At 33.9% G+C, this 57,671-nt stretch carries 54 protein-coding genes (1 of these 54 cut by a window edge); 33 read left to right on the top strand and 21 right to left on the bottom strand.

Annotation, left to right across the window (positions count from 1 at the left end; all coding sequences use genetic code 11):
• Positions 1-24: 24 nt before the first annotated feature.
• The 4 genes from AAGV28_RS04000 (at position 25) to AAGV28_RS03985 (ending at position 4,351) form a co-directional block, all read left to right on the top strand.
• Positions 25-1,221 carry a DUF4861 family protein gene (locus tag AAGV28_RS04000; RefSeq protein WP_373405529.1) on the top strand — a complete coding sequence of 399 codons (1,197 nt, stop codon included), beginning with the start codon at positions 25-27 and terminating at the stop codon, positions 1,219-1,221.
• Between the two features lie 47 nt (positions 1,222-1,268).
• Positions 1,269-2,108 (top strand): SDR family oxidoreductase, encoded by an 840-nt coding sequence (locus AAGV28_RS03995; RefSeq protein ID WP_373405528.1) that lies wholly within the window; start codon positions 1,269-1,271, stop codon positions 2,106-2,108.
• Positions 2,109-2,149: 41 nt separating this feature from the next.
• The gene (gene uxuA / locus AAGV28_RS03990; RefSeq protein WP_373405612.1) at positions 2,150-3,325 is read left to right on the top strand and encodes a mannonate dehydratase; all 1,176 of its coding nucleotides are present in this window, start codon (positions 2,150-2,152) and stop codon (positions 3,323-3,325) included.
• Positions 3,326-3,622: 297 nt separating this feature from the next.
• On the top strand, positions 3,623-4,351 hold the full coding sequence (locus AAGV28_RS03985; RefSeq protein ID WP_373405527.1) for a porin family protein: 729 nt from the start codon (positions 3,623-3,625) through the stop codon (positions 4,349-4,351).
• On the opposite strand, the gene AAGV28_RS03980 is transcribed toward AAGV28_RS03985, so the two are convergent.
• Positions 4,346-4,954 carry a hypothetical protein gene (locus AAGV28_RS03980; protein WP_373405526.1) on the bottom strand — a complete coding sequence of 203 codons (609 nt, stop codon included), beginning with the start codon at positions 4,952-4,954 and terminating at the stop codon, positions 4,346-4,348. The two genes, AAGV28_RS03985 and AAGV28_RS03980, sit on opposite strands and share 6 nt — an antisense overlap.
• A gap of 165 nt (positions 4,955-5,119) precedes the next feature.
• Here AAGV28_RS03980 and AAGV28_RS03975 point away from each other — a divergent pair, with 165 nt between their 5' ends.
• The 3 genes from AAGV28_RS03975 (at position 5,120) to AAGV28_RS03965 (ending at position 9,243) form a co-directional block, all read left to right on the top strand.
• Positions 5,120-7,564, top strand: a complete 2,445-nt coding sequence (locus tag AAGV28_RS03975) for a bifunctional UDP-N-acetylmuramoyl-tripeptide:D-alanyl-D-alanine ligase/alanine racemase (protein ID WP_373405525.1) — start codon at positions 5,120-5,122, stop codon at positions 7,562-7,564.
• A gap of 75 nt (positions 7,565-7,639) precedes the next feature.
• Complete coding sequence (gene mscL / locus AAGV28_RS03970) at positions 7,640-8,062, top strand: large conductance mechanosensitive channel protein MscL (RefSeq protein WP_373405524.1); 423 nt, start codon at positions 7,640-7,642, stop codon at positions 8,060-8,062.
• 185 nt (positions 8,063-8,247) lie between these two features.
• Positions 8,248-9,243 carry an aspartate-semialdehyde dehydrogenase gene (locus AAGV28_RS03965; RefSeq protein ID WP_373405523.1) on the top strand — a complete coding sequence of 332 codons (996 nt, stop codon included), beginning with the start codon at positions 8,248-8,250 and terminating at the stop codon, positions 9,241-9,243.
• A 306-nt stretch (positions 9,244-9,549) separates the two neighbouring features.
• Here the strand turns inward: AAGV28_RS03965 and AAGV28_RS03960 are convergent, their stop codons facing one another.
• Positions 9,550-9,885, bottom strand: coding sequence for a hypothetical protein (locus AAGV28_RS03960; protein WP_373405522.1), 336 nt, complete (start codon positions 9,883-9,885; stop codon positions 9,550-9,552).
• A 169-nt stretch (positions 9,886-10,054) separates the two neighbouring features.
• Here AAGV28_RS03960 and AAGV28_RS03955 point away from each other — a divergent pair, with 169 nt between their 5' ends.
• From AAGV28_RS03955 to AAGV28_RS03945, 3 genes are all read left to right on the top strand, one after another.
• Entirely contained in the window at positions 10,055-10,402 is a 348-nt protein-coding gene (locus AAGV28_RS03955; RefSeq protein WP_373405521.1) for a hypothetical protein, read from the top strand.
• 209 nt (positions 10,403-10,611) lie between these two features.
• A complete protein-coding gene (locus AAGV28_RS03950; protein WP_373405520.1) occupies positions 10,612-12,867 on the top strand; it encodes a TonB-dependent receptor in 2,256 nt (751 codons plus the stop codon).
• Positions 12,868-13,089: 222 nt separating this feature from the next.
• The gene (locus AAGV28_RS03945; RefSeq protein ID WP_373405519.1) at positions 13,090-15,204 is read left to right on the top strand and encodes a prolyl oligopeptidase family serine peptidase; all 2,115 of its coding nucleotides are present in this window, start codon (positions 13,090-13,092) and stop codon (positions 15,202-15,204) included.
• Positions 15,205-17,193: 1,989 nt separating this feature from the next.
• On the opposite strand, the gene AAGV28_RS03940 is transcribed toward AAGV28_RS03945, so the two are convergent.
• The gene (locus AAGV28_RS03940; RefSeq protein WP_373405518.1) at positions 17,194-17,508 is read right to left on the bottom strand and encodes a GIY-YIG nuclease family protein; all 315 of its coding nucleotides are present in this window, start codon (positions 17,506-17,508) and stop codon (positions 17,194-17,196) included.
• 157 nt (positions 17,509-17,665) lie between these two features.
• Between AAGV28_RS03940 and AAGV28_RS03935 the strand changes: the two genes are divergently transcribed.
• Complete coding sequence (locus tag AAGV28_RS03935; protein WP_373405517.1) at positions 17,666-17,980, top strand: HPF/RaiA family ribosome-associated protein; 315 nt, start codon at positions 17,666-17,668, stop codon at positions 17,978-17,980.
• Positions 17,981-18,060: 80 nt separating this feature from the next.
• On the opposite strand, the gene AAGV28_RS03930 is transcribed toward AAGV28_RS03935, so the two are convergent.
• The gene (locus tag AAGV28_RS03930) at positions 18,061-19,632 is read right to left on the bottom strand and encodes a L,D-transpeptidase family protein (protein ID WP_373405516.1); all 1,572 of its coding nucleotides are present in this window, start codon (positions 19,630-19,632) and stop codon (positions 18,061-18,063) included.
• A gap of 318 nt (positions 19,633-19,950) precedes the next feature.
• On the opposite strand from AAGV28_RS03930, the gene AAGV28_RS03925 reads away from it, so the two are divergent.
• From AAGV28_RS03925 to AAGV28_RS03895, 7 genes are all read left to right on the top strand, one after another.
• Entirely contained in the window at positions 19,951-21,315 is a 1,365-nt protein-coding gene (locus AAGV28_RS03925; protein ID WP_373405515.1) for an ammonium transporter, read from the top strand.
• Between the two features lie 108 nt (positions 21,316-21,423).
• Positions 21,424-22,101 (top strand): tRNA (guanosine(46)-N7)-methyltransferase TrmB, encoded by a 678-nt coding sequence (trmB, locus tag AAGV28_RS03920; RefSeq protein ID WP_373405514.1) that lies wholly within the window; start codon positions 21,424-21,426, stop codon positions 22,099-22,101.
• A gap of 49 nt (positions 22,102-22,150) precedes the next feature.
• Positions 22,151-22,786, top strand: a complete 636-nt coding sequence (locus tag AAGV28_RS03915; RefSeq protein WP_373405513.1) for a LysE family transporter — start codon at positions 22,151-22,153, stop codon at positions 22,784-22,786.
• A gap of 195 nt (positions 22,787-22,981) precedes the next feature.
• A complete protein-coding gene (locus tag AAGV28_RS03910) occupies positions 22,982-23,329 on the top strand; it encodes an MGMT family protein (RefSeq protein WP_373405512.1) in 348 nt (115 codons plus the stop codon).
• A 187-nt stretch (positions 23,330-23,516) separates the two neighbouring features.
• A complete protein-coding gene (locus AAGV28_RS03905; protein WP_373405511.1) occupies positions 23,517-24,644 on the top strand; it encodes an Mrp/NBP35 family ATP-binding protein in 1,128 nt (375 codons plus the stop codon).
• 14 nt (positions 24,645-24,658) lie between these two features.
• Complete coding sequence (locus AAGV28_RS03900) at positions 24,659-24,898, top strand: NifU family protein (protein ID WP_373405510.1); 240 nt, start codon at positions 24,659-24,661, stop codon at positions 24,896-24,898.
• A gap of 76 nt (positions 24,899-24,974) precedes the next feature.
• A complete protein-coding gene (locus AAGV28_RS03895) occupies positions 24,975-25,292 on the top strand; it encodes a 2Fe-2S iron-sulfur cluster-binding family protein (RefSeq protein ID WP_373405509.1) in 318 nt (105 codons plus the stop codon).
• 78 nt (positions 25,293-25,370) lie between these two features.
• Here AAGV28_RS03895 and AAGV28_RS03890 read toward each other — a convergent pair whose 3' ends face one another.
• From AAGV28_RS03890 to ruvC, 8 genes are all read right to left on the bottom strand, one after another.
• Entirely contained in the window at positions 25,371-26,123 is a 753-nt protein-coding gene (locus AAGV28_RS03890; RefSeq protein ID WP_373405508.1) for an SGNH/GDSL hydrolase family protein, read from the bottom strand.
• Positions 26,124-26,181: 58 nt separating this feature from the next.
• On the bottom strand, positions 26,182-26,964 hold the full coding sequence (locus tag AAGV28_RS03885; RefSeq protein ID WP_373405507.1) for a DUF3050 domain-containing protein: 783 nt from the start codon (positions 26,962-26,964) through the stop codon (positions 26,182-26,184).
• 165 nt (positions 26,965-27,129) lie between these two features.
• Positions 27,130-27,531, bottom strand: a complete 402-nt coding sequence (locus tag AAGV28_RS03880; RefSeq protein WP_373405506.1) for a GNAT family N-acetyltransferase — start codon at positions 27,529-27,531, stop codon at positions 27,130-27,132.
• A 41-nt stretch (positions 27,532-27,572) separates the two neighbouring features.
• Entirely contained in the window at positions 27,573-28,346 is a 774-nt protein-coding gene (locus AAGV28_RS03875; protein WP_373405505.1) for a cyclase family protein, read from the bottom strand.
• Between the two features lie 53 nt (positions 28,347-28,399).
• Positions 28,400-28,777, bottom strand: coding sequence for a GxxExxY protein (locus tag AAGV28_RS03870; protein WP_373405504.1), 378 nt, complete (start codon positions 28,775-28,777; stop codon positions 28,400-28,402).
• Between the two features lie 57 nt (positions 28,778-28,834).
• A complete protein-coding gene (gene hemW, locus AAGV28_RS03865; RefSeq protein WP_373405503.1) occupies positions 28,835-30,043 on the bottom strand; it encodes a radical SAM family heme chaperone HemW in 1,209 nt (402 codons plus the stop codon).
• A 53-nt stretch (positions 30,044-30,096) separates the two neighbouring features.
• Entirely contained in the window at positions 30,097-31,131 is a 1,035-nt protein-coding gene (locus tag AAGV28_RS03860; protein ID WP_373405502.1) for a PDDEXK nuclease domain-containing protein, read from the bottom strand.
• A gap of 6 nt (positions 31,132-31,137) precedes the next feature.
• On the bottom strand, positions 31,138-31,692 hold the full coding sequence (gene ruvC, locus AAGV28_RS03855; protein ID WP_373390194.1) for a crossover junction endodeoxyribonuclease RuvC: 555 nt from the start codon (positions 31,690-31,692) through the stop codon (positions 31,138-31,140).
• A gap of 129 nt (positions 31,693-31,821) precedes the next feature.
• Between ruvC and AAGV28_RS03850 the strand changes: the two genes are divergently transcribed.
• Both AAGV28_RS03850 and AAGV28_RS03845 read left to right on the top strand, forming a co-directional pair.
• A complete protein-coding gene (locus AAGV28_RS03850) occupies positions 31,822-32,766 on the top strand; it encodes a hypothetical protein (protein ID WP_373405501.1) in 945 nt (314 codons plus the stop codon).
• Positions 32,766-33,869 carry a glycosyltransferase family 2 protein gene (locus AAGV28_RS03845; RefSeq protein ID WP_373405500.1) on the top strand — a complete coding sequence of 368 codons (1,104 nt, stop codon included), beginning with the start codon at positions 32,766-32,768 and terminating at the stop codon, positions 33,867-33,869. The genes AAGV28_RS03850 and AAGV28_RS03845 overlap by 1 nt, the downstream gene beginning before the upstream one ends.
• 271 nt (positions 33,870-34,140) lie before the next feature.
• Here the strand turns inward: AAGV28_RS03845 and AAGV28_RS03840 are convergent, their stop codons facing one another.
• Both AAGV28_RS03840 and AAGV28_RS03835 read right to left on the bottom strand, forming a co-directional pair.
• Positions 34,141-35,685 (bottom strand): Rne/Rng family ribonuclease, encoded by a 1,545-nt coding sequence (locus AAGV28_RS03840; protein WP_373405499.1) that lies wholly within the window; start codon positions 35,683-35,685, stop codon positions 34,141-34,143.
• 376 nt (positions 35,686-36,061) lie between these two features.
• Positions 36,062-36,352: an HU family DNA-binding protein gene (locus AAGV28_RS03835; protein ID WP_007805026.1), complete on the bottom strand. Its 291-nt coding sequence runs from the start codon at positions 36,350-36,352 to the stop codon at positions 36,062-36,064.
• A gap of 134 nt (positions 36,353-36,486) precedes the next feature.
• On the opposite strand from AAGV28_RS03835, the gene mutY reads away from it, so the two are divergent.
• The 5 genes from mutY (at position 36,487) to AAGV28_RS03810 (ending at position 40,860) form a co-directional block, all read left to right on the top strand.
• A complete protein-coding gene (mutY, locus tag AAGV28_RS03830) occupies positions 36,487-37,521 on the top strand; it encodes an A/G-specific adenine glycosylase (protein ID WP_373405498.1) in 1,035 nt (344 codons plus the stop codon).
• A 55-nt stretch (positions 37,522-37,576) separates the two neighbouring features.
• Positions 37,577-38,017 (top strand): single-stranded DNA-binding protein, encoded by a 441-nt coding sequence (locus AAGV28_RS03825; protein WP_373405497.1) that lies wholly within the window; start codon positions 37,577-37,579, stop codon positions 38,015-38,017.
• A 23-nt stretch (positions 38,018-38,040) separates the two neighbouring features.
• Positions 38,041-39,339 carry a gliding motility-associated protein GldE gene (locus AAGV28_RS03820; protein ID WP_373405496.1) on the top strand — a complete coding sequence of 433 codons (1,299 nt, stop codon included), beginning with the start codon at positions 38,041-38,043 and terminating at the stop codon, positions 39,337-39,339.
• Between the two features lie 70 nt (positions 39,340-39,409).
• Positions 39,410-39,925: a gliding motility lipoprotein GldD gene (gldD, locus tag AAGV28_RS03815; RefSeq protein WP_461782280.1), complete on the top strand. Its 516-nt coding sequence runs from the start codon at positions 39,410-39,412 to the stop codon at positions 39,923-39,925.
• A 68-nt stretch (positions 39,926-39,993) separates the two neighbouring features.
• On the top strand, positions 39,994-40,860 hold the full coding sequence (locus tag AAGV28_RS03810; protein WP_373405494.1) for a DMT family transporter: 867 nt from the start codon (positions 39,994-39,996) through the stop codon (positions 40,858-40,860).
• Between the two features lie 74 nt (positions 40,861-40,934).
• Here the strand turns inward: AAGV28_RS03810 and AAGV28_RS03805 are convergent, their stop codons facing one another.
• Positions 40,935-42,347 (bottom strand): M16 family metallopeptidase, encoded by a 1,413-nt coding sequence (locus AAGV28_RS03805; protein WP_373405493.1) that lies wholly within the window; start codon positions 42,345-42,347, stop codon positions 40,935-40,937.
• Positions 42,348-42,360: 13 nt separating this feature from the next.
• Entirely contained in the window at positions 42,361-43,686 is a 1,326-nt protein-coding gene (locus AAGV28_RS03800) for a M16 family metallopeptidase (protein ID WP_373405492.1), read from the bottom strand.
• Positions 43,687-43,929: 243 nt separating this feature from the next.
• Between AAGV28_RS03800 and rplU the strand changes: the two genes are divergently transcribed.
• Positions 43,930-44,352, top strand: a complete 423-nt coding sequence (gene rplU, locus AAGV28_RS03795) for a 50S ribosomal protein L21 (RefSeq protein ID WP_373405491.1) — start codon at positions 43,930-43,932, stop codon at positions 44,350-44,352.
• Between the two features lie 24 nt (positions 44,353-44,376).
• Positions 44,377-44,643, top strand: a complete 267-nt coding sequence (gene rpmA / locus AAGV28_RS03790) for a 50S ribosomal protein L27 (protein WP_026709571.1) — start codon at positions 44,377-44,379, stop codon at positions 44,641-44,643.
• Between the two features lie 462 nt (positions 44,644-45,105).
• Here the strand turns inward: rpmA and AAGV28_RS03785 are convergent, their stop codons facing one another.
• From AAGV28_RS03785 to ahcY, 5 genes are all read right to left on the bottom strand, one after another.
• The gene (locus tag AAGV28_RS03785; RefSeq protein WP_373405490.1) at positions 45,106-47,901 is read right to left on the bottom strand and encodes an outer membrane beta-barrel protein; all 2,796 of its coding nucleotides are present in this window, start codon (positions 47,899-47,901) and stop codon (positions 45,106-45,108) included.
• 156 nt (positions 47,902-48,057) lie between these two features.
• The gene (locus tag AAGV28_RS03780) at positions 48,058-48,339 is read right to left on the bottom strand and encodes a Txe/YoeB family addiction module toxin (RefSeq protein ID WP_373405489.1); all 282 of its coding nucleotides are present in this window, start codon (positions 48,337-48,339) and stop codon (positions 48,058-48,060) included.
• Positions 48,321-48,545, bottom strand: coding sequence for a hypothetical protein (locus AAGV28_RS03775; protein ID WP_373405488.1), 225 nt, complete (start codon positions 48,543-48,545; stop codon positions 48,321-48,323). Before AAGV28_RS03775 ends, AAGV28_RS03780 begins: the two co-directional genes overlap by 19 nt.
• 158 nt (positions 48,546-48,703) lie before the next feature.
• The gene (locus tag AAGV28_RS03770; protein ID WP_373405487.1) at positions 48,704-50,158 is read right to left on the bottom strand and encodes a hypothetical protein; all 1,455 of its coding nucleotides are present in this window, start codon (positions 50,156-50,158) and stop codon (positions 48,704-48,706) included.
• Positions 50,159-50,343: 185 nt separating this feature from the next.
• Complete coding sequence (gene ahcY / locus AAGV28_RS03765; RefSeq protein WP_373405486.1) at positions 50,344-51,660, bottom strand: adenosylhomocysteinase; 1,317 nt, start codon at positions 51,658-51,660, stop codon at positions 50,344-50,346.
• Positions 51,661-51,923: 263 nt separating this feature from the next.
• Here ahcY and AAGV28_RS03760 point away from each other — a divergent pair, with 263 nt between their 5' ends.
• The 6 genes from AAGV28_RS03760 to AAGV28_RS03735 all read left to right on the top strand — a co-directional run.
• Positions 51,924-52,556, top strand: coding sequence for a 4'-phosphopantetheinyl transferase family protein (locus AAGV28_RS03760; RefSeq protein ID WP_373405485.1), 633 nt, complete (start codon positions 51,924-51,926; stop codon positions 52,554-52,556).
• 355 nt (positions 52,557-52,911) lie between these two features.
• Positions 52,912-53,643 carry a phosphoglycerol geranylgeranyltransferase gene (locus AAGV28_RS03755; RefSeq protein WP_373405484.1) on the top strand — a complete coding sequence of 244 codons (732 nt, stop codon included), beginning with the start codon at positions 52,912-52,914 and terminating at the stop codon, positions 53,641-53,643.
• A gap of 3 nt (positions 53,644-53,646) precedes the next feature.
• A complete protein-coding gene (gene pnuC, locus AAGV28_RS03750; RefSeq protein ID WP_373405483.1) occupies positions 53,647-54,264 on the top strand; it encodes a nicotinamide riboside transporter PnuC in 618 nt (205 codons plus the stop codon).
• A 42-nt stretch (positions 54,265-54,306) separates the two neighbouring features.
• Positions 54,307-55,926, top strand: coding sequence for a DUF4301 family protein (locus AAGV28_RS03745; protein ID WP_373405482.1), 1,620 nt, complete (start codon positions 54,307-54,309; stop codon positions 55,924-55,926).
• A 3-nt stretch (positions 55,927-55,929) separates the two neighbouring features.
• Complete coding sequence (arfB, locus tag AAGV28_RS03740) at positions 55,930-56,334, top strand: alternative ribosome rescue aminoacyl-tRNA hydrolase ArfB (protein WP_373405481.1); 405 nt, start codon at positions 55,930-55,932, stop codon at positions 56,332-56,334.
• A 321-nt stretch (positions 56,335-56,655) separates the two neighbouring features.
• Positions 56,656-57,671 carry the start of a TonB-dependent receptor gene (locus AAGV28_RS03735; protein ID WP_373405480.1) on the top strand. It continues 1,168 nt past the right edge of the window, so only the first 1,016 of its 2,184 coding nucleotides appear in the window; the start codon lies at positions 56,656-56,658; its stop codon lies off the right edge, out of view.

Below are 57,671 nucleotides of genomic sequence, written 5' to 3'. Positions count from 1 at the left end.
GGTTGCAAATTAATTTTACAAACTATGAAGAACTATGTTAATTTGATGTTTAAGTGTTTGTTGGTATTTTTTTCTTTTTCAATAGTGGCGAATGCTCAAAAAACTGCCGAAATTTCAATAAAAAACAATTTGAATTTTGATCGTAACGAGGTAGTTTCTATTTCAGGAAAGCAACTTTCGAATTTGCTAAAAGGAAAAAAAGAAAAGGAACTCCGAATCAAAAATGGAGGAACATCTGAATATGTTGTTTTGCAATGGATTGATTACAATCAGGACGGAATTCAGGATGAATTGTTGTTTCAGGCTGAGGTTTCTGCTAATGCAAAAGTAAATTATCAGGTGGTATTTGATGGCACCATTCCGTTGACCGAAAGTACAATTACAACCTATTCTCGTTTTGTTCCTGAGCGAACGGATGATTATGCCTGGGAAAACGATAAAGTAGCTTTTAGAACTTATGGGCCAGATGCTCAAAAAAGAGTAGAACAAAAACGTCCCGATGGAACACTGAGTAGCGGAATCGATCTTTGGTTTAAAAGAACTGATAAATCCATTATTAATAAATGGTATGCTGAGAATGTGAAAAAACCTGGTTATTACCATATCGATCACGGTGAGGGTTATGATCCCTATCATGTGGGTGCGAGTCGTGGAACTGGAGGAACGGGAATTTGGGAAGATAATAAATTGGTAGTTTCTAAAAACTTTGTGAGTTATAAAACCATTGCCGTTGGACCTTTGCGTACAGTTTTCGAATTGACTTATGCGCCTTGGAGTTCGTATCAGGTGAAGGAAACCAAAAGAATTTCGTTGGATTTAGGTTCGAATTTTTCTAAGTTCGAAATTTCGATTGATGCTAATAAATCGCTTCTAAATTTCGCCATAGGAATTTCTTTGCATGACAACAAAGGCGAAGTGAAAATCAATAAAAAAGAAGGTTGGTTTCGTCATGCTGAAACAATTGATGGCGTTTTCTTAGGCGAAGGAATTGTAATCAATTCAAAGTTGGTTAGAGATGCTTTTGCTAATGTTTCTAAAGAAAAAGACCAAAGCAATTTGCTTGTCATTGGGAAATCAAAAAATAATAAATTAACCTATTATGCTGGTTTTGCCTGGCAAAAAAGCGGACAAGTTATTCACGAAGCCGATTGGGATACTTTATTACAAAAACAAGCTAAATTGTTAGCTAAGCCGCTTAGAATAACTATTAAAAGGAATTAAATAAATCTTTTTTTGTAGTTTCGCTACAAACATACAACAACACTAGAATGGATATAATTACAGGACTTAAAGACAAAGTAGTAGTAATCACTGGAGGTGCAGGAGTGCTAGGTGCCGGATTTACCCGAGCATTAGCAAATCAAGGGGCTAAAGTGGCTATATTAGGAAGAGACTTAGTAAAAGCACAAAAATTAGCAGAAGAAATTAACACTGCTGGCGGAAAAGCCTTAGGGATTTCTGCCGACGTTTGTGATGAAGCGAGCTTAAGAAAAGCACATCAGGAAATTAATGAGCAATTAGGATTAGTTGATATTCTGATTAATGGAGCGGGAGGAAATCACCCAAAAGGAACCAGTGCTGATGTTTCTTTCGATAGAGAAAATAAAACGGAAGGATTGCAAACTTTCTTTGGTTTAGATACTGAAGGTTTACGTTTTGTATTCGATTTGAATTTTATTGGTACTTTATTGCCAACTCAGGTTTTTGCTACTGATATGATAGGAAGAGAAGGCTGTAGTATTTTGAACATTTCTTCAGTAAGTGCTTTTCATCCTTTGACAAAAGTGGTGGCTTACAGCGCGGCTAAAGCGGCTATCAGTAATTTAACAGAATGGTTGTCGGTTTATTTTGCTAAAGAAGGAATTCGAGTAAATGCACTTTCGCCAGGTTTCTTTTTGACAGAACAAAATAGAACTTTATTGACTAATGAAGACGGAAGTTTGACTGAAAGAGGAAATAAAATTCTTTCGCAAACGCCAATGGGACGATTTGGTCAACCAAATGATTTAGATAGTACGCTACTTTGGCTTTGTAATCCAGATTCTCGTTTTGTAACAGGAATTGTTGTTGCTGTAGATGGAGGATTTTTAGCGTATTCAGGAGTTTAACACACACACACACACACACATATAATCAAAATACAATGGGAATAGAGCAAACTTGGAGATGGTACGGACCAAAAGATACTGTGCCGCTTTCTCATATTAAAATGGCAGGAGCTACAGGAATTGTAACGGCTTTGCACCATATTCCAAATGGAACAGTTTGGACAGTAGAAGAAATTCAAAAAAGAAAAGACGAAATCGAAGCGGCTGGATTAACATGGTCAGTTGTCGAAAGTATTCCGGTTCATGAGAATATTAAAACCAGAAAAGGCGATTATAAAAAATACATTGAAAATTACTGTCAAAGTATTCTCAATCTAGGCGAATGCGGAATTGATACAGTTTGTTATAATTTCATGCCGGTTTTAGACTGGACAAGAACAGATTTGGCTTTCGAAGTAGAAGATGGTTCTAAAGCCTTGCGTTTTGACCGAATGGAATTTGCTGCTTTCGAGTTGTTTTTGCTAAAAAGAAAAGGAGCTGAAAATGATTATACGGCTGAAGAAATAGCTAAAGCAACTCGCGTTTTTGAAGCGATGACAGAAGATCAAAAAAAGCTATTAGTTAAAAATATTATTGCAGGATTACCAGGTGCCGAAGAAGGATATACTGTGGAACAATTGCAGGTAGCCTTAGATGATTATGCTGAAATTGGCGATGCCGAATTGAGAAATAATTTATACGAATTTTTGAAAGAAATTATTCCAGCGGCTGAAAAAGCAGGAATTGTAATGGCCATTCATCCTGATGATCCGCCTTATGCTATTTTAGGTTTACCAAGAGTAGTAAGTACAGAGGCTGATGCAAAACAACTGATTGAAGTGGTTGATAGCAAAAGCAATGGCTTGTGTTTTTGTACCGGTTCTTATGGCGTAAGAGAAGACAATGACTTGGTAGGAATGGTAGAAAGATTGGGTCACCGTATTAACTTTATCCACCTAAGAGCAACGAAGCGTGATGCCGAAGGGAATTTCTACGAAGCCGACCATTTGGATGGCGATGTAGATATGTACGGTGTGATGAAAGCCATTGTGGAAGAACAAGACAAGAGAATCGCAAACGGTCGCCCGGATTATAGATTACCAATGCGTCCGGATCACGGTCACCAAATGCTGGACGATTTAGATAAGAAAATGAATCCGGGTTATTCTGCTATTGGTCGATTAAGAGGTCTTGCCGAGCTAAGAGGTTTGGAAAGAGGCATTAGAGGAAATAAATAATATAAAGAGGAGCAATTTTTTTGCTCCTTTTTTGTTAATAATTGTGTTATATAGTGTGTTTTCAATAGCGTCTGGCTTTAGCCAGATGAATAAAATGTGTAGATAATAAGGCTTTAGCCAAAATTTAATATTTGGCTAAAGCCAATTTGGAATCTTGATTATTGAAAGGGCTAAAGCCCATCCCTATTGATGTTCTACATAAAGTAAATAATCAAATTCGGCTTTTAAAAATTATTACAACAACGAATTATTTACCTTTGTACGTATTTCGTTTCTATTTAAAAAAACAACAAACAAATGAATCTACTTCAAAACCAGTTTAGAGAAAAAATATTTTTTAGTGTTTTGTTACTGTTGTCTTTTTTTGGTGTTTTTGCACAAGAAGAAATAGAAACCAAACCAGAACTACAAGAAATAAAAGTGGATTCTTTGTATCGTGAAGATCAGTTTTATTTAGGGTTTACCTACAATACTTTGCAGCAAAAACCAGTGGGTTTATCACAACAAAAAATTTCAATAGGAACTTCAGTAGGTTTTATGAGAGACATGCCTATTAATAAAAATAGAACCAAAGCTTTTGCTACTGGTTTGGGTGTGAGTTACAATAATTACAATGAAAATCTTGGAATTAGCGGAACAGCTCAAGATGCTGTCTATACTATTTTAGATACGCAAACTTTTGATAAAAACAAATTCACTCAATTGTTAATTGATGTGCCTCTTGAATTTAGATGGAGAACTTCAACCTTTGAAAGTTATAAATTTTGGAGAATTTACGGCGGAATGAAGTTTAGTTATTTGGCTTATAGCAAATCAGTTCTTGAGGATAACCAAGGAAGAACAGTGATAACTAACAATAAAGATTTCAATAAATTCCTATACGGATTGTATTTGTCGGCGGGTTACAATACCTTAAATGTGTATGCGTATTATGGTTTGAATCCTATTTTTAAATCGGCTCAAATTGATGGTGAGAAAATCAAAATGAATTCCTTAAATGTGGGTGTAATTTTCTATATTTTATAACCATAAATACAGAAAAAGAATCTGCGGAAGACTACCTAAAAATACGCCAATAATCAACTCTTTAGGTGTGTGTGCTTTCATAACTAATCGAGAAGAAGCTACAAAACCATTCATCAGAACCAAGAAAACAATCCATAGCGTATTTTGGGTATGATTATGCAAACTCAACCCAAAAACAAATAGGGTTAAAGCACTGATGCCTATCATGTGTAAACTTGCTTTTTTGCGCACAAACAAAAGGATTAACGCAATCAGTGTACTAAACAAAGCGCCCAATAGAAAAAAATGAAGTTCAGGATAACGTTCAATCGTAATGCTCTTTCGAACTAACAGAATAAGTAAAAAACATTGAATAACTAAGGGTATTTTTCGTTCGGATAATTCGTGTGCCATTACCGAACTAATTTTTCCAGTTAGTCTAAGCAGAAAAAAGAATAGTACCGGAATAAGAAATGTAATGATGCTAACCTGCAATAAAACCAAGTATTTCTCTTTGTTTAAAGTATAAGATTGGTTTAAAAAAAGATAGAAAAGCGTGGCGTATATCGGGATGAATACCGGATGAAAAACATAAGAGAAAAGGGAAAATATTCTTTTTGGCATTGTAAAATAGCTTAGTCTCACAAATATAATGATTCTTGTAAAAAGACATAGTTTATTGTAGTTAGATTTTTTCTGAGTCCTTTTTTTAACGCAAACTGTATGGTTTCAATTTCAAAAAGAAGTCTTACTTTTGATGGTGTATAGTTTTAAGTCTATTTCAAATCCATGAGTATAACAATTAAAAATAGTAATTCAATCCTAGATGCAAAATGGTTTGGAAACCAGCCCGAAGCTACAATAGAGACTGTTTCCATCGATAGCAGATCGTTACAAAATAGTGAGCAAACGCTGTTTTTTGCTCTGGTTGGACCCAATAATGATGCGCATCATTACATCAAAGATTTGATTGCAACTGGAGTGCAGAATTTTGTAGTGACACGTATTCCGGAGGATTGCGAGAATCAGGCTAATTTTTTAGTTGTTGAAAATACCTTGGTCGCATTGCAACAATTTGCAGCCTATTACCGCAGTCTTTTTCATTTTCCTATTATCGGTTTAACCGGAAGCAACGGGAAAACCATCGTCAAAGAATGGCTTAATTTCCTTTTAAGTCCCGATTATAATGTGATTCGAAGTCCTAAAAGTTACAATTCGCAAGTGGGTGTGCCGTTGTCAGTAATTGCCATTAATGAAAAACACAATTTGGGCATTTTTGAAGCGGGAATTTCTACCGTTGCTGAGATGGATAAATTGGAAAAAATCATAAAACCGACTCTTGGTGTTTTGACCAATATTGGTTCTTCTCATGACGAAGGCTTTGCTGATTTAGAACAAAAAATTCAACAAAAAATGCTGTTGTTTCAGGATGCTGAAGTGTTGATTTATCAAAAAAGCAGTCAGGTTGAAAATTATATTTCAGCTAAAACAAAAGCTTTTTCGTGGAGTTTTAAAGACGAAAATGCCGATGTTTTTGTTTCGAAAAAAGAAATTACAAATCAGGAAACGACTTTGTTTTACCAATACAAAGGAAATTCGTATCAGCTAAAAATTCCATTTATAGACAAGGCTTCTGTCGAAAATGCCATCAGTTCTTTAATGGTACTATTGCATTTAGACTATGAAACCAGCGTAATTCAATCCCGAATGGAAATGCTTTTTCCTGTCGAAATGCGTTTAGAAGTAAAAAACGGAATCAACAATTGCAGTATAATTGATGACAGTTACAGTTCGGATTTTCAGTCTTTGAAGATTGCTTTGGATGTTTTGGAAAGTCAGAATCAATTTGAAAAGAAAACTGTAATTCTTTCGGATATTTTTCAAAGTGGTTTTCCTAACGAACAATTGTATGCTAAAGTGGCGCAGTTGATTGTTTCTAACAAAATCAATCGGGTTATCGGAATTGGAGAAACCATTTCGGAGTTTAAAGATCAGTTTTCGAATTGTATTACCTTTAAAACGACAGCCGATTTTATTTCGAATTTTGAAAAGTTGGATTTCTCCAATGAAAGTATTCTGATCAAAGGAGCGCGTTCATTTCAGTTTGAGGAAATCGTTGCTTTACTCGAAGAGAAAACACACGAAACGGTTCTGGAAATTAATCTGAATGCGATAAGTTACAATCTGAATTTCTTTAAATCGAAGTTGAAACCCAAGGTAAAAATCATGGTGATGGTGAAGGCTTTTGGTTATGGAAATGGCGGACTCGAAATAGCCAAATTACTAGAACATCACAAAGTTGATTATTTAGGTGTGGCTTTCGCCGATGAGGGAATTTCGTTAAAAAATGGCGGAATCAAATTGCCTATTATGGTTTTGAATCCAGAAAACACTAGTTTTTCGGCGATTATTCAATATGGTTTAGAGCCAGAGATTTACAGTATAAAAGGATTGCATGCTTTCCTTAAAATTGCAAAACAAAAAAATCTAAGTCATTTTCCTATTCATATTAAACTCGATACGGGAATGCACCGTTTGGGTTTTGAAGAAAATACAGTGGACGAATTAATTGCAACTTTAAAAGGAAATTCGACCGTAAAAATTCAGAGTATTTTATCACACATGGCTACTAGCGATGATCCAAAACATTATGATTTTGCACTTTCTCAAATTCAGTTGTTCGACAGATTATCTTCTAAAATCATAAACGAATTAGAAATCAATCCGATTCGTCATATTTTAAATACTTCGGGAATTAGTAATTTTCCAGACACACAATTTGATATGGTTCGATTAGGAATTGGACTTTACGGTGTTTCTAATGATGAAAACGAGCAAAAATATTTGGAAAATGTAGGCACATTAAAATCCATTATTTCACAAATCAGAACTATTCCAGCTGGAGACAGCGTGGGTTATGGTCGAAGATTTATGGCTGAAAAATCCACAAAAGTAGCTACAATTCCTATTGGTTATGCCGACGGAATTGCGAGAGCCTGGGGAAATGGAGTTGGTTTTGTATTGATTAATGAGCAAAAAGCAAGTATTTTAGGAAGCGTTTGCATGGATATGTTGATGGTTGATGTAAGTGAAATTGATTGTTTGGAAGGTGATGATGTGATTGTATTTGGCGAAAGCCCAACCGTATCTTATATGGCAAAAAAATTAAATACAATTCCGTATGAGGTGCTAACAAGTATTTCTCAGCGGGTAAAACGTGTCTTTTATCGATAATTTTCTAATTTTAGAAGAAGTATTATATTTTTATTTATTTTTAATGCTATAATTAACCAAATAAAATAAATAAGTATGGGATTTTTTAGCGATTTCAAAGCCTCTCTAATGAAAGGAGACGTGTTAAGTTTAGCAACTGCCGTTGTTATAGGTGGCGCTTTTGGTAAAATTGTTGGTTCTGCTGTTGATGATGTTATTATGCCAATTGTTGGGCTATTAACTGGCGGAATTGATTTTACACAAAAATTTATTACACTGGATGGTAATAGTTATCCAGATTTGACTGCAGCAAAAGCTGCTGGGGCTGCGGTGATTACTTATGGTAATTTAGTACAAGCCATCATTAATTTCGTAATTATTTCGTTTTTCATCTTTGTGGTTTTACGAGCTGCTGAGAAAGCTAGAAAAAAAGAAGAGGTTGTTGCTGCTCCTGCTGCTCCAGCTGGACCTACTCAGGAAGAATTGCTTACCCAAATTAGAGACTTGTTAAAAAAGTAATACCGCTCACTATATGTTCAATTTATCCTGAATTTATTTCAGGACTAAACCATGCGTCTCGGCGCATGGTTTTTCTTTTTGTTATATTTATAACTTTTTGTTACTTTTTGTGAACGTGCTTGTTTACGTTTGATTATTAATTACTTTTGCAGTTCAAAATTTGAATTTAATAAAAAATATATACTATGAAAATAGCAGTTGTAGGTGCAACCGGAATGGTAGGAGAAGTAATGTTACAGGTATTGGCAGAAAGAAACTTTGTTACTGCTAATGACGAATTAATTCTTGTAGCATCTGAAAGATCAGTAGGAAAAGAAATGGAATTTCAAGGTAAAACGTACAAAGTGGTAGGATTAGCTACAGCCGTAGATATGAAACCAGAAATTGCGTTGTTTTCAGCAGGTGGAGATACTTCATTAGAATGGGCACCAAAATTTGCTGCAGCTGGAACCACTGTAATTGATAACTCTTCGGCTTGGAGAATGGATCCTACTAAAAAATTAGTAGTTCCTGAAATCAATGCTAGCGAATTGACAAAAGAAGACAAAATTATTGCTAATCCTAACTGTTCTACTATCCAAATGGTTTTGGCTTTAGCGCCTTTGCACAAAAAATACAATGTAAAAAGAGTTATCGTTTCTACTTACCAATCGATCACTGGAACTGGTGTAAAAGCGGTAAAACAATTAGAAAACGAATATACAGGAATTGATGGTGAGATGGCTTACAAATACCAAATTCACCGCAACGCCATTCCTCAATGTGATGTTTTTGAAGATAACGGATACACTAAAGAAGAAATGAAATTAGTTCGCGAAACTAAAAAAATCTTAAGTGATAATACTATTGCTGTTACAGCAACTGCTGTTCGTGTGCCTATCGTAGGTGGACACTCTGAGGCAATCAATGTAGAATTCTCAAATGATTTTGATATCAATGAAGTAAGAAGCATCCTTGAAAGCACTGACGGAGTAATTGTTCAGGATAACTTGAAAGAGTTTGAATATCCAATGCCTCTTTTTGCTCAAGGTAAAAATGAAGTATTTGTTGGTCGTTTAAGAAGAGACGAATCTCAACCAAATACTTTAAACATGTGGGTTGTTGCGGATAACTTAAGAAAAGGAGCTGCTACAAACACTATTCAAATTGCTGAATATTTGGTGGCTAATCAATTGGTTTAATTCCAATAAATTTGTAAAAAGGAAGCTTCTCGATTTTTTCGAGAAGCTTTTTTTATTTCTAGAATTTGGCAGCGGTGACAATTACCCCGAATTCGGGGCAATTGAGTTTTAAGGCCACGCGAAAGGATTCGTGAGGCAGTGGAAGTTAGATTTCCACAGTTTTGTCATTCCGACGAAGGAAGGAATCTCATCCAGTAGCTCAGCTAAATATTGAGTTTTTTTACTCTCTGTTGTGGGCACAGAATACAATTCTGCGCTAACGTTTGTATAAATCATAGTAATCAGGAAAGCTTCTCAATTGAGGAGTTATTGTTCGGGATAATTAATAAATGATTCTACTTGAGCATGTAAATCATATATATCTTTAATAAATTTTGAAGCTGTTGAGTTTCGTTTACCATATAAAGATTTAGCCAATGAAGCCATATTTTTTTCAGTAGAACTTCTAAATCCCGAATAAAATAAATTCTTTTCAATTCTTTTTTTCAATGGTAAAAGATTTTCAGGAACTGGAGCTAACAACATGCTTACAATTTCAAGCTCACATTCTCTTAACCTTTCTTTAGCTGTACCTTTCCCGATACACAGTTTGTAGATAACAGTTGAGCTTTTACTAATAAAATAAATATATCTTGAAGTCATTGTTTTAACACTTGTTACTAACTTGTATATAAGTCATATAAAATCAGACTTTAATTTATTTCAAATATATTAAAATATTCCTACAAATTATTTGAATAAAATTAAAGTATTTTTTAAGTCAATCTGCCTTATTAGGATTTCTTAATTCCACCGCTTAACTTTGCAACCAATGAAAAGAAAACAGCTCCTTTTTAGTTTTACTTTGGCAGCGGCGGTATTGTTCTCGATACTGTTCCAGTCTTTTCATGGTTATGAGCATTTAGAAAAACAGCTTTCGCATAAATTCTGTGTTCACGACCATAAGCAGAATAAAGTAGAGATTAACCATGAGCACAAAATTGTTGAACATTGTGTGATTTGCCAATTTGAATTTGGTAGCAGTCTTTATCCAAAATTTATAACTTACCATTTCTTTTCTGATTTTAGGGTAATTCCTTTTTTTAATAAAGATCAAAAAGAGATTGTTTCTTTCTCGGGGAGTTTGTATACGCACCGAGGTCCTCCTTCTTTTGTGTAAAACACAATTTTAATTAAACAGGCTTCGACTAAATAAAAGTATAGCCCACGATTGTACTGATGCAACGGATAAATACAGATTTTTATCTGTGTAAAATCTTTTTTGGATATCAGTGCTAATCTGTTAAATCCGTTTTAACTGCCTGTTGGCTAATAACCTGCGGGAATTTATCTTTTGTCTTTATTTATAAAATACAACAATCCTCTTCAATGAAAAAATATATAATTGCCCTATTCTTGGGGTTTTCGGCTATGCTACAGGCTCAAAATGCAGTTTCAGGAACAGTAACTGATGTTTCCAATCAACCTATAATTGGTGCTTCGGTTTATATTCCCGAATTGCATAAAGGAACAACTACCGATGCTGATGGGAAATTTGCTTTTAAAAATTTACCCAACGGAAGTTTTAGAATTGCTTTTTCGTATGTGGGTTATAAGACCATAAATCAATGGATAGAAAAACTGATTAAAAACACCGTTGTAAATATCAGTATGGAAACAGCTGTCCTTGAGATAGACGAGGTGATTGTTTCTACTCCTTTTAACAAAATGCAATCACAAAACGTGATGAAAGTGGAACATGAAAGCATTGAAAGTTTACAACAAAAAGGGACTTCGACTTTAATAGAAGGACTGGCAACTATTCCCGGAGTTTCTCAGATTTCTACAGGAACTTCAATAGGTAAACCTGTGATTCGTGGTTTGAGTGGAAACCGAGTTTTAGTATATTCACAGGGTGTTCGTATCGAAAACCAGCAGTTTGGAGCAGAACATGGTTTGGGATTAAATGATGCAGGAGTTGAAAGTGTTGAGGTTATCAAAGGACCCGCTTCCTTATTGTATGGCTCGGATGCAATGGGAGGAGTTTTGTATTTTAATCCTGAAAAATTTGCCGACGCTCATACTTTTAAGGCTAATTTTAATCAAAAATATTTCAGTAATACGCTGGGAAGTAATGCTTCTATGGGAGTGAAAACATCAACGGATAATTGGAAGTTTTTAGCCAGAGGAACTTACAATACGCATTCGGATTATAAAATTGGACAAGGAGATCGAGTAACCAATAGCCGTTACAATGAAACCGATTTTAAAACCGGAATTGGATATAACAATAGTAAATTTTCTTCGGTTGTTCGATATAATTTTAATAAACTGGATTTAGGTATTCCCGAAGAAGGTATTGCTGAGCAAACTTACAGTAAAGATCCGGAATCTCCTCGTCAGGAAGTTGATAATCATTTGTTGAGTTTGAATAGTGTGATTTATTTTGGTCATTCAAAATTAGATGTTGATTTAGGATATATTTCTAATAATCGCATGGAATTTGAAGATGGCAATGAGGCTTCTTTGGATATTCTATTGAATACATACAATTATAATACTAAATACCATTTGCCTAAAATGGGGCAGTTTGAGGCAGTTTTAGGAGTTCAGGGAATGCACCAAACCAATAAAAATTGGGGTGAAGAATTTTTGATTCCGGATGCTACTACAAATGATTTTGGTGTTTTTGGAACGGCTAATTACGAATGGGGAACAAGTGTTTTGCAAGCAGGATTGCGTTTTGATAATCGTAATCTGAATTCTTTGGCACGTGAAGCCGAAGAGGAGGAACACCATGACGAAACTGAGGAAGAGCATGATGAACACGAACATCATGGAGCCGATATTGATGCGTTGAGCCGATCTTTCAATAGCATTAATGCCTCATTAGGATACAAAACAAATCTTTCAGAAACCTTGGTGCTACGCATGAATGTAGCTTCGGGTTTTAGAGCACCTAATTTGGCTGAGTTGACTTCTAATGGAGTGCACCATGGAACCAACCGTTACGAGATAGGAAATGCTAATTTGAAAATGGAACAAAATGTGCAAACTGATATTAATTTAGAATACGGAAATACGCATTTTGAGTTTTTCGTAAACGGATTTTACAATCACATCAACAATTATATTTATACTTCACCAACAGGAGAACAGCTAGATGATAATGATGTTTTCGAATACATTCAGAACAATGCCAAATTGTATGGAGGCGAAGTAGGATTGCATTTTCACCCGCATCCGTTGGATTGGTTGCATTACGAAACCAGTTTTGAAACCGTTACAGGGAAAAAGCAAAACGGTGATTATTTGCCATTAATTCCGGCCAATAATTGGAACAATACCATTAGAACCGAATTCAAAATTAAAAACTGGTTCGAAGAAGGATTTGCCAGTTTGAATGTTAATACTACTTTCAATCAGAATAATGTGAGTGGTTTTGAAACCAGTTCAAATGGTTATACTTTGGTGAATTTAGGTTTTGGAGGAAAAGTAAAATGGGGTAAAACCACATTTAATGTCAATTTGAATGGCAATAATGTATTCGATAAAAAATACATTGCCCACCTTTCCAGATTAAAAACCGATGGAATTCCTAATATTGGACGAAATATTGTTCTTGGATTGAATTTTAATTTATAAAACTACTTTTTAACCACAAAGAGCACAAAGCTTTGTGTACTTCGCGCTTCCATTGTGAGCTTTGTGGTTAAAAATAAGTCAGCTTAAACCATTATGATGTTAAGAATCATTAAGTGTAGCGCTTAATTCCCTTAACTTTCTTAATGGTCTTTTATTTTTAATTTACTTGTATCAGCGGTAATTTTTATCCTTATTTTTGTAAAAATCAATAGTTAAAATACTATGCGAAAAATAATTATTACAACTACAATTATCAGTTCCATAATGACATCATTTGCTCAAAATTCAAAACCCATTCAATATCCAGAAACCAGAAAAGATGCCACGGTGGATGAGTATTTTGGAACCAAAGTAAATGATCCGTACCGTTGGTTGGAAGACGATCGTTCGGCTGAAACAGCTGCTTGGGTAACGGCTCAAAATAAAGTAACCAATGCCTATCTGGATCAGATTCCTTTTCGAAATCAACTCAAAGAAAGACTGGAGAAATTGTGGAATTACGAGAAAATAGGAGCGCCATTCATCGAAGGGAATTTTACCTATTATTTCAAAAACAATGGACTCCAAAATCAATCGGTTTTGTATCGAAAAGATGCCGCAGGCAAAGAAACTGTTTTTCTGGACCCGAATACTTTTTCTAAGGACGGAACCACTTCTTTGGGCGAATTGGCTTTTTCTAAATCGGGTTCGAAATTAGCTTATTCTATTTCCGAAGGCGGTAGCGATTGGCGAAAAGTCATCATTATGGATGCTTTGACGATGCAAGTACTCGAAGATACTTTGGTTGATGTAAAATTCAGCGGATTGTCCTGGAAAGGCAATGAAGGCTTTTATTATTCGAGTTACGAAAAACCAAAAGGCAGCGAATTATCGGCTAAAACCGACCAGCATAAATTGTATTTTCATAAACTTGGAACAAAGCAAAAAGAAGATAAAATCATCTTTGGCGAAGACCAAAAACGTCGCTATGTTGGCGGAAGTGTGACCGAGGATGATCGCTATTTGGTGATTACTGCGGCAACTTCTACCTATGGAAATGAGTTGTATATTCAGGATTTGTCAACGCCCGAAAATCCTATTGTGACTATTGTTTCCGATTTTAATAGCGACAATACCGTCATTGATAATGAAGGAACGAAGTTGTTGATTGTAACCGACAGAAATGCGCCCAACAAACGAATTGTAACCGTAGATATCTCTAATCCAAAACCAGAAAACTGGAAAGATTTAATTGCCGAAACCACTCAGGTGTTAGAACCAGCCACTTGCAGCGGTTATATTTTTGCGCATTACATGAAAGATGCGGTTTCGGTGATCAAGCAATACGATTATTCAGGAAAATTTTTGCGCGAAATTCAGCTTCCGGGATTAGGAACAGCTAGCGGATTTAGCGGCAAGAAAAAAGATAAACAGGCGTATTTTACCTTTACCAATTACATTACAGCGGGAACAATTTTTGCAGTAGAGCCGCATTCTGGAAAATCAACAGTATATCAAAAATCGAAAGCCGAATTTAAAACAGAAGACTACGAATCCAAACAAGTATTTTACACTTCGAAAGACGGAACCCGAATTCCGATGCTCATTACTCATAAAAAAGGATTAAAACTAGACGGAAAAAATCCAACCATTTTATACGGTTACGGCGGATTCAATATTTCTTTGACGCCTGGTTTTAGTATTTCTAATGCGGTTTGGATGGAAAATGGTGGTGTATTTGCCGTGCCTAACATTCGTGGCGGTGGCGAATACGGAAAAGAATGGCACGATGCAGGAACCAAGTTGCAAAAACAAAACGTTTTTGACGATTTCATTGCCGCAGCCGAATATCTGATTGCCGAAAAGTATACGTCGTCTCATTTCCTGGCCATCCGCGGAGGTTCAAATGGTGGTTTACTGGTAGGAGCTGTAATGACGCAGCGCCCTGATTTGGCTAAGGTGGCTTTGCCCGCTGTTGGCGTTTTGGATATGTTGCGTTACCATACTTTTACCGCAGGAGCGGGTTGGGCTTACGACTATGGAACCGCTCAGGATAGCGCAGCAATGTTTGAATACCTGAAAGGTTATTCGCCATTGCATACTATTAAAAACGGGTTGCAATATCCCGCAACAATGGTTGCCACGGGCGATCATGACGATAGAGTAGTGCCAGCACACAGTTTTAAATTTGCAGCCGAATTGCAATTCAAACAATCCGGAAACAATCCTGTATTAATTAGAATCGATGTCAAAGCGGGTCACGGAGCCGGAAAATCAGTTGCAGCAACCATACAGGAAAATGTCGATATTCAGGCTTTTACGTTGTTCAACATGGGAATTACCCAATTACCCAAATAATTTTCAGGAGCAGAACAATGCCGTTTTTACGAACGTTCTGTCCCGCTTTCCGTTATATCTCTAGTGTCTCCCGAAGTTTCGGGACTAACACTAGAGGATGCCACTACAATCGGGGCTATTTATAACGTATCTTTTTTTATAATAACTTTTCAAACCGTCAATCGAGAGATTGCTTTCAGCCAGTTCGGCTAAAGCCTCAAGTGACGGTTTCTTTATTTCATCACAATCTACCTCCGCAAACTTGTCATCCTGACGAAGGAAGGATCTCCACAAGTTGAGTCACGTACTGTATGTTTAAAACGTTGTAGAATTATTAATGTAGTTCCTTCCTTCGTCAGGATGACAATACTGGGGTTATTTTGTGTGAAGATAGGATGAAGTTTGTATTCTCAGTTCGAGACGTTCAAGTCTTCCTTCGTTGGAAGGATAAACTGGGTTTTCATGGTTTGTGTAAAAAGGATTTTTGTGAAGTTTTAATTCTCGATCTACTTCCGCAAACTTGTCATCCTGACGAAGGAAGGATCTCCACAAGCTGTATCACGTATTGTAAGTTGTTACTTTGTAGAAATACTAACGAAGTTCCTTCCTACGTCAGGATGACAATATTGGGGTTACTTTGTGTAAAAATAGGATGAAGTTGGTATTCTCAGTTCGAGACGCTCAAGTCTTCCTTCGTTGGAAGGATAAACTAGGTTTTCATGGTTTGTGTAAAAAGGATTTTTGTGAAGTTTTAATTCTCGATCTACTTCCGCAAACTTGTCATCCTGACGAAGGAAGGATCTCCACAAGTTGAGTCACGTACTGTATGTTTAAAACTTTGTAGAAACACTAACGGAGATTGCTTCGCCTGTTCGCTATCGCTCGAGTCCTCCTTCCTCGGGATGACAATACTGGGATTACTTTGTGTGAAGATAGGATGAAGTTTGTATTCTCAGTTCGAGACGTTCAAGTCTTCCTTCGTTGGAAGGATAAACTGGGTTTTCATGGTTTGTGTAAAAAAGGAGTTTTTTTAAGGTTTTGTATTCTCAATCTACTTCCGCAAACTTGTCATCCTGACGAAGGAAGGATCTCCACAAGTAGCGTCACTTGCTGGGTGTTTAAAACTTTGTTGAAACCACTAACGGAGATCTTTCCTTCGTTAGGATGACAATATTGGGGTTACTTTGTGTAAAAATAGGATGAAGTTTGTATTCTCAGTTCGAGACGTTCAAGTCTTCCTTCGTTGGAAGGATAAACTGGGTTTTAATGGTTTGTGTAAAAAGGAGTTTTGTGAAGTTTTAATTCTCGATCTACTTCCGCAAACTTGTCATCCTGACGAAGGAAGGATCTCCACAAGTTGAGTCATGTACTGTATGTTTAAAACTTTGTAGAAACACTAACGGAGATTGCTTCGCCTGTTCGCTATCGCTCGAGTCCTCCTTCCTCGTGATGACAATACTGGGATTACTTTGTGTGAAGATAGGATGAAGTTTGTATTCTCTGTTCGAGACGCTTGAGTCTTCCTTCGTTGGAAGGATAAACTGGGTTTTCATGGTTTGTGTAAAAAGGATTTTTTTAAGGTTTTGTATTCTCAATCTACTTCCGCAAACTTGTCATCCTGACGAAGGAAGGATCTCCACAAGTAGCGTCACTTGCTGGGTGTTTAAAACTTTGTTGAAACCACTAACGGAGATCCTTCCTTCGTTAGGATGACAATATTGGGGTTACTTTGTGTAAAAATAGGATGAAGTTGGTATTCTCAGTTCGAGACGTTCAAGTCTTCCTTCGTTGGAAGGATAAACTGGGTTTTCATGGTTTGTGTAAAAAGGATTTTTGTGAAGTTTTAATTCTCGATCTACTTCCGCAAACTTGTCATCCTGACGAAGGAAGGATCTCCACAAGTTGAGTCACACTCTGTGTGTCGTTACTTTTTGGAAATACTAACGGAGATCCCCCGTTCCTCGGGATGACAAGACTGGGGAGTTTCTTTGAATAAATTTCTGTTGTTTTCTATTGGAACAAATCATTCAAAAAATTCAAATCGGGATTAATGGTTTTAATTAAATCCAATTTCTTTTCTCTTCGCCAACCTTTGATTTCTTTTTCTCGGGTGATGGCTTCCTGAATCCAAGTGAATTTTTCGTAGTATAGTAAATAATACACTTGATAGCGAGACGCAAAAGTTGGATTGTTATATTCAATGTTGTCTTGATGCTGTTGCAATCGAATTTTTAAATTATTGGTCACTCCAGTGTATAAAACGGTTTTCGCTTTATTGGTAATGATGTAAACATAATAGGTGTGAAATCCTTCTTGAAATTGCATAGCGCTAAAATACAGAATTTAAGAATTGTATTGATATTGTCTTTCAATTTTACTTGGGATTTTTTACGTAAACAATAATCATAATATTTTACTAATTCATTCGCTTTTTACATTATGGTTGGTTAATTTAGGGAAATAATTATAAATAAAGCATACTATGAAAATTCAATTTAATACAGACAAAAACGTAGAAGGTCACGAGAGAGCAGAAGCTTATTTTACTAGCGAATTAGAAACCGCTTTGGCGCGTTTTGAAGAAAAAATTACCCGTATTGAAGTGCATGTTGGGGACGAAAACAGTACTAAATTTGGAACTGACGACAAGCGTTGTTTAATTGAAGTACGTCCTGCAAAATTACAACCTATTGTAGTTACAGAATACGCTGATACCGTGGAAAAAGCATTTAGAGGGGCGCTTGCAAAAATCAAGAAAACACTGGAAACTACATTTGAAAAACAAAAAACATACTAAATACTATTCCGTTTAGGGATAAAATACAAAAGACAGTTACTATAAAAGTAGCTGTCTTTTTTTTATGCTGAAATTTTAAATTATTGCTTGAATAATAAATTAGCCAATAATTCGTCTCTTTTGTAGATATCATTGTAAAAATGAATGGTTCCGTCATTATCTACCCAGGCGGTGAAATAACCAATATACACTGGAATTTTGTTTTTTAGCGTATGCCAAGTTTCTTTACCGCTATTCATGGCTGCTTCAATTTTTTCGGGAGTCCATTTGGGATCATCTTTTAGGATTTCGATGGCTAATTCCTTTGGCTTTGCCACACGAATGCAACCATGACTAAAGGCTCTGGTTTCTCTTTCAAAAAGACTTTTAGAAGGGGTGTCGTGCAGGTAAATATGATTTGAATTGGGGAATAAAAACTTGATTAATCCAAGGGAGTTTTTAGGTCCAGGTTTTTGTCGGATGTTATTGCCGTTCCACTCCATGTTGTGTTGGGCTAAATAATTAGGGTTTTTAGCTATGGCTGGAAGAATTTCGTTTTTCTTAATACTTGTAGGTACATTCCAATACGGACTAAAAACAATGTATTTCATTGGAGCACTAAAAATTACGGTTTTATTTAGAATTTTACCCACTACAACTTTAGAGCGGAATACCACTTCTTGATTTTTAAAATACGACAATTGAAAAGAAGGAATGTTGATGGCAATTAATTCTTTTGATTTTGGAACGTCGCTCGAAACCCATCGGCAGCGTTCCATATTAATCATGATTGTTTTGATGCGTTCGCTGATGGGAACGTTCAAATCCTGAATCAGTTCTTTTGAAATAGTACTGTTAGAAAGATAGCCTCGTCTTAGTTTGTAATTCAAAATTCCTTTGGATAACTCTTTGTCATAAACAGCACTTTTAGAATCGGATTTGATATCATCCGTAAGAAACAAGCGTTCTCTTATTTGCGCAATGGCTGTTGCGCTATCGCCAATTTTATAAGAGTTAAAGGAAGAGTCTATGGTGATAGTATTCCATTTGACTTTCTTCTGGATTTGGCGGTATTTTTGGAGTGCTTTTTTGAGTAAAAAATATTGGCTAATAAGGTTTTTTTCGTCTTTGTTTATTAACGAAGGATTGGCCAAAAGAGAATCCAGATAACTAATATACGATTGCTTTTTTCGGGGAATATACCATTCTATTTCATTTGATTTTTCGGTGTCTAAACCATGATACACATTCATAGCGTAGAAAAAGTACAAAGAAGAATGCAAGAGTTCTATTTCGGTATTTGGTTTTTGATTCCCACTTAAATTAGTATGGATTTTGTCTAATTTGTCTTTATATGGAACATTGATTGCAACGCCTTCGTCTTCTAAATTATTGGTTTTATCGTATAAAAGATTGGCAAATTCGTTAATCCCCTTTTTGTCAAACCATACATAGTGGTATTGGTGTTTTCGATACAATTGTTTTACATCTGACTCGTATTTTTGTAATAAAGGATGCGTTTTAAAAAAAGAATCTACAGCCGTACTGTCAAATGTACTTTGATAGGCTTCAACTACAGCTGTGGGTTTAATAACTTGATCTTTAGCCGATTTATTTTTGCATGACAACGTAAACAAAGCGATAAGGGAAAAGACAAAAAATATTTTTTTCATACAGTAACTCTTTTGGGTTTGTGGGTTGAAATAAAAAGCAATAAGCCAATTTTTATGCTATGAAAATTTACAACTTTTTTTTCATATTTTGGGTATTAAGCTCTTTTTTGTTAAGTTTTCTAAATTCCCAAAAAATATTTTTCTCATAGAAAAGAGTTAAAATCGTCAAAATTGATAATTTTTTGCAATAAAATTTTATTTGGAGAGTTGAAACGGGGTAGTTTGTTATGGAGTTTCTTATTTTACATACTATTTAGGCTCAAACGTAAATTATTTTTAAATTTGCCCCCACAATTTAATGGGTTAAAGTAAGAAAATATGAAAATAGAGAAACGCTGGATCATTTCTTTTATTGTTATTAGTATTGTTTGTATTTCAGGACTTTTTTGGGAAGTACCTTTGGAACCTAAAAATGTACATTCTCAATTTGGAACCATTGACCAAATTGTTCCTGCTGATGTTGCTTGGATGCTTACTTCCTGTTGTTTGGTTTTGATTATGACTCCTGGTTTGGCTTTCTTTTACGGAGGAATGGTGGGGAAGAAAAACGTAATTTCGACTATGTTGCAAAGCTTTATCTGTATGGGAGTGGTTACTTTAATATGGGTTGTGGTTGGATTTAGTCTGGCTTTTGGAGAACCATTAGGAGTTCAAATTGGAGATGGTTTTTATAGTTTTGTGGGTAGTCCAGCTACTTTTACTTTTATGGATTATGTGGGTGTTTTGCCTCATAAAGATATTGCAAAGACAGTTCCGTTTATGCTTTTTGCTTTGTTCCAAATGAAATTTGCAGTGATTGCTCCGGCAATTATTACCGGTTCATTTGCTGAGCGTGTTCGTTTTATCTCGTATTTACTTTTTATCTGTTTGTTTAGCATCTTTATTTATTCTCCTTTGTGTCATGCGGTTTGGTATCCAACAGGAATTTTGGGTTCATTCTTTGGTGTTAAGGATTTTGCTGGAGGAACAGTAGTACACATGAGTGCTGGATTTGCAGCATTAGCAGGGGTTCTTGTTTTAGGGAAAAGAAAAAACAACAATCATGTACCTACCAATATACCGTTTGTTTTATTAGGAACTGGAATGCTTTGGTTTGGATGGATTGGTTTTAATGCGGGTTCTTCTATGGAAGCGAATGGTGTTGCAGCTATGGCTTTTGGAACAACTACTACTGCTTCGGCAGCAGCTATGTTAACCTGGATCTTTTTTGATAGAATAAATGGTAGAAAAGTTTCTGCTCTTGGTGCTTGTATTGGTGCTGTGGTAGGATTAGTATCTATTACACCAGCTGCAGGTTTTGTTACGGTTCCTGAAAGTATGTTTTTTGGTTTTGTCGCCGCCTTAGTTTCTAATTTGGTAGTATATTCTAAATATTTAAAAGGAATTGACGATACATTAGACGTTTTTGCTTGTCATGGTGTAGGCGGAATTATGGGAATGATTTTGACGGCTATTTTTGCTCATGGAGAAGATGCTAGTTTGTTGCACGGAGGTTGGGGTGTTTTTGGACATCACATGACGGCCTTGTTATTGGTTTCTATCTATACCTTTTTTGGAGCTTATTTTCTGTTTAAAATTACTAATAGAATTATTCCGATGCGTGTTTCAGAAGAAAATGAAGTTATCGGATTGGACTTATCACAACATGATGAAACGCTGTTTCCTATCGAATGTGCCGAATAGTTGTTTTAGATTTTTAAGTTATTAAAAAAAAACAAGCACTTTTATTTTGTAAAAGGGTACCATCGGTCTTATATATTTGCTTAATTTTGCGCAAATATTTAAAAAACAGTGGGAAGTAAAAATAAATTAAAGCGATTCAAGGAGAACGAAACATTCAATAACGTTTTTCAACCAACAAGAGAAGAGGTAGTAGGTAATTTATTTCCTTTAAGAGGGAAATGGAACAACGATTTCTTTAAAAATGACAATCCTTTAGTATTGGAATTAGGTTGTGGAAAAGGCGAATATTCTGTTGGTTTAGCCGAAAGATATCCTAATAAAAATTTTGTTGGAATCGATATCAAAGGAGCTCGTTTTTGGCGAGGAGCTAAAACAGCAGTAGAAACGGGCTTGCACAATGTGGCTTTTATTCGTACTCAAATCGAATTGATTAATCATATTTTTGCCGAAAATGAAGTAGATGAAATTTGGATTACTTTTCCAGATCCTCAAATTAAATACAAGCGTACCAAACACAGAATGACCAATTCAGAGTTTTTACAATTGTATAAAAAAATCCTCAAAAAAGACGGTGTTGTCAATCTTAAAACTGATAGCGAATTCATGCACGGTTATACATTAGGTTTGCTTCATGGTGAAGGTCATGAGGTTTTATATGCCAATCATAATGTTTATGTAAATGAAGGAAGCCCAGAGGAAGTGACTGCTTTTCAAACTTTTTACGAAAAACAATATTTAGAAATTAACAAAGCAATCACTTATATTCGTTTTAAAATTAAAGATTAATTGTACTGCTTTTAAAACGAATTTTTAGGTTTTCCTATAAAATAGGCTTATGAATTTAATTATATCCTTGTTTTCTGGTTTTATTTCAGCCTTTATAGGAATTACTCCTCCAGGTTTGCTTAACATGACTGCTGCTAAAGTAGGCATGAAAGAAGGAAGACGCAATGCCTTTTGGTTTGTTACAGGAGCGGTGCTGGTTATTTTTATTCAAGTCTATCTGGCGGTTTTGTTTGCTCGAATTATCAATGCGCGTCCGGATATTATTCAATTATTGCGAGAAGTAGGATTTGGAATTTTTGGTACATTGACGGTATATTTTTTATGGATTGCCAAACAACCGAAACTCAAACAACCTAAAATTAAAAAACACAGTAAAAAGAAACGTTTTTTTCTGGGAATGTTGCTCTCTGCACTGAATTTTTTCCCCATTCCGTACTACGTTTTTGTGAGTATTTCGTTGTATTCCTATGCAATTTTTTCTTTTGATAGTACTTCGGTTTTTTCTTTTGTTAGCGGAGCAGTTTTAGGTTCGATTCTTGTTTTTTACTTTTATATTGCCTTTTTTCAAAAAATAGAAAAAAAAGCCGACTATCTTCTTAGAAATATGAATGTTATTATTGGTTGTATTACGGGTATTGTTTCGGTAATTACTCTAATTAATATATTAGAATATTATTTAGGTTAATTCTTTGATTGTTATTGTTGTAATGCAAGAATCTATGTATTGAGAACAATATAAATTATTTCCAAACAACGTTTTTTTAAGATTATCTATCGATATTTTTTTATGTCTAGGAAAGTGAAAACGGGATTTTCGCCATATAACCCTTTTTTAATTAGCTTTGAAGAGATTACAGGAATACAGTAAAATGATTAAAGAATGATAGTAGATTCAGATAAGACTAATTTTTTCGAAAAAGTTTACGAGGTCGCAAAGCAAATACCGTTTGGTAGAGTGACTTCTTATGGAGCTATCGCCAAGTTTCTTGGTGCCGCTCGTTCGGCGAGAATGGTGGGCTGGGCTATGAATGCTTCGCATGCCATGGAAGATGTTCCAGCACATCGGGTGGTAAATAGAAAAGGTTTGCTTACAGGAAAATTTCATTTTGACGGAACTAATTTAATGCAGCAACTACTAGAAAGTGAAGGCATAAAAGTGGTCGATAATCAGATTGTAGATTTCGATACCTATTTTTGGGATCCACAGCAAATTAATTCTGAAAATTAGTTCGTAAAATCACATCTAATCCCTTTATAGTTAGAACTAATTCGACCATTAATAAATACAATTTAAAACCTTTAAATTAAGAACTTAATCTATTATCTTTGCTCTCGAAACGTCGGGACTGAAATCAGTTTAAAATATAAATTTTTTTATACTGAAAAATAGCAATTGAAAAATAGTATACTTAGTAATGAAATTAGATAGAAAAGAAATTCTTAAAGCCTTAGAAACAATTACTATAGCGGGAGAAGGAAAAAATATAGTAGAAAGTGGAGCCGTTACTAATGTAATCACTTTTGGAGATGAGGTAGTAGTAGATTTAGTTTTGCATACGCCAGCCATGCACATTAAAAAACGTGCTGAGGATGACATCAGAAAAACCATTCACGAAAAAGTCGCTGCCGAAGCTAAGATTAAAGTTAATATAAAAGTGGAAGCTCCGGAAAAGCCAGAAATTAAAGGAAAAGCAATTCCTGGAATTAAAAACATTATTGCTGTAGCTTCTGGAAAAGGAGGAGTAGGAAAATCTACAGTTACAGCTAATTTAGCCGTTTCATTAGCTAAAATGGGATTCAGTGTTGGTGTTCTTGATGCTGATATTTATGGACCATCTATGCCAATTATGTTTGATGTTGAAAACGAGAAACCAGTTTCGATTCTTGTTGACGGCAAATCAAAAATGAAACCTATTGAAAGTTATGAAGTAAAAATGCTTTCGATTGGGTTTTTTACATCGCCAAATCAAGCTGTGATCTGGAGAGGACCAATGGCTTCTAAAGCACTTAATCAAATGATTTTTGATGCCGATTGGGGAGAATTAGACTTTATGCTAATCGATTTGCCTCCGGGAACAGGAGATATTCATCTTTCTATCATGCAATCACTTCCAGTTACTGGAGCAGTAGTGGTGAGTACACCTCAGGCTGTGGCTTTGGCTGATGCCAAAAAAGGAGTTGCCATGTTCATGTCGGAAGCAATCAATGTTCCTGTATTAGGAATTATTGAAAATATGGCTTACTTTACACCTGAAGAATTGCCTAACAATAAATATTATATTTTTGGTCAGGAAGGAGCTAAGAACTTAGCCGAAGATTTGGCTGTGCCATTTTTAGGAGAAGTTCCAATTGTGCAATCTATTCGTGAAGCAGGAGATTACGGTCGTCCAGCAGCATTACAAACGGGTTCAGTAATAGAAACTGTTTTCGAAAACATAACACGTAATGTAGTTCAGGAAACGGTAAGCAGAAATGAAAGTTTGCCTGCAACAGAGGCAATAAAAATTACTACTATGGCTGGTTGTTCAGCAGTAAAAAAATAATTTAATAGCACAAAATGACAACAGAAGAATTAACAATTGAAGTTCAAAAAGCACTAACTGAAATCAGACCTTTCTTAGAGTCAGATGGCGGTAACATCAGTCTTATTTCTATTGAAGACGGTAAACATGTAAAAGTGCGTCTGGAAGGAGCGTGTACTAATTGTAGTGTCAACCAAATGACGCTTAAAGCAGGAGTTGAGACTACTATTAAAAAGTATGCTCCGCAAATAGAAACTGTTGTAAATATCTTGTAAAACAAGCTAATGTTTGTCTTAAATGGATGAGCTAAAACTGTTATATTGTTAAATCAATCAATTCCAAATAGTAAAAATGGATGTATTAATAAAGGTTAAAGATAGAGAAGGGGTTATTCATGAATTGCAAGCGCCTACAGATATGGCCATGAACATCATGGAACTTTGTAAAGCGTATGAGTTGCCTGTAGAAGGAACTTGCGGCGGAATGGCTATGTGTGCTTCTTGTCAATGTTATGTGTTGAATGATGTTGCATTGCCAGAAATGGGAGACGATGAAGAAGCCATGCTTTCGGAAGCTTTTTATGTAAAATCAAATAGCCGTTTGGGTTGCCAAATTCCAATTACGGTTGACTTAGAAGGATTAGAATTAGAATTAGCTCCTGAGAGTTAATATGACTAAGTTATCAAAATACAAAACCTCAAAATTACCTTGGTGATTTTGAGGTTTTTTTATGCTTGATTTTTTAGCCTATTCCGTTAAAACAGCAACCGCTTTAGGTAATAATTTTTCGGTAAAAAGAGCATATGTAGTTTCTGAAGGATGCAATCCGTCACTGGCGACTAAACTAGGTCTATTTAATCCTTGACGGGTAATATCAGTGATGTTAATGAAAAGTATCGAATTAGCTTCACAATACGATTTTGCAAAAGCATTGTAACGGTCAATTTCGATTGAAATGGAATTTGGATCCCCATAGCTTTGTCCAAAAGGAGTATAAGCATAATCCGGTATAGAAACTACAATCAGTTTGGCTTTATCGCCTTTAGCAAGGCTAATGGCTTTGGTTACTAATTCGGGAAATTCTTTTTCATAAACACTAAAATTAATGCCTTGGTATTGATTATTTACTCCAATTAATAAGGTAACCAAATCATAGTTATTATTTGGTTTTTGTTGCTCAATAGCATTAATTAAATGAGTTGTTGTCCAACCTGTTCGGGCAATTATTTCAACAGAAAAATTGTTTTGAAGATTTATATTTTTTAAAGACTGTTTGAGTTGTTCAGGGAATCCGCAAGTGGCACATACACTTTGACCAATGGTATAACTGTCGCCCAGAGCCAAATAATTTATAGTTTCCGATCGTGTTGGGAGTTGTAGCGAGGAATCGGTAATTGGTGGTGGAGGAGTAATAGATTCTATATTGGGATTTTCGCTGCTACAACTTGTGGTTATTGCAAAAGTAAAAAACGCAACTACTATTTTTAATGTCGTTCTCATGGGTATGAAATGGAGTTATAATAGTAGTTACGTTTTTTCTATAATCTTGGATTACTTTTTAAGCCATTTCCACTTTCATGGTGATAATTTCCTCGATAGCATTCCATAGTTCGATTCTTTTTTCTAAAGCAATAATAGATACTTCCTCTACTTCTTTCCATTTTTGAGCCTCTTCTCCGCAAAGTTCAGTAATCATTTGCATCGCCATTGGACCGTGCTCATCAGCGTCTAATTCGATGTGTCTTTCAAAATAATAAATTAGCTTAGTCAAATCAGTTTCAGGAAATTGTTCCTGAAAATTTTTCAAAATTGCATGAAACATACTTGGGATTAAATCTTCTCTGCCAAAGGTAAATGCTGCGGCAATTTCATGCGGTTTTCCTTCTTCAATAACTCGAAAAGTAAAGTCTAAAAAAGCTTTAATATTCGGGTGTAAATCACTCGTTTTAATAGCAACAAATATGTTTTGCAAAGATTGAACCTCAGATAAAAAACTATTGATTTTACTAGTATCAGCTCCGCAAGCTTCCATAGCTTCCAGATACATTTCAAAATGGCTTTGACGGCGTCCATCAAGAGTCAAATCAGTCTCTTCGGCTAGAACAATTTCGTTAATTAAATATCGTGTTTCTGGGTTTTGGGTAGCAAACCATGGAGTGGTAGTACAGGTTAATCTGGATTGTAAAGCTTTTAATAGTGACATAAAATCCCAAACGGCATACACATGACTTTCCAAAAATGTATGTAAGTCTTCAATAGTTTTTACCTTGTTATAAAGCGGATGCTGTAATAGAACGCTTTTTTGGGTTTCGATGCTGTTGTTGATATGCTGAATGTTCATTGTCTATAATTTTGTGTAAAGATAAAAAAGCTAGTACTTTTGAGTAGTGTTTTCTATCGATTTTATCAATACTTTAATAAATGTTTATTTTCTAAAAATCCTGTAATTCTATTTACGAATTTATCCTAATTAAGGTTTTTACTTGGAGTACTAAAGAAGTCTATTTTATAAAATAATTTTCTCCATTAATTTTTCCGGATGTGCCAATGAATTAAAACCGAATTTTTGATATAAAAAATGCGCATCGGTTGTGGCTAATCTCCAAATTTTAATCTGTTTTAGTTGTAGTTCGTTCATCATGGCATTAATCAGAATAGAAGAATAGCCATTTCCTCTGTGTTTTTCTTCAATAAAAACATCCATCACATACGCAAAAACTACATAGTCAGTAATAACACGCGCAAAACCGATTTGCTTGCCATCAAGATAAATTCCAAAACAAAAAGAATGTTCAATGCAAATCTGTACTTCTTCCAGAGTTCTGGGTGCTGACCAATAAATACTCTTCAAAAAATTTTGAATAAACGGAACATCGAGTTTGTTTTTGTCAGTTGATATAGTAATCATTTGATAGTCGATTATTAAAATTTTAAATCTGCAATCTGCAATCAAAAATCTGCAATCTTAAATAGTATGGGTTTACTGGGACTCGCATCGTTTTCAAAAGCGGCAATTTGTAAATTCAAAAAATAACTTCCGTCTAAAATGGCATCAGCCACAAAAATCATTTCGGTAATCGTACAATTCAATCGTGCGTCAGCATTCAAATTAGTCACATCTTTTACATTCCAAAATGCTTTGTGAGCCAATAATTTTCCTTCATCATGCTCTTTGTCTACGCTTGGTAAATCAATTAATAAATGCTGAATTCCGCTTTCGCGAATGAAAATCGCCGCTGCTTCAGACAAATAAGGCGGATTCGTATTCGAATAATTTTGATGTTTTTTGTTTGCCAAATTTGGAAGTGTTCTAATAATTAAGGCTTCTTTTAGAGCACCTAATTGTAATGACACATTGAGCGCAGTCGAGATGTTATTTAAAGTAATCACAGCATCTTCTCCTTGAATTTCTGGTTCAATCGAAACCAATTCAGCTAAAAAGAAAAACTGCTTCAAACATTGATTGATGCTATAAAATTCTTTGGTAATATGACCCAAACATTCTGTGTGCGTGCCATGTCCATGTGGATTGAAAGAAATAGTATTAAAATTAGTTGACGCTCCTTCTTTGACACTTCCTGTCCAATCGCCAAAAACAACGGGATTGATTTCAGGCTTCTCAATATACCACGCAATCGGATTGTCCTCCGTATTTGATAAAGGGATAGAAATATCAATGGGTTTTGATAAATCGACTTCGAAATTGTTGATTTTAGCTTTCATAGTTTTTTACCGCAAGGTTCGCAAAGGTTTACGCAAGGTTTGCAATGTCATAATTAAAGATTATTTACAATTCGTTTTATTCCATCTTTTATCAAAATAACATTGAAATTAATAAGCAAACCTAACTTACAATTAGTCAATTTCAGATACGTTAATAATTGAGCAAAATGTATATCATTTAAAGCATCTACCGATTTTATTTCTAAAATCAATTTATCCTCAATAATAATATCAATTCGGTAACCAATATCTAATTTGACCTCTTCATAAACCAAAGGCAATGCTTTTTGTTTTACAACATATAAACCCGATTTTTTTAGTTCATAGTATAAACATTCTTCATAGGCACTTTCTAACAATCCAGGTCCAAGTGCCTTATGTACTTTTAGAGCGCAATCAAATACAATTTTTGATAATTCATTTTCAGTCATACTAATAAAAACTTTGTGAACCTTGCGTAAACCTTTGCGAACCTTGCGGTTAAATAATTATTCCAAATTTAAGTAAAACAAATCACTTGCAATTCCATCAGTCAAAAACTTTCCTTTTTTAGTTGGTTTTAAGATGTTGTTTTCAATAAAAAGCAAATCGTCATTTAAGAATTTCTGTGCTTGTTTGGATAAATAATCCAAATAACCTTGTCCAAATTCGGTTTGAATTCGGTCTAATGAAACGCCCCAAATGGTTCGTAAACCAGTCATAATATATTCATTGTAGCGATCAGCAACAGATAGAATTTCGGTTTCATTCGGAAGTTTGTTGTTCTCAATGGATTTGAGATAAAGCGCATTATTCGACACATTCCAACTTCTGGAAATGCCATCATAACTGTGTGCCGAAGGACCAATTCCAATGTATTTTTTACCCAGCCAATAAGCCGAATTATTTTTCGAAAAATAATCGGGTTTGCCAAAATTAGACAATTCATAGTGAATAAATCCGTTGGCTTCAAGCATTTCTACCAAAATAGCAAAGTGCTCTTGTGCAACTTCATCTTTAGGTGCTGCAATTTTTCCTGCTTGTATTAATTTATTCAAAGCTGTTTTAGGTTCTACCGTCAAAGCATAACTCGAAATATGTGGAATTCCGAAACTCAAAGCGGTTTCAATATTTTGTTTCCATTTTTCGTTGCTCATTTGCTTCGCCTGTTCGCCATTCTGGCTCGAGTCTGGAATTCCATAAATTAAATCCAACGAAATGTTATCGAAATATTTTGTGGCAATTTCCAAGCATTTTTTGGCTTCCTCCGAATTGTGCGCGCGATTCATCATTTTCAAATCGTCTTCAAAAAAAGATTGAATCCCAATCGAAAGACGATTTATTCCAATAGAACGATAGTCTTCAAGAATAGTTCTCGACTCCGCTCGAACTGACAAAGTGGTTAAATCATCTGGATTGGCTTCGAGCGTGATCTCTGGGTTTTCTGAAACTTTATAATTTGCATAAACTGTTTCAATCAAAAATCTTAAATCTGCAATCTGCAATACTGAAGGCGTTCCTCCTCCAAAATAAATGGTTTCAATTTGGTTGTCACTTCGAGCGGAGTCGAGAAGCTCAAACTCATTTTTACGCATAGCAATTTCTTTAGCTAAAGCCAAAACCATTTCGTCCTTCTTTTTCATTGAAGTCGAAAAATGAAAGTCGCAGTAATGACAAGCCTGCTTGCAAAAAGGGATATGGATGTAGATTCCGGACATAAATTAGTGTTCGATGGTGGGGAGGTAGCTTTGTAAATTAAATACGGATTACTTTATTTATTCAAATTATCTTCGATAGTATTCAATTCCATTTCTAATTGAGCTACGGTTGGTAATTTAGTTTCAAAAATTTTAGGTAAAGCTTGTGTGAGTTTGTATTCGCTAATACCAATTGGCTTTTGTATATCTCTTAATGAATATTCTGCTTCGACTTTGTCTTTATACTTACATAAAATCAATCCTATAGTTGGATTGTCTTGAGAGTGTTTAAGTTGTGTGTCAATAGCCGATAGATAGAAATTGAGTTTTCCAGCATATTCTGGTTTGAGTTTTCCAGTTTTTAGCTCAATTACTATGTAACATCTCAATTGTAAATGATAAAAAAGAAGGTCAATAAAATATTCGTTTTCGCTTACTACAATTTCGTATTGTTTTCCAACAAATGCAAAACCTTTACCTAGTTCAATAAGAAATTTTGTGATATGAGTAACCATTGCGTTTTCAATTTCACGTTCTAAAGCATTTTCTTCTAAACCTAAAAAATCAAAATTATAAGGGTTTTTTAAGGTTTCTAACGCTAATTGAGATTGGTAGTTGGGTAAAGTGTTTTCGAAATTCGTAATTGCTTTCCCTTTTGTTTGGTAATAATTATTTCTAATTTGGATTTCTAATTGTTCTCTATTCCATCCATTGTAATTTGTAGCATTACAATAAAATAAAGCCTCTTCAGTATTTTTAATTTTGCTAATAATCAATCTATTATGTCCCCACGGAATTTGTGCCACAACCTGTGGCACAAATTCAGAAACAGTGCTATAAAATAAATACCATTGACGGATTGCATATAAATTTCTGCGGGAAAAACCACCAATAGTAGGAAATGCTATTTTTAAATCTATAGATAATTGCTCAAAAATACTGTCTCCCCAGTTGGCATCTTGTTGCTTGTTTACAATATCTTTCGCTAATACCCAATACAATTCCATAAGCTGAGTATTCACACTTAAAGCAGCCTTAAATTGGGCTGTTTTTATTTTATGTTTAATGTTTTCAAGCCATTTTTTGTATTCTTTTGGTTGTAATTCCATAAAAAGTTATTTTTTAACTCGTTCTTCATTCTGTTTCACAAAAGCATCCCAACCTGAATAATTTTTTCCAGCTACCACTTTTCCTGAGTTGAAAAAATGACAAACTGCCGCTGCTAAACCATCTGTGGAATCGAGGTTTTTTGGTAATTCTTTTAGCCCTAAAAGCTGTTGCAGCATTTTAGCAACCTGTTCTTTACTAGCGTTTCCGTTTCCGGTGATTGCCATTTTAATTTTCTTAGGTTCGTATTCTGTAATCGGAATATCTCTAGAAAGTCCTGCTGCCATAGCTACACCTTGTGCGCGACCTAGTTTTAGCATCGATTGAACATTTTTACCAAAAAAAGGAGCTTCAATGGCAATTTCGTCCGGATGATGAGTATCAATTAATTCAATGGTACGCTCAAAAATGAGTCTTAATTTTTGGTAATGATTATCATATTTAGACAATTGCAATTCGTTAAGCTGAACAAATTCCATTTTTTTATTGATAACACGTATCAAACCAAAACCCATTATGGTTGTTCCTGGGTCAATACCTAATATGATGCGTTCTTTTGTCATTATTTTGTTTCGCTAAGCTGCACGAAGTTGGTACAGAAATCCACGAAGTTTTTTTGTTACTGTAAAAAATTAGAATTCTTAGCGAAACTCTGTGAGTCTTTGCGTTTCTTTGCGCAATAGTTCTTCGTTATGATTTCAATTCCTCACAAAACTAAGCAATTCCTCGTACTTCTAATCAAAATTTTGATTGTAGCTGGTGCCTTTTATTTTATTTACAACCAGCTAGCGAATAACGATCAATTGGATTGGCAAAAATTCATTGTTTTGTTCCAGAAAAATCAGTCGTTTTTAGGGATTAGTTTTATTTTATTACTGAGTATTTTAAACCGTTATTTCGAAATCTTAAAATGGAAAAATCTAGCGCAATACATTCGTAAGATCTCAGTTTCCGAATCGACTAAACAAGTACTTGCCGCTTTAACTGCTGGATTGTTTACACCAAACGGAGTAGGAGAATATGCTGGAAAAGCGCTGTTTTTTAATAAATCAGAAGCTAAAAAAGTAGTTTTTTTGAACCTGATTTGCAACGGAATCCAAATGGTTTTAACGGTTGTTTTTGGAATATTTGGTTTGTTGTATTTTAATGCACTTTATCATGTGATTACTCCAAAAACAGTTTTGATTTTATTTGGAATTATTTTTTTGCTTTTTGGAATTTTGTTCTTTTCGAAGAAAATAAATATAAAAGGTTATTCTATAGAAAAATTGATTCATAAGATTAACGAAATTCCAAAGCCTATTCATCAGCGCAATATCCTGCTTGGTATTTGTCGTTATTTGGTTTTTTCGCATCAATACTATTTCTTGTTTTTGGCTTTTGATGTTCATTTACCATACTTGATTCTCATTGCAACCATAGCCAGCGTTTATTTTTTAGCGTCTTCATTGCCTACTTTTCAGTTTTTAGACTTTGCTGTAAAAGGGAGTGTTGCTATTTATTTCTTTGGAATTTTAGGCGTAAACGAATGGATTGTGGTTTTTATTTCTACTTTGATGTGGTTTTTGAATGTGGTTTTACCAGTGATTATTGGAAGCTACTATGTGTTGAATTTTAAAACTAAAAACATCACATAATGTTTTTTTTAATCTTCATATTGTCTATTTATTTTGCCGCTATTTTGCTTTTAATTTACGGTTTTACAAAGGTAAAAAGCTTTGACAGCATTGGCTTAAAGCCAAAAACGACCTTTACAATTGTAGTTCCTTTCCGGAATGAAGCGGAGAATTTACCCGTACTTTTAAAAAGCACTTCGAGAATGAATTATCCAACGGGTTTGTTTGAAGTGATTTTAGTGGATGATGAATCAACAGATAAATTCCAAAACATAAATTCCAAATTCCAAGTTTCGATAATCGACAATATTAGAGTTTCGAATTCTCCTAAAAAAGATGCGATTTCAACCGCTATTCCTTTAGTTAAAACAGATTGGGTTATCACTACCGATGCTGATTGTGTAGTTCCTGAGAATTGGCTTTTAAGCTTAGATAATTATATTCAAACGCATCAAGTTGCTCTGATTGCTGGAGCGGTGACTTATGATTGCAACAATTCGTTTTTACATCATTTTCAGCAATTGGATTTGGCAAGTTTACAAGGAGCGACTATTGGGAGTTTTGGACTCCGAAAGGCTTTTATGTGTAATGGTGCAAATTTAGCTTACACCAAATCATTATTTGAAGAATTAAATGGTTTTGAAGGAAATAATACTATTGCCAGCGGTGATGATGTTTTTTTATTGCAAAAGGCAATGCAATCCCAAACTTTTGGGACTGAAAAAGTACATTATTTAAAATCAGAAAATACTATTGTAGCTACAAAACCTTTAGATAATTGGAAATCCTTATTTTACCAAAGAGTACGTTGGGCTTCTAAAACGGGCTCTTATCAAAGCAATTTCGGAAAATTATTGGGATTGCTAGTTGTTGCAGGAAATTTGATTTCGGTTTTGAGTTATGGGTTGTGGGTTATGGGATTTATTCCGTTGCTATATCTCTTTTTGTTGTTTTTTTTAAAATTTATTGTTGATAGTATTTTGATTTATAGGACTAATCAATTTTTAACCAAAAACAAAATACGCTATTTGGTTTTAAGTAGCTTATTGTATCCTTTTTTTAGTGTAAGTGTGGCTTTGTATTCGTTGTTTGGAAAATACGAATGGAAGGGGAGACGGTTTTAAATTTTATATCTGTTTGTTTGTACCCTGATAGTGGTTGTGATACTTTTATTTCGTTTTTTTTGAGAAAAAAAAATGAAGCGAATGGCATAAAATAGCTTCAGCTAAAACGGAAATATAAAATAAGCTATTTTTTAAACTCTCTCTCCTTGGAGAGATTCGGGAGGAGGTAAAAAATGGTTTTGTATTTCTAAATGGTATAATTGTGCGATTGTTTTGTACTTCGCAATGACACACAAAAAAACCGCTAATCTCACGAATAGCGGTTTTTTGTTTAGTCTTTTATAGCATTTCCTTTTTTGTCAAAGAAATGATATTCTAAATACGTGTAAGCGTCACGTGGTATAATTTTCACCCATTTTTTATGTTCAAGAAACCATTTTGAACGTAATGATGGAAAACCTTTACTGAGGTAAGCAGCCACAAACGGATGTACATTAAGCACAACTTTTTTGTGGGTTTTTAAAATTCTTTCCAGATCTCCGTTGATTTTATCAATGATTAATATTGGCGCTTCAATTTCGCCATTTTCATTGTTTGGATCTTCTTCTCTGGTTTTAATATTTCTTTCTGGTCTTACTCTTTGTCTGGTAATTTGGACTAATCCAAATTTACTAGGAGGTAAGATTTTGTGTTTTGCTTTATCATCGCTCATTTCTTCTCTCAAGAAGTCGAACAAAATTTTCCTGTTTTCAGGATTAGACATATCGATAAAATCAATTACAATGATACCGCCCATATCGCGCAAACGCAGTTGTCTGGCTATTTCGGCTGCGGCAATCATATTGACTTCCATGGCTGTGTCTTCTTGGTTAGTCGCTTTATTTGAACGATTTCCGCTGTTCACGTCAATAACGTGTAAGGCTTCGGTGTGTTCGATAATAAGGTAAGCGCCTTTACTCATAGAAACAGTTTTTCCAAAGGAAGTTTTGATTTGTCTCTCTATATTGTATTTCTCGAAAATAGGTGTGTCGTTTGATTGATAAAACTTGACAATAGATTGTTTGGATGGTGCAATTTCTTGCAGGTAATCCTTGGTTTGATTGTACAACTCTTCATCATCTATTTGGATACTGGTAAAGGTATCGTTGAAAACGTCTCTCAGTATTGAGGAAGCTCTGTTGAGTTCGCCTAATACTTTTGAGGGATGATGAGCAGTTGGTAATTTTTTACACATTGCAGTCCATCTGCTTAGCAGGTTCTGCAAATCTTTTTCTAATTCGGCTGAATTTTTGCCTTCGGCTACTGTGCGAACAATAACACCAAATCCTTTTGGTTTGATGGATTGTACAAGTTTTTTTAGTCTGTCTTTTTCTTTTTTGTCTTCTATTTTTTGAGAAATAGATACACGATCAGAGAAAGGAACTAAAACAATAAAACGTCCGGCAAGAGATAGCTCAGCGCTAATTCTTGGTCCTTTGGTAGATATTGGTTCTTTTACAACTTGCACTAAGATAGATTGATTGGCATTTATTACATCAGTAATGGTTCCATCTTTGTCTATCTCTTTTTCAAACTGAAAGTTTTTTAGGGAGAAATCTTTTATTTTACCTGCGCTTACAAGTTTTATGAATTTCAGTTGGGAAGTTAGATTAGGACCTAAATCGTGATAATGTAAAAAGGCGTCTTTTTCGTAGCCTACATTTACAAAAGCAGCGTTCAATCCAGCAACTGGTTTTCTTATTTTGGCAATAAAAATATCGCCTACTTGAAAGTTGCTTGTCTCTTCTTCCTTGTGCAATTCAATTAGTTTTCCATCTTTTAATAAGGCAAAATCTACGAAATCAGAACTAGATCGAATGATTAATTCTTTATTCATTTGCAAATTTTTATCCAAGAATTGGTTGTCAGTTGTCAGTTGTCAGTTGTTGGTAAAAACCATCAACAATTAACTATCAACCATCAACTTCTACAAGGATGGATTAAACAATATTTTTGAACAGGTATGAACCCGGGGAAAACTAGCTGGCAGTTTGCAGTTGTAAGTAATCAGTAAACTGAATACTAAAAACTGGGGACTGAACACTAATTTTCGATTTCAATGAACGTTTAAAAAGAAAAAAGTAGTTATAAACTACTTTTTCTTTTTGTGACGGTTAGCTCTCGCTCTTTTCTTTCTTTTGTGCGTAGCTACCTTATGTCTCTTTCTTTTTTTACCGCTTGGCATATCGAGTTGATTTTATGATTAATTAATATTATTTTGCTTCGTTGTTTGTTTTTACTCCCTCTACAAATACTTTTGCAGGTTTGAAAGCAGGAATGTTGTGTGCAGGTATTTTAATTGTAGTGTTTTTAGAGATATTTCTACCAGTTTTCTCTGCTCTAGTCTTTACGATAAAGCTACCAAAACCTCTTAAATAAACATTGTCTCCAGTTTCTAATGAAGTTTTTACTTCCTCCATAAAAGTCTCTACTGTTGCTTGCACATCCCCTTTTTCAAGACCTAACTTTTCTGAAATTTTCGCTACGATATCTGCTTTCGTCATTTTCTTTCCTTATTTATTATTCTGTAATAATTTTTTTGAGTGTGCAAATATAGGAATTTAAAAAACAATTATTCAAGCTAATTCATTAAATTTTAATTACATAAACTTTTACATTTGTGAACAAATAATTAATGATGAATTTTCATAACTTGCTTATAAAGTGGTATTTAGAAAACAAGCGCGATTTGCCTTGGCGAAATACCACAAATCCATACCCTATTTGGCTCTCCGAAATCATGCTGCAACAGACTCGAGTAGCGCAAGGAATGCCCTATTTTTTGTCTTTTACAACTGCTTTTCCAAGCATTTTTGATCTCGCGAAAGCCGATGAAGAACAAGTATTAAAATTGTGGCAAGGTTTGGGCTATTATTCCCGTGCTCGCAATTTGCATAAAACCGCTCAATATATAGCAACCGAATTAAACGGAGTTTTCCCAGATAATTATAAAGATTTGTTGCAATTAAAAGGAGTTGGCGAGTATACTGCAGCTGCAATTGCTTCGTTTTCTTATAACGAAGTCGTTCCAGTGGTAGATGGAAATGTTTTTCGGGTGCTTTCACGATATTTTGACATAGAAACCGATATTGCTCAGGCTTCCGCCAAAAAAGAATTTACTGCTTTGGCTTTCGAATTAATGCCAAAAGATAACCCAGCGATTTTTAATCAGGCGATTATGGAATTTGGTGCATTACAATGTGTCCCTAAAAGTCCTAATTGTGGAATTTGTGTTTTTAATGCCAGTTGTGCGGCTTTACAAAAAAAGAAAGTCGATCAATTACCAGTGAAGTTAAAAAAGCTGAAAGTTAGAAACAGATACTTTAATTATTTAATGCTTTCGGATGCCGAAGAAAAGACTTTGATTCAAAAACGAACAACTAAAGGAATTTGGCATAACTTATATGAGTTCCCATTAATAGAAACTTTGCAGGAGGAAGATTTTGAATTTGTATCGAATGCCGTTTTGAACGAATCATTTTTTACTAATCCCATTATAAGTATGCGAGCTTGTAATGAAAAAAGCATTGTACATAAACTATCGCATCAACATTTGCATATTAAATTTTGGAAACTGAAATTAAAAGGGAACGTGGCAAATGGAATTACTAAAGAGCAATTAAAGGAATATCCTTTTCCAATTGTGATTCATAATTTTATTGAATCGGAATAGATAAAAGAGCAAAAAAATGTATCTTTGATAGATATACTTTACAGTAAAAACGGTTATGAACGGAACATTAAATAAGGTTATGTTAATAGGTCATTTAGGTGACGAAGTTAAAATGCATTATTTTGAGGCAGGAAATTGTGTTGGAAGATTTCAATTAGCCACCAATGAAGTGTTTATTAATAAGACTACCAATGAGAAAATTACTTCGACCGAGTGGCATAACATTGTAGTGCGTAATAAAGCCGCAGAAATGTGTGAAAAATATTTATCCAAAGGAGATAAGATTTATGTGGAAGGGAAAATAAAATCACGTCAGTGGCAGACAGAAGATGGTTCTATTAAACATTCAACTGAGATTCAGGTAACAGAATTTACTTTTTTGTCAACCAAAAAAGATGCTGAAAACAACAAGCAAATTCAGAGTTCAGAATCCACAAAAAACACTAACTTTGACCCGTCAAGTAAAGGTTTGCCTATCAATGATTTGCCTTTTTAATTGTTTAACTAATTTTTTTTAATTTGGACCCGGAGCCCAGTTTAAATTTCGTTTATACTTTAGATTTTAATCTATTGTTTGGTTTTGTCGGAATATTTGTATTGCTATTTTGTTCTGCAGTAGTTTCGGGAGCCGAAGTAGCCTTGTTTTCGTTGTCGCAAAAAGATATTGATGACACACTTCAAGAGAATCTTTCGACAGGAAAAATCATTTCTGAGTTGTTGCAAAAGCCTAAAAAATTATTAGCAACCCTTCTTGTAGCTAATAATTTTATTAATATCGGAGTGGTTATTTTATTCTCTTTTATTGGTTCCGATTTGTTTGCGGCTATTAGCTCTCCTTTATTAAAGTTTATTTTTGAAGTTATCTTTGTTACTTTCTTGTTGTTGCTTTTTGGAGAGGTTTTGCCAAAAGTGTATGCCAGTAGAAACAATATCAAATTTGCTAAAACCGTTGCTTATCCCATTTCACTTTTGGATTATTTTCTAACGCCAATTAGTGTTCCTATGCGGGCTACAACAATTTATTTGCATAATAAATTAGGGAAACAAAAGACTAGTTTTTCTGTGGATCAACTCTCGCAAGCTTTGGAACTTACAGCAACCGATGAAACATCGACGGATGAACAAAAAATATTAGAAGGAATTGTGTCTTTTGGAAACACCGATACGAAACAGGTTATGAGCCCGCGAATAGACATTTTTGGTCTCGAAATTACCGAAACTTTTACCGAAATATATACTAAAATTGTTGAAAAAGGCTATTCCAGAATTCCAGTCTACCGCGATAATATTGACCAGATTGAAGGCGTTTTGTTTGTGAAAGATTTGCTGCCTCATATTGATAAATTAGAATTTGACTGGACAACCTTAATAAGAGAGCCGTTTTTTGTGCCTGAAAACAAAAAGTTAGACAATTTATTAAAGGATTTTCAGTCCATGAAAAGTCATCTTGCTATTGTAGTGGATGAGTATGGCGGAACTTCGGGTTTGGTTTCATTAGAAGATGTAATCGAAGAAATTGTGGGAGATATTAGCGATGAATTTGATGATGAAGACATTAATTTTTCTCAAATTGATGATCGAAATTATCTTTTTGAAGGCAAAATAAATCTGAAAGATTTCTACAGAATTGTTGATGTAAACGAAGAAGCATTTGAAGAACAAAAAGGAGAAGCAGAAACTTTAGCAGGATTTATTCTGGAGATTTCAGGGAATTTTCCAGCTAAAGGACATAAAATTACTTTCGATAATTGTGTGTTTACTATTGAGGTTGTGGATAAAAAACGTATCAAACAGATAAAAGTTACTATTGATGTTTAATTTAAAATGTACCAATATAAAATACAATTATAATACTACTGCTTTTGTAATTGGTGTTTTAGGTTTGTTGATGTTTTCAAGTTGTAAAGATGAAGTGTTGCCAAAACCATCCAGTTATTTACGATTGGATTATCCAATGGCTGAATATGCTAATTTTGAAAACAAATGCCCTTTTACTTTTGAAATGAATTCTAAAGCAATTATAAAAGGCGAGAAGGATTGTGGTTTTACAATTTCTTATCCCAAGATGAAAGCCACTATTTATTTGACTTATAAGCCAGTCAATAATAATCTGAATAATTTGTTGCGTGATGCTCAAAAACTGACTTTTGAGCACGTTATAAAAGCCGATGATATCTTAGAACAGCCGTATTTGAATACTGAAAAAAAAGTATACGGAATGTTTTATCAGGTAGATGGAAATGCGGCGACTAACTCACAATTTTATGTAACCGATAGCACAAAACACTTTATTACGGGTTCAGTTTATTTTTATGCAAAACCTAATTTTGATTCGATTATGCCAGCGGCGAGTTATATTAAAAATGATATGCAACGTTTGATGGAAACTTTAACTTGGAAATAATATTGGTTTTTTGCTAATAAAGAGTGTGTTTCATTGAAATTGTACAATTTTGACAAAAAATTAAAGCTTTGGAATCAAAACAGTTGAAGTGGATTTATTTATTGGTTCTTGCCTTGATTTGGGGTAGTTCTTTTATTTTGATAAAAAAGGGATTGTTAGGATTGTCTGCTATTCAAGTTGGTTCCTTACGAATTATTTTTGCTTCTTTTTTTCTGTTGCTAATTGGGTTTAAAAGTCTAAAACTTATTTCCAAATTAAAGTGGAAATATATTGCAATTACTGCTTTTTTTGGAACTTTTTGTCCTGCTTTTCTGTTTGCTCTTGCTCAAACGGAATTAGATAGTTCGGTAACTTCGATTTTAAATTCTTTAACGCCATTGAATACATTGGCAATAGGAGCGTTGTTTTTTGGGATAGGTTTCCAAAGAAAACAACTTTTGGGTGTGTTAATAGGGCTTTTGGGGAGTTTGCTTTTAGTTTATAATGGTGCTATTAATAATCCTGAACAGAATTACTATTACGCTTTATTGGTAATCCTTGCCTCTTTTTGTTATGCTACCAATGTTAATTTGATAAAAAAGCATTTGTTCGACCTAAGTCCAGTCAGTATAACCACAGGGAATTTTGTTGTGCTTTTGATTCCTGCAATCCTGATTTTGATTTTTTCAGGTTTTCCAGAACAAATTTATTTAGAGAAAACACAAAATGCAGTTTGTTTTATTTTGATTCTGGGAGTTTTAGGTACAGGAGTTGCTAATATCCTTTTCTTTAAGTTAATCCAAATTAGTTCTCCTGTTTTTGCTGCCTCAGTAACTTATTTAATTCCTGTTGTGGCTTTCTTTTGGGGATTATTGGATAACGAAATGCTAACGCCTATTCAGTTTTTTGGAGCTTTTATTGTATTAATCGGAGTTTATTTGAGTGCTAGGAAGTAAGGAGTTGTGAGTTAAACTGTGTGAACTTCTAACGCTTAACTCATAACCCATAACTTTTAACATTTTTCTACTATTTAGAATTTAGGTTTTTCTGTAGGATTTCCGTATTTGTCAAAATAAGAAATAGGAATGTTGAGTTTTTCTAATCCAGGAATAACTTCTTTTCCTTTGCCTACAATGACTATTCGAGAATTGTCAATTAAGAAATATTTGTTGGCAGTCGCAAGTACATCTTCTTTAGTAACGGCATTGATGGTTTTAATATAGTTTTCGTAAAAATCAGCTGGTAAGTCCTCCGTTTCGATGTTTAGTGCGTATCGCGCCACCGATTCTGGTTTTTCGGCTTTCATTACAAAACGACCAATGTAACCTGCTTTCGCATTTTCAAGTTCTTCTGTGGTTACTTTTTCGGTCCTGATTTTTTTGATTTCTTTGATGAATTCTACAACAGCACTATCGGTGACATTGTTTTTTACTGCCGATGAAGAGCGAATACTGGTTACATATTTTCCGGCGCCAATATTAGTGCTGGCGCCATACGTCCATCCGTGAACTTCTCTTAAATTCATGTTGAGATAGCTGTTAAAACCACCGCCTAATATGTAACTGGCAATTACGGCAGGAAAGAAATCCTTGTCGTTCATTTTTAATTTATAGGTGTTTACTAATGAAATTTCAGATTGAACGGCATTCGGTACATCAATAAAGTTGATTTGAGTTGAAGCTACGTTTTCGGGATCAGGATGAATGATTTTATTAGCAGTTGTTTTTTTCCAAGATCCAAAAAGTTGTTCAATAAGTGGTTTGATTTCCTCGTACTTAACATCTCCTACAATTGCTAAATAAGCGTTTTGAGGAACAAAATTAGTGTTGTAGTTTTTTATAACATCTTCTAATGTGATTTTGGATAAACTTTCTTCGGTCATGAATTCGCCTGAAGGATGGGTTTTTCCATAAGACAATGCATTGACTAATCTACTAGCAATTGCCGAAACACTTTTTTCTTGTGAACGCAATCCTTCAATGGCTTTTGCTTTTTCTTTATCCAGTTCTTCTTGAGTAAAAACAGGGTCTAAGGCTCCATAAGCTAAAAGTTCAATTGTGCGTTTTGAGAATTTAGAAAGCGAGCTGGCATAGGCACTGTTAGAGCTAAATGATATAGAAGCTCCCATAAAATCAACTTCTTCGTTAAAGTCTTCTTTTGAGATTTTGCTGCTGCCGTTTCCTATGAGGTTGCTGCATAATTCGTCCATTCCTTTTTTATTTCCTTCGGCAAAAGGCGGATTGTCTATGGTAAGGTTTAAGGTCACTTTAGGTAATTTATGATTTTCAACAATCATTACCTTAAGTCCGTTGGGTAGTGTAAAACTTTGTGGTTTTTTTATATTAACAACAGGTGGTTTTCCAGCTGTGGGTTGTTTGCGTTCTTGTGCTTGCATGATTGCGGTAACTAAAATTAGAATGAATAAGATGCTTGTTTTTTTCATGATTCGAAATGGCTTAGTTTTCGTTCTTTTCAGGAGTAGGAATGTAATCCAGTATCAGACGTTGATTTGGATTTAGATATTTTTTAGCAACATCTCTAATTTCTTCTCGGGTAATAGAGTGGTAGATGTTGATGTCGTTATTAATCAAATTGATGTCGCCATAAAGTAAGTAGTATTTTGCTAAATTTTCGGCAATTCCTTCTACGTTTGAATTCTCATTTACGTATTGATTTTCAAATTGATTCAGTAGTTTTTGATAATCTTTTTCAGAAATCAAATCGGTTTGAATTTTAATAATTTCTTCGTCAATTTCTTTTAATAAGTCTTCGTTGGTGAAATTAGTCATTGGTAAACCATATAAAATATACATGCCGTAATCTTCCTGATTAAAACCAACGGCGCCTATTTGTAATGCTTTTTTCTTGTCGTCTACTATTTTCTTGTATAGTTTCGAACTTTTTCCATCGCTTAAATAAGACGAAATAAAATCTAAAACACGAGCATCTCGGGTTTTCATGGATGGCGTTCTGTAAGCCGTTACCAACATCGTGATTTGAATGTTAGGATCAATATGAGTTGCTTTGATGGTTTCGGTTATTGGTTTTTCAACAAATGTTTCTCTTTTTATTGCAGCTCCTTTTTTGATTGGGCCAAAATAATTTTGAATCCATTCTTTGGCTTGTTTTTGTTCGAAATCGCCAGCGACTACTAAAACAGCGTTGTTTGGAACATAGAATTTTTCGTTAAAAGCTTTAAAATCTTCTAGTTTTGCTGAATTTAAATGTTCTGTCGAACCTATTGTTGTCCAGCGATAAGGATGATTGAAGAATAAATTTTCTTTAACCGCCTGAATTATTTTTCCGTAAGGTTGATTGTCATAACGCGAATTTTTCTCTTCCTTGATTACTTCTTTTTGGGTGTCAACCCCAATTTGGTTAATCACCGGATGCATCAACCTTTCGGATTCCATCCAAAGTGCTAATTCTAAATTATTAGAAGGAAAAACTTCATAATAATAGGTTCGGTCGTCTGAAGTGTTAGCGTTGTTTACTCCGCCATTAGCGGTTACAATATTGAACCATTCGCCTCTTTTTATGTTTTTTGTGCCTTCGAATAATAGGTGTTCAAAAAAATGAGCAAAGCCTGTTTTGTTTGGATTTTCATCTTTAGAACCCACATGATACATCACCGAAGTAATCACTACAGGAGCACTATTGTCTTGGTGTAAGATAACGTGCATTCCGTTATCTAAATCATATTCTTCGAATGCTATTTTTTGGGCTGAGGCGACACCGCCAAGTAAAAGTGCAGTACTAATTGCCATTATTGTTTTTTTCATATAAGATTAATAAAAAATAAAGTTGCAATACTTAAATAGTGATATTGTTTCTTCAAAAATACTTTTTTTTAGTATTGATTGTATGTTGGTGTTTCTTTTAACAAAAAAATAAATTGGAATCCAGTTTCTAATGTGTTGAAAATAAAGAGAAAGTAAGAAGAAATATTTTTTTAAATTTAGTGATTGCGTGATAAAAATATTATTGTATATTTGCAACCTTAAAAATCAATAAATCAATTTGGTATGTATGCAATCGTAGAGATAGCAGGGCAACAATTTAAAGTAAGCAAAGACTTAAAGGTTTATGTTCACCGTTTGTCTAACGAAGAAGGATCAAAAGTTTCTTTTGATAAAGTTCTTTTAGTAGATGACAATGGGAATGTAACTTTAGGCGCCCCAGCTATAGAAGGTGCTTCAGTAGAAGCTAAAGTGTTACAACACTTAAAAGGAGACAAAGTTATCATTTTCAAAAAGAAAAGAAGAAAAGGGTACAAAAAGAGAAATGGTCACAGACAATATCTTACTCAAATTGTAATTGAAGGTATTACTGCAGCAGGTGCTAAAAAAGCGGCTTCTAAAAAAGCAGCAGTTGAAGCAACTACAGAAGAAGTTGAAGCTCCAAAGAAAAAGGTAGCTAAAGCTAAAAAAGAAGATACTCAAGAATAATAACAATATTAAAACTAAAACATCATGGCTCACAAGAAAGGTGTCGGTAGTTCTAAGAATGGTAGAGAATCAGAATCAAAACGTTTAGGTGTTAAGATTTTTGGAGGACAAGCTGCTATCGCAGGGAACATCATCGTAAGACAAAGAGGTTCAAAACACAATCCAGGTGAAAATGTTTACATCAGTAAAGATCACACCCTACACGCAAGAGTAGACGGAGTTGTTAAGTTCCAAAAGAAAAGAGACAACAAATCATACGTTTCAATCCTTCCATTTGAAGTAGAAGCATAATTGATTGATCTCAATTTATTAAAAACCCGTTTCGATTTATTTCGAAACGGGTTTTTCTGCATAGAATTAGTTCGAAAACTGATCTGATTTAGATGGATTCAATTCTTTGTAATTTTGGATTTTAATGCTAAATTAAGCTGTGATTTTAAGCGAGATACTAGTTTAGTAATTGTATCGAATTAGCTCCAATTTTGATATAAGTTTAGAAGTGACTAATACCGTTTAGAAATACAAATTGGTCTTATTCTCAGTTCGAGCGCAGTCGAGAACCATTATTGCATCTCGACTGCGCTCGATGTAACAAAAATTAATTGGACTTTTTTATATATCTAATAGGTACAATTTGAATTAATTTCAGATTTTACAAATATTTATACATCCATTATAGAAAGAACAAATCCGCTTACTTTTTAGAAAGTAAGCGGATTTATTGTATAAATTGAATTAATAATAAGGGTTTGATTAATCCATTGGGCCTCCAGGTCTGCCACCACCAAATCCTTCAGGGCGTTGACCTCTGTCCATTCCTTCCATGTTTCTATTTCTTGCAGGAGCTTTTCCTGAAAATTTTTGGATTTTGTATGTAAGAGAGAACATCGCATAGCGTCTTAAAACGGTGTTTTCATTATCGCTAACCGATGTTGTCGAAATGTTTCTGGTAATGCTTTGATTTTGATTTAGAATATCGTATATTTTTACTTTGGCAATAAATGCTTTGTCTAAGAAGGTATAAGATAGGCTGGTGTTCCATAAGTAAAATTCCTGATTAATAGAGTTGTAAGTGTATCCAAAATCGTTACCCCAAATCCAGTTATTCGGCCAGTAACTTGTGGTTTGTAGATTGATTCTGTGAACCACATTTGATCTCGCATTGAGTGAGCTAATGTCGTATGTCGTTTCATTATATGAGAAATTATAAGAAGGAGCTACAGTAAAAAATTCGCCGTAATCGTAATTAAGGTAAACTCTAGGAGATATTCCTATAGATTTTGCACCATATAATGTTCCGTCAATTAATCCCTTTGTAAAGGAATAATTTCCGTTTATTCCAAGTCCATAACGCAATAAATTTGATTCTTGCTTAATAGATTTATTCCAGTTACCACCACCAGATATGTTATAGATTCCTGAAACATTTTGATAAGAAGATCTTCTACTGTTATCATCATTATAAAAAACAGATGAAATAACATCGTTATTAGTGTAATTACTGTTAAGGTAAATATTGTATCCCGAGCGCGTTCGGAAATCAAAATTTCTATAGTTTATGTTTGCACTATGTGTTTCTCTTGGAAGTAAATTGGGGTTTCCTACAATGGTATCCAATGGATTAGATAAGTTTTCCAATAGCAATTGATTTGCCGATGGTAGCGAAACATTGTAGTTGTATCGAGTGGTAAAAAATTTAGAACGATCTACTCGATATCTCACCTGAGCGCTAGCACTTGGTAAAATGTGTTTTCGGTTTAAATCATTAGATTCTCCTAAATATTTAAAGTTGTTGTCATATTGTACAATTGAAGTGGAGGAGTTAACGTCAAAAGTTAAATTGTTTTTTTGAATTCGAAAACCAGCCTTAGGAGCGATACTGTTTTGTTTGGAACTAATGTAAGTGGTTTGTAAGTCATTCAAATCAGTGAATATTTTATTAAATTCATTCCCAGTGTTGTCAAAGGTTTTGTTGTCTGTTATCGAATTTTGAAAATTATATTCTACACCTACTCTGAATCGGATGGAATCAGTTATAGGTTCAGTATATTCAATTTCTGCTGAGTAGGAATCGTTAACGCCGTTATTTCTTATGTTTTGATCCCTAATGATACTGTCATTTCTGGTATAAAAAAAAGTTCTCGATTCTATCAAATTGTTTGCATTCGAGTTTGAATTATTGTTGTTGAATGCTACACTAAGATTTCTGGCTTTCTTCTCGAACGATTTGTTAAAATTAATCGAGTTACTGAAGGTGTTCGATTGATTTCTGTTTTTAGATTCCGCACGCGAATCATTAGTGAGTTCGTTATTGTCGATATTTGTAGTGCTGCTGTTTGAAGACGATCGGTTGTCAGATTCTGCGGTGTTGAATCTTGGAGCAACAAACAATCGCATGGTTGGTGATATTTTGTATTCTAATTCTACATTGGCTCTATTGGAAGTGTTATTGTTATTAGTGGAAGAGCCAGAAACAGTATTAAAGTTTCCGTCAGGTCTAAAATTAGTAGAGTTGGATGTGCTGATGTTTTCTGTTTGAGTGTCTCTAAAATCATAACTAACATTTGTTTGAAAGTCTTTAAATAATTCGTCAGAATAGTTGAATCCAAATAAATTTGATGTTGTAATTCCATTAGCCTGACCTCTGCTAACGGCTCCGGGGTTGTTTCTACCGCCGCCCATATTGTCAAAAACTTCATCTTGAGAAAACCCTTGGGCATTGATGTTATTAGAAGATCCGAGGATACTTATCTTTCTGTTTTTCTTAAAAAAGTTAACTAAAAAACTAGATTCATAACGGTCATCAGTACCATATCCACCAAGAAATTTTCCAAAATAGCCTTTGTTTTTATCCTCATCAATAGTCAGGTTGATACTGGCATTGTCTGAAGCAGCCTGGTCTTTAGAATACTCTTCTTTTTTAGTTTTAAAATCTGACACCTGAATTTTATTAATAATATCAGCAGGAAGGTTTTTTAGTGCCATGGCGCCATCGCGGTCAAAAAAGGGTTTTCCGTTTACTAAAACTTGGGTAACTTCTTTTCCGTTAGCTGTAATTTTTCCATCACTGTCTATTTCAAGACCGGGAAGTTGTTTTAGTAGTAATTCTACATTGGCATCAGGACGTACTTTAAATAAAGAAGCGTTGTATTCGATAGTATCATTTTTAACCCGAATAGGAGGTGCTTCTCCTTTTACGGTAACTTCGTTAAGGGTGTTTATTGATTCAGAAAGGTAAATGTTATTGAAATCCTTGTTAGCGGTAAGGTCTTTTTGCTCTTCAGTAAAGGTTTCAAATCCCATGTAGGTAACTTTTAAAAATACAGGTTTTTCATTTTTTTTAACTGCAAAGTTGAAATCTCCATTTTTATCCGTCAAGGTATATTCTAATACAGTAGAATCCTTTACAGTTGTAATATACACTGTAGCTGATTCTAATGGGAGTTGGTTATTGATGTTAAGTACTTTCCCTTTTAGAGTATAACTGTTTTGGGCGGAAGCATAAAATGAAAACGTAAGAATGAACAGAAAAGATAAATATTTACACATGATAATTTGGTTAAACTTAACATAAGATGTTAATTAAAAGAAAAGGTTTAATCAAGAAGTTTGAAATTTGTATTTATTTTTTTTCTGTTGTATAAATGAACTTCCGAAAAAAAAATCTTCTAGTCTTAAAAAGAGTAGAAGATTTGAAGAGAGTTATTATTTGTCATTATAATGTCCCAAGGCTGAAATGATAATTACCACAATTTCGTGGTCAATGATTTCATAAACTAATCGGTCTTTTTTGTTGATTTGTCTTGACCAAACGTTAACGTCTTTGTATTTTAGTTTTTCTGGTTTTCCAATTCCAGTTGTGGGATGGTTTTCTAATTCAAGAAAAATTTTATCAATTTTTGAGATATCTGTTTTCTTGCCTGACTTTTTTATTTTTGACAAATCAGCAAGTGCTTCTTTGCTTATTTCTATTTTATATCTGCCCATATATTTTTAGGATCTACTTTGGTGTAGTTTTCTTCTCTATAGGCAGAATCTTGAAAATTTTGATTATGTTTCTCTAATCTTTCGATTAGCTCTGGATTTGTAATTTCATTTGTTTGCTCAATTACTTCCACATCAAAAGCTTTCAAAATTTTTTTGATGATTGCAATTTGAGAAATGTCTTTTATGTTTACAGTAAGTGTTACCATTTTAATAAGTATTCAATTGAAATACAAAGGTATAAAATATTTGGGTTGTTGTTTAGTGTATTGATTGTTATAAAACTCATTAATTTTTCAATTAAGTATTTTATCTAGAATATTAAATAATTTAATTAGATCAACTATTTATATAAATTAATAGATTGTTAAATTTCTTTAATATAATATTCTCGTAATATATCTGTGAATTTTTTAGAATTTATAGACTTTGATTTAGTTAGCATATCATCTAGATTAAAATAATCAATAGTATACTTGTTAGTTTCTCTTTTCCTTTTTTCTAAAAAAATACTTGCTTCATCTGTAAATCCTCCAGTTGACCAGAATTCAAATATTAATTCACGTTCTGTAAAGATTGGATTATCTAATAACCATTTTCTAATTACGGGTATTTTTTCACCTAACCAAATTTCAATTTCTTCTTTGGAGACTTTATGATTGTAACCTTTGCATTCTGAAACAAAAACTTTGTTTTCGGTTAATCCAAAAACATCAATTTCTCGTTGAAAGCCATTATGATTAATTATTTTACCAATATCTATAGTTTTACAAACTCGACCTTGATAGTAACCAACAGCAAGTTCAAATAAGTCTCCTCTAAGATTATTGGTTTTTCCGTCAACCAACTTATTTAGTTTCTGGATTAAATCTAAATATGCTTCTGGATTTTTTTTAAGGATAGCACCAGCGTTTGTAACTAAATTAATTAAAGAGTTTAAAAGATCTTTATATATATCCCCAAACAATTCGTTTACAAATCCAATAACTACTCCTTCAGCTTTTAGTTTATTCAGTGATTTTGTATCAATTGATTCAACAATTAAAAAAGGAATGAAATTTGTTGGATTTCGTTGAAATTTTAAAGCCTTAATTTTATTTATAAAAAAATCTATCTGATTTTCATTGACAGTATTTCCTATTAAAATGTCAGCGACAATAAATCCAGGAATTATATTGTTATTATTGAATTTAGGTAATGATCCTATATACGAAGGAGAAACAAAACTAAATTGATATTTACCAAATTGACTATGAAATTTTGATGAATTATAGGAAGCTAATCCTATTTTTCTTGACCAATCATTAAATTGAATTAAAAGAAAATTTTTAGCAAGTTCTATTCCTTTTGATCTTTTTAAATTGACATTGTTATCAGTTATTAAATTTGATATTGTGACAGTGCCATCTTCAATGTTAATAAGTCTTAATTCGTTAAGTTTTTCTAAAACAGTTTTAAATGTAATGTGTCCTTTTAAATCTAAAATTGGGTTTATAGAATATGTGGGCAAATGTTCAGTTTTTAATTGGCCATAATGAAAATCTAATGATTGTAATATAATATGATATTGTTTGCCTGCTTTTTTTAAGGCACGATAAAGACCAGAATAGTATTCTTCGCTTTTAAAAATTTCTTTATCGTGAAAGAGAAATTGTCCGTCAGAGAATAGTCCTTTTACTCTGATAATATCTTTACTAATTCTACTTAATCTTTTTCTAGCGGCTTCTTTAGTGATACTTTTTTCTTTATTCATAAGTAATTCAATCAATTCACTTGATAAAATAGGTCCCTCTTCTTTTATTATTTTTTCTAAATATGTCACGCCACACTATTTATACAAGATTAAACTACTCTGATACCCTGTTTTCTTTTTTTGAATTATAATTTAATTCTAGTGATATTAACAAAAATAACAAAAAACCCTCACATTCAAACTGAATTTAGTTCAGTTTCCTGCAAGGGTTTAAATCTAAAATTATAAATCAGCAATCGCTAATCTACAATCATTTAGTATCTGTAATATTCTGGTTTGTATGGTCCTTGAACTTCAACACCAATATAAGCAGCTTGATCGTCACGTAAAGTTTCTAATTCAACGCCTAATTTAGCTAAGTGTAACATTGCTACTTTCTCATCAAGGTGTTTTGGTAACATATAAACGTCATTGTTGTATGCCGCGCTGTTTTTCCACAATTCGATTTGAGCTAGAGTTTGGTTTGTAAATGAGTTACTCATTACAAAACTTGGGTGACCTGTAGCACAACCTAAGTTTACCAAACGACCTTCAGCCAAAATGATAATGTCTTTTCCAGCAATGGTATATTTATCAACCTGAGGTTTGATTTCGATTTTAGACGCACCGTGGTTTTCGTTCAACCAAGCCATGTCAATTTCGTTATCAAAATGCCCGATGTTACATACGATTGTTTTGTCTTTCATTTGCTCGAAATGAGATCCAAGAACGATGTCTTTATTTCCAGTAGTAGTAATAATAATATCAGCTGTTGCAATTACAGTATTTAGTTTTTTAACTTCAAATCCGTCCATTGCAGCTTGTAGAGCACAAATTGGGTCGATTTCTGTTACAGTAACGATAGAACCTGCACCTCTAAAAGAAGCAGCAGTTCCTTTACCTACATCACCATATCCACAAACGATCACTCTTTTTCCAGCTAACATAATATCGGTAGCACGACGAACCGCATCAACAGCCGATTCTTTACAACCGTATTTGTTGTCAAATTTAGATTTAGTAACCGAGTCGTTTACATTAATGGCAGGCATTGGCAATGTTCCTGCTTTTACTCTTTCATATAATCTATGAACTCCAGTTGTAGTTTCTTCAGACAATCCTTTGATTCCAGAAACCAATTCTGGGAAACGGTCAATAACCATATTAGTCAAATCTCCACCGTCATCTAGAATCATGTTCAATGGTTTTCTGTCTTCACCAAAAAATAATGTTTGCTCAATACACCAGTCAAAATCTTCCTCATTCAATCCTTTCCAAGCATAAACTTGAATTCCAGCAGCAGCAATAGCAGCAGCAGCTTGATCCTGAGTAGAGAAAATGTTACAAGAAGACCAAGTAACTTCTGCGCCAAGAGCAATTAAAGTTTCGATTAAAACTGCAGTTTGGATTGTCATGTGTAAACATCCAGCAATACGAGCACCTTTCAACGGTTGCTCATCTTTATATTCAGCACGAAGCGCCATTAAACCTGGCATTTCAGCTTCAGCCAATTCAATTTCTTTTCTTCCCCAAGCCGCTAGAGAAATGTCTTTTACTTTGAAAGCCACATAAGGCATAGTCGTTGTACTCATTTATAGTATATTTGTAATTGTAAAATTTTTGCAAATTTACGTAATAACTTTAGAATTAAACTAATTTCTAAAATATTTATGAATTGTTTAATGTCTTAATTTTTAGAACTTTAGTTTGATAATGGTTTTTAGAAGCTAATCCTGCCATCCACTATATCTTTCTAGCCGAACACCGGCTAGAAAGGATGCCGTTGCTGTCAGGGCTAGAAAGACATCTGGGTTAAGAGAGAAAACTCATAACTCATAACTTATAACTCAAAAGAATGCCTTTACACCAGAAAATACAGTTTAATACTCACACACAAATTTTTATTTGGAAGATTACGGAATCTTATGAACAATTGTTTGAAGAAGTAAGTCTCACTCCTAAATGCCAGTTGCGAATTGACGGTATGAAATCCGAATTGCATCAACGAGGATTTCTTAGTGTTCGTAAACTTTTAAATGAAGCGGGCTATTCTGATTTTGATTTGTATTATGATGTATTTGGAAAACCACATCTTCAAGATGGAAAATACATTTCGATTACGCATTCCCATCAGTTTGCGGCAATAATTATTAGTGATGAAACTGTTGGAATTGATATCGAATTACAAAGAGAAAAAATCATTCGTATTGCCGATAAATTCTGTGATACCGAATTTCAATATTTAATTCGAGAAAAAAAAGCAGAATATATTAAAAATCTCACGGTAATTTGGGGAGCAAAAGAAGCCATTTTTAAAATCCGAAACGAAAAAGGTATCAGTTTTAAAGATCATATTGCAGTTGACAAATTTGATTTGAACCAGAATCAAACGGTTGCTAATCTTCATTTTGGTGGTCTACACAAAGAATTCAATATTTATTTTGAAGAAATAGAAGACTTTACTTTAGTCTATGCTTTAGAAAAATAGTTTTATTCTTGACAAGAAGTTGAGCAAAGTTGTTTCGCAAAGATTCGCAAAGAATACCACAAAGTTAAACTAAGATTTTTTTTAAGATTTATAGAATTTCTTTAATCTGTGTTCCAAAAAGAATCAGCGAGAATCTGTTTAAATCAGTACCATCTGTGTGCAATTTACACCGCAAAGATTCGCAAAGAATACCACAAAGTTACGCTAGGAGATTTTTTTTTTTGAATTTCGCCATATTTGTCGAGTAGTGTAACAGCAATCATAATAAAAGGATTTTATGAATTCCAGTGTACTACAAATATAATTCTTTCGAAATGGTTCTTGGACTCTAAAAACTTTTTACTTTTACGTTCTCATGGAAAAAGGAACAATTTACCAACAAATACAAGTCGCAAAAGCAACTAATCAACAAATATTAGCCATTCTTTTGGATCCTGATAAAATAGTTTGGGAACAAATACCCGATTTAATTGACAAGATCAATCAATCGCCAGCCACTCATATTTTTATTGGTGGAAGCCTTGTTGAAAGTCGAATTTTAGATGATTTAATCATTCGAATCAAACAAAACTGTATTTTACCAATAGTACTTTTTCCGGGGCATCCTTCTCAAATTTCGAATCATGCTGATGGAATTTTGTTTTTATCTTTATTGTCAGGACGAAATCCCGATTATTTAATAGAACATCAGGTGAAAGCGGCACCCATTTTAAAGCAATCCCAACTCGAAATTATTCCTACGGCTTATCTATTAATTGAAAGCGGAGGTGAAACGGCTGTTGAACGTATCAGCAAAACAACGCCTTTGGATAGAAATGATTTCGATTTGGTCATGGCAACAGCTTTAGCAGGAGAAATGCTTGGTAATAAATTGATTTATCTGGAAGCGGGAAGTGGCGCTCAAAAAGCAGTTCCATTAGAAATGATTCAATTCGTTTCTCAAAACACTACTATACCATTAATTGTAGGCGGCGGAATTGTAGATTTGCAAGGAATTCAAAATGCGTATCAATCCGGTGCTGATGTAGTTGTGATAGGAACCGCTTTTGAAAACGACATTAATTTTTTTAATTCTCCAATAAAATAGTAAATGATAGAGTTCTTTTTTGCCCAATATGCTACCTATCCCACTTTGGGAATTGTATTGGAATTAGTGGCTGTGTTTTTTGGATTAGTAAGTGTTTGGTTTGCTAAGAAAGATAATATTTTGGTTTTCCCTACAGGATTAGTCAGTACTTTTATCTATGCTTATTTGCTTTGGAAATGGGATCTTTTAGGCGATTCGATGATTAATGGTTATTATTTTATAATGAGTATTTATGGCTGGTACCATTGGACGAGAAAAAAAGGGGATGTTGTAGCCTATCCTATTTCTAGGGTAACTAAAAAAGAAAGTAAAATAGCTGCTGTTATTTTTGTTTTAACTTTAGTTTTTGTGTTTTTAGTTTATCAATATTTTGATAAATTTAAAGATTGGTACAATTATGTAGATACTTTTTTAACAGCTTTGTTTTTTGTTGGGATGTGGCTGATGGCGAAGCGAAAAATCGAAAATTGGATTTTTTGGATTGTAGGAGATTTCATTTCGATACCTTTGTATTTTTGCAAAGGATATACATTTACGTCTTTGCAATATTTGATTTTCACCATTCTTGCCATTTTTGGCTATTTAGAATGGAAGAAAATTTTGAATAACCAAGAAAAATAGCCAGCTGAAGTAGCTGTTTTAGAATAATTTTTAGCGATTATTATGGGTAAAATACGAGTTTCAATGTTAGAGCAATCTAATTCAATTGATGATTTAAATAAAGTTAAAAGTATGGGATTGTTAGAACAGGATTTTGAACAAATCAATCTACATGGTGTTTCTTTAGAGAATATCCAAAAACAGTTGGTTATTTTTAAAAAAGGAATTGCTAAGATGGAATTACTCGAAGCTGCCACTGTGGGAAATGGAATCGTAAAATTAACTGATGAAGAGTTTGTTGAAAAGGCTACTTTTTTTGACGAACATAAATCCAATTTAAAATTGTTAAAGTTTGTTCCAGCCTCAGGAGCGGCCAGTAGAATGTTTAAGTTCTTAACCGTTTTTTTGAATGAGTTTAATATTGAGAAAGAAAGTATCAATGCTTATATCAATAGAAAAAAAGATACTAAGTTGCCCGTTTTTATTGTTGGAATGGAGAAACTGCCTTTTTTTGATAGTATCTATAAAAAATTAAAAGAAGAATTTTCCAATTTCGATTCACTAACTCGTGATTATAAAAATTACTATTTTATAAAATTCATGTTGGATTCGGAGTATTTTAATTTTGCGTCAAAACCAAAAGGAATCTTACCTTTTCATAAATATGCAACCACAATTGCTACACCAATAGAAGAACATTTGTATGAATGTGGTTATTATTCGAGTACTAATAATCAGTCGTATTTGCATTTTACCGTTTCAGAATCGCATCAAGGACAGTTTGAACACATTATAAGTAATGTAAAAGACAAGGTAGAAAAAGAAACGCATACTAATATTGAAGTAAGTTATTCCTATCAAGATAAAAGCACCGATACTATTGCGGTAAATATGAATGATAGGGCTTTTAGAACTGAGGATGGGAAATTGCTTTTCAGACCAGGAGGTCATGGTGCATTGATAGGAAATTTAAATCGATTAGATGCCGATATCATTTTTGTTAAAAACATTGATAATGTAATTTTACATCATAATGATACCATAGCACTTTATAAAAAAGCATTAGCGGGTATTTTGTTAGAATTGCAACAACAAATATTTGCTTGTTTGAATTTGATTGATCTTTACACGATTGAAAACAATCAAATAGAAGATATAAAAGATTTCTTGAAAGAAAAATTGAACATGGAAATCAAATCAGATTTTGATTTATACACCTTTGAGAATAAAATAAAAGTATTGAAAACTATTTTAAACCGTCCAATTAGAGTATGTGGAATGGTGAAAAATGAAGGGGAACCAGGTGGAGGTCCTTTCTGGGTAAAAAATGGACAAAAAGAAATTTCATTGCAAATTGTAGAATCTTCACAAGTAGATTTGAACAATAAAAAGCAGGCTAAAATTATGGCAAATGCGACTCATTTTAATCCTGTGGATTTAGTTTGTGCTACTAAAGATTATAAAAACGAAAAGTTTGATTTGCATCAGTTTGTGGATGAAAACAGCGGTTTTATAGTAGAGAAAAATCATTTAGGAAAAGATATTAAAAGTTATGAATTGCCTGGTTTATGGAATGGAGCAATGGCAAATTGGTTGACTGTTTTTGTCGAAGTACCTTTGATTACTTTTAACCCTGTAAAAACAGTAAATGATTTATTGAAAGAAGCGCATCAGTCAAAATAAAAAATGGAAATTCAAAAACTCATATCCGAATTACAGTATAAAGCCGTTAGAAGTAGTGGAGCAGGAGGACAAAACGTGAATAAGGTTTCGTCTAAAGTAGTGCTGACTTTTAACTTGAAAAATTCTCAGGCTTTGTCTGATGAAGAAAAATTGTTGTTAGAAACCAATCTTTCTTCAAGATTGACTGCTGATTTGGTTTTGATTTTAAATTGTGATGAAGATAGAAGCCAACTTAAAAATAAAGAAATAGTTACCAAACGATTTTTGGAACTGATTAAAAAAGGACTTTTTGTGCCTAAAATTAGAAAAGTAACTAAAATCCCTAAGTCGGTGATTAAAAAACGAATTAAAGACAAAAAGAATATTTCTGAAATTAAACAATCGCGTAGGAAACCTAATCTAGATTAAATTCCAATTTATAAATTCCAAATTCCAATTGAAAACTACTTGAAGTTAGTTTTTTGGAATTTGGAATTTAATTTTTGGAATTTGTTTTTTAACACTACATTTGCACTGTCTCAAAGGGGTGCTTAAATCTGAATTTATTTCAGATTCTGAAACAAGTTCAGAATGAAGCTGAGATCATACCCAACGAACCTGAGCAAGTAATGTTGCTAAGGGAAAATACAATAAATTAATAGTAAATACTATTGGTTTATTAGTTGAACAAATCTATTTATTAAATAACAAAAAGAATAATTCCCCCTTTTATTCGTAAAATAATTACGAATGAATATTATTTTTAAAGGTACTCAGGTACTAAGTTACAAAGATGCTAAGGCGTCAAATTACAAATTCCTTTTTCTTTTTTCTATTTTCTTTTCTCTTTTTTCAGTAACCTCTTTTTCCCAAGTCAAAGATACAGTACCAGTAAACCGACTCGATGAGGTATTGGTTTCGGCTATTCGTGTAACTTCTAAAACTCCGGTTACGTTTAGTAACATGGATAAAAAAGAAATTAAATTCAGAAACCTAGGACAGGATATTCCAATTTTAATGAATTATCTGCCGTCGGTTGTTACCACTTCTGATGCAGGTGGAGGAATAGGATATACCGGAATTAGAGTTCGTGGAAGCGATGCTACCAGAGTAAACGTAACCATCAATGGAATTCCATACAATGATTCCGAAAGTCAGGGAACTTTTTGGGTAAATATGCCTGATTTTGCTTCTTCAGTAGAAAGTTTGCAATTGCAACGCGGTGTTGGAACTTCTACAAATGGTTCTGGAGCTTTTGGAGCCAGTTTGAATATGTTGACTGACAATTACGCATCAAAACCAACTGGAGAAATTTCAAGTTCTTACGGAAGTTTTAATTCCAATAAAAATTCAGTAAAATTCAGTACAGGTTTATTAAATGATCATTTTGAATTGGCTGGACGCTTGTCTACAATACAATCGGATGGTTTTGTGGATCGTGCTAGTTCTGATTTAAAATCGTACTTTCTTCAGGGAACTTATATTGGTAAAACCACTTTAATTAAAGCATTAGTTTTTGGTGGTACTCAGCAAACTTATCAGTCATGGAATGGAATTGATGCTCAAACTTTAGCTGAAAACCGTACGTATAATTCTGCTGGAGAATACACAGATGAAGCAGGAAATATTCGTTACTACGATAATGAAACTGATAATTACAATCAAGATCATTATCAATTGCATTGGAACGAATCGTTATCCGATAAATGGAGTACTAATTTAGCTTTTCATTATACAAAAGGGAAGGGTTATTTTGAAAATTATAA

This window comes from Flavobacterium zubiriense, assembly GCF_041729725.1.
Classification (GTDB): Bacteria; Bacteroidota; Bacteroidia; order Flavobacteriales; family Flavobacteriaceae; genus Flavobacterium; species Flavobacterium zubiriense.
The sequence above is the reverse complement of the archived record's forward strand: the minus strand, read 5'-3'. Positions and strand labels throughout refer to the sequence as shown.

What these genes read in the sequence shown, in the direction of transcription:
- AAGV28_RS03975 (WP_373405525.1), top strand. Translation starts at nt 5,120, where the DNA reads ATGAGTATAACAATTAAAAATAGTAATTCAATCCTAGATGCAAAATGG.
- ahcY (WP_373405486.1), bottom strand. Translation starts at nt 51,660, where the DNA reads ATGAGTACAACGACTATGCCTTATGTGGCTTTCAAAGTAAAAGACATT.
- AAGV28_RS03915 (WP_373405513.1), top strand. Translation starts at nt 22,151, where the DNA reads ATGAATTTAATTATATCCTTGTTTTCTGGTTTTATTTCAGCCTTTATA.
- AAGV28_RS03985 (WP_373405527.1), top strand. Translation starts at nt 3,623, where the DNA reads ATGAATCTACTTCAAAACCAGTTTAGAGAAAAAATATTTTTTAGTGTT.
- AAGV28_RS03835 (WP_007805026.1), bottom strand. Translation starts at nt 36,352, where the DNA reads ATGACGAAAGCAGATATCGTAGCGAAAATTTCAGAAAAGTTAGGTCTT.
- ruvC (WP_373390194.1), bottom strand. Translation starts at nt 31,692, where the DNA reads ATGACAAAAGAACGCATCATATTAGGTATTGACCCAGGAACAACCATA.
- AAGV28_RS04000 (WP_373405529.1), top strand. Translation starts at nt 25, where the DNA reads ATGAAGAACTATGTTAATTTGATGTTTAAGTGTTTGTTGGTATTTTTT.
- AAGV28_RS03745 (WP_373405482.1), top strand. Translation starts at nt 54,307, where the DNA reads ATGGGTAAAATACGAGTTTCAATGTTAGAGCAATCTAATTCAATTGAT.
- AAGV28_RS03885 (WP_373405507.1), bottom strand. Translation starts at nt 26,964, where the DNA reads ATGAACATTCAGCATATCAACAACAGCATCGAAACCCAAAAAAGCGTT.
- gldD (WP_461782280.1), top strand. Translation starts at nt 39,410, where the DNA reads ATGTTTTCAAGTTGTAAAGATGAAGTGTTGCCAAAACCATCCAGTTAT.
- AAGV28_RS03825 (WP_373405497.1), top strand. Translation starts at nt 37,577, where the DNA reads ATGAACGGAACATTAAATAAGGTTATGTTAATAGGTCATTTAGGTGAC.
- hemW (WP_373405503.1), bottom strand. Translation starts at nt 30,043, where the DNA reads ATGTCCGGAATCTACATCCATATCCCTTTTTGCAAGCAGGCTTGTCAT.
- AAGV28_RS03860 (WP_373405502.1), bottom strand. Translation starts at nt 31,131, where the DNA reads ATGGAATTACAACCAAAAGAATACAAAAAATGGCTTGAAAACATTAAA.
- AAGV28_RS03850 (WP_373405501.1), top strand. Translation starts at nt 31,822, where the DNA reads ATGATTTCAATTCCTCACAAAACTAAGCAATTCCTCGTACTTCTAATC.
- AAGV28_RS03890 (WP_373405508.1), bottom strand. Translation starts at nt 26,123, where the DNA reads ATGAGAACGACATTAAAAATAGTAGTTGCGTTTTTTACTTTTGCAATA.
- AAGV28_RS03845 (WP_373405500.1), top strand. Translation starts at nt 32,766, where the DNA reads ATGTTTTTTTTAATCTTCATATTGTCTATTTATTTTGCCGCTATTTTG.
- AAGV28_RS03785 (WP_373405490.1), bottom strand. Translation starts at nt 47,901, where the DNA reads ATGTGTAAATATTTATCTTTTCTGTTCATTCTTACGTTTTCATTTTAT.
- AAGV28_RS03955 (WP_373405521.1), top strand. Translation starts at nt 10,055, where the DNA reads ATGAAAAGAAAACAGCTCCTTTTTAGTTTTACTTTGGCAGCGGCGGTA.
- AAGV28_RS03965 (WP_373405523.1), top strand. Translation starts at nt 8,248, where the DNA reads ATGAAAATAGCAGTTGTAGGTGCAACCGGAATGGTAGGAGAAGTAATG.
- AAGV28_RS03940 (WP_373405518.1), bottom strand. Translation starts at nt 17,508, where the DNA reads ATGCAATTTCAAGAAGGATTTCACACCTATTATGTTTACATCATTACC.
- AAGV28_RS03995 (WP_373405528.1), top strand. Translation starts at nt 1,269, where the DNA reads ATGGATATAATTACAGGACTTAAAGACAAAGTAGTAGTAATCACTGGA.
- AAGV28_RS03960 (WP_373405522.1), bottom strand. Translation starts at nt 9,885, where the DNA reads ATGACTTCAAGATATATTTATTTTATTAGTAAAAGCTCAACTGTTATC.
- mutY (WP_373405498.1), top strand. Translation starts at nt 36,487, where the DNA reads ATGAATTTTCATAACTTGCTTATAAAGTGGTATTTAGAAAACAAGCGC.
- AAGV28_RS03875 (WP_373405505.1), bottom strand. Translation starts at nt 28,346, where the DNA reads ATGAAAGCTAAAATCAACAATTTCGAAGTCGATTTATCAAAACCCATT.
- AAGV28_RS03760 (WP_373405485.1), top strand. Translation starts at nt 51,924, where the DNA reads ATGCCTTTACACCAGAAAATACAGTTTAATACTCACACACAAATTTTT.
- AAGV28_RS03755 (WP_373405484.1), top strand. Translation starts at nt 52,912, where the DNA reads ATGGAAAAAGGAACAATTTACCAACAAATACAAGTCGCAAAAGCAACT.
- AAGV28_RS03840 (WP_373405499.1), bottom strand. Translation starts at nt 35,685, where the DNA reads ATGAATAAAGAATTAATCATTCGATCTAGTTCTGATTTCGTAGATTTT.
- AAGV28_RS03900 (WP_373405510.1), top strand. Translation starts at nt 24,659, where the DNA reads ATGACAACAGAAGAATTAACAATTGAAGTTCAAAAAGCACTAACTGAA.
- AAGV28_RS03930 (WP_373405516.1), bottom strand. Translation starts at nt 19,632, where the DNA reads ATGAAAAAAATATTTTTTGTCTTTTCCCTTATCGCTTTGTTTACGTTG.
- rpmA (WP_026709571.1), top strand. Translation starts at nt 44,377, where the DNA reads ATGGCTCACAAGAAAGGTGTCGGTAGTTCTAAGAATGGTAGAGAATCA.
- rplU (WP_373405491.1), top strand. Translation starts at nt 43,930, where the DNA reads ATGTATGCAATCGTAGAGATAGCAGGGCAACAATTTAAAGTAAGCAAA.
- AAGV28_RS03935 (WP_373405517.1), top strand. Translation starts at nt 17,666, where the DNA reads ATGAAAATTCAATTTAATACAGACAAAAACGTAGAAGGTCACGAGAGA.
- AAGV28_RS03800 (WP_373405492.1), bottom strand. Translation starts at nt 43,686, where the DNA reads ATGAAAAAAACAATAATGGCAATTAGTACTGCACTTTTACTTGGCGGT.
- AAGV28_RS03895 (WP_373405509.1), top strand. Translation starts at nt 24,975, where the DNA reads ATGGATGTATTAATAAAGGTTAAAGATAGAGAAGGGGTTATTCATGAA.
- AAGV28_RS03945 (WP_373405519.1), top strand. Translation starts at nt 13,090, where the DNA reads ATGCGAAAAATAATTATTACAACTACAATTATCAGTTCCATAATGACA.
- AAGV28_RS03805 (WP_373405493.1), bottom strand. Translation starts at nt 42,347, where the DNA reads ATGAAAAAAACAAGCATCTTATTCATTCTAATTTTAGTTACCGCAATC.
- AAGV28_RS03980 (WP_373405526.1), bottom strand. Translation starts at nt 4,954, where the DNA reads ATGCCAAAAAGAATATTTTCCCTTTTCTCTTATGTTTTTCATCCGGTA.
- pnuC (WP_373405483.1), top strand. Translation starts at nt 53,647, where the DNA reads ATGATAGAGTTCTTTTTTGCCCAATATGCTACCTATCCCACTTTGGGA.
- AAGV28_RS03870 (WP_373405504.1), bottom strand. Translation starts at nt 28,777, where the DNA reads ATGACTGAAAATGAATTATCAAAAATTGTATTTGATTGCGCTCTAAAA.
- AAGV28_RS03925 (WP_373405515.1), top strand. Translation starts at nt 19,951, where the DNA reads ATGAAAATAGAGAAACGCTGGATCATTTCTTTTATTGTTATTAGTATT.
- AAGV28_RS03910 (WP_373405512.1), top strand. Translation starts at nt 22,982, where the DNA reads ATGATAGTAGATTCAGATAAGACTAATTTTTTCGAAAAAGTTTACGAG.
- AAGV28_RS03950 (WP_373405520.1), top strand. Translation starts at nt 10,612, where the DNA reads ATGAAAAAATATATAATTGCCCTATTCTTGGGGTTTTCGGCTATGCTA.
- AAGV28_RS03780 (WP_373405489.1), bottom strand. Translation starts at nt 48,339, where the DNA reads ATGGGCAGATATAAAATAGAAATAAGCAAAGAAGCACTTGCTGATTTG.
- arfB (WP_373405481.1), top strand. Translation starts at nt 55,930, where the DNA reads ATGGAAATTCAAAAACTCATATCCGAATTACAGTATAAAGCCGTTAGA.
- AAGV28_RS03880 (WP_373405506.1), bottom strand. Translation starts at nt 27,531, where the DNA reads ATGATTACTATATCAACTGACAAAAACAAACTCGATGTTCCGTTTATT.
- mscL (WP_373405524.1), top strand. Translation starts at nt 7,640, where the DNA reads ATGGGATTTTTTAGCGATTTCAAAGCCTCTCTAATGAAAGGAGACGTG.
- AAGV28_RS03775 (WP_373405488.1), bottom strand. Translation starts at nt 48,545, where the DNA reads ATGGTAACACTTACTGTAAACATAAAAGACATTTCTCAAATTGCAATC.
- AAGV28_RS03905 (WP_373405511.1), top strand. Translation starts at nt 23,517, where the DNA reads ATGAAATTAGATAGAAAAGAAATTCTTAAAGCCTTAGAAACAATTACT.